The sequence below is a fragment of the Bradyrhizobium sp. P5_C12 genome (assembly GCF_054049735.1).
In genome coordinates this window covers 1-41,428 of sequence record NZ_JBFULU010000057.1, presented here as the reverse complement: position 1 = coordinate 41,428, position 41,428 = coordinate 1, and the positions used below count along the sequence as shown (strand labels likewise).

Annotated in this window: 32 protein-coding genes and 1 pseudogene; 8 read left to right on the top strand and 25 right to left on the bottom strand. The window is 63.1% G+C overall.

Going from position 1 to position 41,428, the window contains the following annotated elements; genetic code table 11:
• Positions 1 to 752: 752 nt before the first annotated feature.
• The 3 genes from ACXJMY_RS32890 (at position 753) to ACXJMY_RS32880 (ending at position 4,819) form a co-directional block, all read left to right on the top strand.
• Entirely contained in the window at positions 753 to 1,817 is a 1,065-nt protein-coding gene (locus ACXJMY_RS32890; protein ID WP_456623505.1) for a ketopantoate reductase family protein, read from the top strand.
• A gap of 566 nt (positions 1,818 to 2,383) precedes the next feature.
• Positions 2,384 to 3,202: a YkgJ family cysteine cluster protein gene (locus tag ACXJMY_RS32885; RefSeq protein ID WP_456623504.1), complete on the top strand. Its 819-nt coding sequence runs from the start codon at positions 2,384 to 2,386 to the stop codon at positions 3,200 to 3,202.
• 105 nt (positions 3,203 to 3,307) lie between these two features.
• Positions 3,308 to 4,819 carry a helicase HerA domain-containing protein gene (locus tag ACXJMY_RS32880; protein WP_456623503.1) on the top strand — a complete coding sequence of 504 codons (1,512 nt, stop codon included), beginning with the start codon at positions 3,308 to 3,310 and terminating at the stop codon, positions 4,817 to 4,819.
• 120 nt (positions 4,820 to 4,939) lie between these two features.
• Here the strand turns inward: ACXJMY_RS32880 and ACXJMY_RS32875 are convergent, their stop codons facing one another.
• From ACXJMY_RS32875 to ACXJMY_RS32830, 10 genes are all read right to left on the bottom strand, one after another.
• Positions 4,940 to 6,016 carry a HoxN/HupN/NixA family nickel/cobalt transporter gene (locus ACXJMY_RS32875; RefSeq protein ID WP_456623502.1) on the bottom strand — a complete coding sequence of 359 codons (1,077 nt, stop codon included), beginning with the start codon at positions 6,014 to 6,016 and terminating at the stop codon, positions 4,940 to 4,942.
• A gap of 286 nt (positions 6,017 to 6,302) precedes the next feature.
• On the bottom strand, positions 6,303 to 7,049 hold the full coding sequence (locus ACXJMY_RS32870; protein ID WP_456623501.1) for an ABC transporter ATP-binding protein: 747 nt from the start codon (positions 7,047 to 7,049) through the stop codon (positions 6,303 to 6,305).
• On the bottom strand, positions 7,046 to 7,900 hold the full coding sequence (locus tag ACXJMY_RS32865) for an ABC transporter ATP-binding protein (protein ID WP_456623500.1): 855 nt from the start codon (positions 7,898 to 7,900) through the stop codon (positions 7,046 to 7,048). Before ACXJMY_RS32865 ends, ACXJMY_RS32870 begins: the two co-directional genes overlap by 4 nt.
• Positions 7,900 to 9,723, bottom strand: coding sequence for an ABC transporter permease (locus ACXJMY_RS32860; RefSeq protein WP_456623499.1), 1,824 nt, complete (start codon positions 9,721 to 9,723; stop codon positions 7,900 to 7,902). Before ACXJMY_RS32860 ends, ACXJMY_RS32865 begins: the two co-directional genes overlap by 1 nt.
• A gap of 54 nt (positions 9,724 to 9,777) precedes the next feature.
• Positions 9,778 to 10,935, bottom strand: a complete 1,158-nt coding sequence (locus ACXJMY_RS32855; RefSeq protein WP_456623498.1) for an ABC transporter substrate-binding protein — start codon at positions 10,933 to 10,935, stop codon at positions 9,778 to 9,780.
• Positions 10,936 to 10,996: 61 nt separating this feature from the next.
• A complete protein-coding gene (locus ACXJMY_RS32850; RefSeq protein WP_456623497.1) occupies positions 10,997 to 11,572 on the bottom strand; it encodes an alkylhydroperoxidase domain protein in 576 nt (191 codons plus the stop codon).
• Between the two features lie 11 nt (positions 11,573 to 11,583).
• Entirely contained in the window at positions 11,584 to 12,183 is a 600-nt protein-coding gene (locus ACXJMY_RS32845; RefSeq protein ID WP_456623507.1) for a CMD domain protein, read from the bottom strand.
• A 50-nt stretch (positions 12,184 to 12,233) separates the two neighbouring features.
• Complete coding sequence (locus ACXJMY_RS32840) at positions 12,234 to 13,268, bottom strand: putative FMN-dependent luciferase-like monooxygenase (RefSeq protein WP_456623496.1); 1,035 nt, start codon at positions 13,266 to 13,268, stop codon at positions 12,234 to 12,236.
• A gap of 151 nt (positions 13,269 to 13,419) precedes the next feature.
• On the bottom strand, positions 13,420 to 14,202 hold the full coding sequence (locus ACXJMY_RS32835) for a MetQ/NlpA family ABC transporter substrate-binding protein (RefSeq protein WP_456623495.1): 783 nt from the start codon (positions 14,200 to 14,202) through the stop codon (positions 13,420 to 13,422).
• Between the two features lie 193 nt (positions 14,203 to 14,395).
• Complete coding sequence (locus tag ACXJMY_RS32830) at positions 14,396 to 15,838, bottom strand: MATE family efflux transporter (protein WP_456623494.1); 1,443 nt, start codon at positions 15,836 to 15,838, stop codon at positions 14,396 to 14,398.
• 146 nt (positions 15,839 to 15,984) lie between these two features.
• On the opposite strand from ACXJMY_RS32830, the gene ACXJMY_RS32825 reads away from it, so the two are divergent.
• The gene (locus ACXJMY_RS32825; protein ID WP_456623493.1) at positions 15,985 to 16,566 is read left to right on the top strand and encodes a TetR family transcriptional regulator; all 582 of its coding nucleotides are present in this window, start codon (positions 15,985 to 15,987) and stop codon (positions 16,564 to 16,566) included.
• 737 nt (positions 16,567 to 17,303) lie between these two features.
• Here ACXJMY_RS32825 and ACXJMY_RS32820 read toward each other — a convergent pair.
• Together ACXJMY_RS32820 and ACXJMY_RS32815 are read right to left on the bottom strand one after the other, a co-directional pair.
• A complete protein-coding gene (locus ACXJMY_RS32820; protein WP_456623492.1) occupies positions 17,304 to 19,094 on the bottom strand; it encodes an adenylate/guanylate cyclase domain-containing protein in 1,791 nt (596 codons plus the stop codon).
• A 603-nt stretch (positions 19,095 to 19,697) separates the two neighbouring features.
• The gene (locus ACXJMY_RS32815) at positions 19,698 to 19,910 is read right to left on the bottom strand and encodes a PRC-barrel domain-containing protein (protein ID WP_456623491.1); all 213 of its coding nucleotides are present in this window, start codon (positions 19,908 to 19,910) and stop codon (positions 19,698 to 19,700) included.
• Positions 19,911 to 21,346: 1,436 nt separating this feature from the next.
• Here ACXJMY_RS32815 and ACXJMY_RS32810 point away from each other — a divergent pair.
• Entirely contained in the window at positions 21,347 to 22,309 is a 963-nt protein-coding gene (locus tag ACXJMY_RS32810) for an alpha/beta fold hydrolase (RefSeq protein ID WP_456623490.1), read from the top strand.
• 386 nt (positions 22,310 to 22,695) lie between these two features.
• Here the strand turns inward: ACXJMY_RS32810 and ACXJMY_RS32805 are convergent, their stop codons facing one another.
• Positions 22,696 to 24,489 (bottom strand): adenylate/guanylate cyclase domain-containing protein, encoded by a 1,794-nt coding sequence (locus ACXJMY_RS32805; RefSeq protein WP_456623489.1) that lies wholly within the window; start codon positions 24,487 to 24,489, stop codon positions 22,696 to 22,698.
• A gap of 663 nt (positions 24,490 to 25,152) precedes the next feature.
• On the opposite strand from ACXJMY_RS32805, the gene ACXJMY_RS32800 reads away from it, so the two are divergent.
• Complete coding sequence (locus tag ACXJMY_RS32800) at positions 25,153 to 25,947, top strand: hypothetical protein (protein ID WP_456623488.1); 795 nt, start codon at positions 25,153 to 25,155, stop codon at positions 25,945 to 25,947.
• Positions 25,948 to 26,989: 1,042 nt separating this feature from the next.
• On the opposite strand, the gene ACXJMY_RS32795 is transcribed toward ACXJMY_RS32800, so the two are convergent.
• The 7 genes from ACXJMY_RS32795 to ACXJMY_RS32765 all read right to left on the bottom strand — a co-directional run bounded on the left by ACXJMY_RS32795 (position 26,990) and on the right by ACXJMY_RS32765 (position 34,050).
• Positions 26,990 to 27,757, bottom strand: a complete 768-nt coding sequence (locus tag ACXJMY_RS32795; protein ID WP_456623487.1) for an SDR family NAD(P)-dependent oxidoreductase — start codon at positions 27,755 to 27,757, stop codon at positions 26,990 to 26,992.
• Complete coding sequence (locus ACXJMY_RS32790) at positions 27,754 to 28,863, bottom strand: ABC transporter ATP-binding protein (protein ID WP_456623486.1); 1,110 nt, start codon at positions 28,861 to 28,863, stop codon at positions 27,754 to 27,756. The genes ACXJMY_RS32795 and ACXJMY_RS32790 overlap by 4 nt, the downstream gene beginning before the upstream one ends.
• A gap of 10 nt (positions 28,864 to 28,873) precedes the next feature.
• Positions 28,874 to 29,731, bottom strand: coding sequence for a carbohydrate ABC transporter permease (locus tag ACXJMY_RS32785; protein WP_456623485.1), 858 nt, complete (start codon positions 29,729 to 29,731; stop codon positions 28,874 to 28,876).
• Positions 29,724 to 30,608: a carbohydrate ABC transporter permease gene (locus ACXJMY_RS32780; protein ID WP_456623506.1), complete on the bottom strand. Its 885-nt coding sequence runs from the start codon at positions 30,606 to 30,608 to the stop codon at positions 29,724 to 29,726. Before ACXJMY_RS32780 ends, ACXJMY_RS32785 begins: the two co-directional genes overlap by 8 nt.
• A gap of 41 nt (positions 30,609 to 30,649) precedes the next feature.
• Positions 30,650 to 31,936 (bottom strand): ABC transporter substrate-binding protein, encoded by a 1,287-nt coding sequence (locus tag ACXJMY_RS32775; RefSeq protein WP_456623484.1) that lies wholly within the window; start codon positions 31,934 to 31,936, stop codon positions 30,650 to 30,652.
• A 57-nt stretch (positions 31,937 to 31,993) separates the two neighbouring features.
• Positions 31,994 to 33,166, bottom strand: a complete 1,173-nt coding sequence (locus tag ACXJMY_RS32770; RefSeq protein ID WP_456623483.1) for an ROK family protein — start codon at positions 33,164 to 33,166, stop codon at positions 31,994 to 31,996.
• A 167-nt stretch (positions 33,167 to 33,333) separates the two neighbouring features.
• Entirely contained in the window at positions 33,334 to 34,050 is a 717-nt protein-coding gene (locus tag ACXJMY_RS32765) for a hypothetical protein (protein ID WP_456623482.1), read from the bottom strand.
• Positions 34,051 to 34,612: 562 nt separating this feature from the next.
• On the opposite strand from ACXJMY_RS32765, the gene ACXJMY_RS32760 reads away from it, so the two are divergent.
• A complete protein-coding gene (locus tag ACXJMY_RS32760; RefSeq protein WP_456623481.1) occupies positions 34,613 to 36,400 on the top strand; it encodes a peptide ABC transporter substrate-binding protein in 1,788 nt (595 codons plus the stop codon).
• A 69-nt stretch (positions 36,401 to 36,469) separates the two neighbouring features.
• Positions 36,470 to 37,063, top strand: a complete 594-nt coding sequence (locus ACXJMY_RS32755) for a hypothetical protein (protein ID WP_456623480.1) — start codon at positions 36,470 to 36,472, stop codon at positions 37,061 to 37,063.
• A gap of 150 nt (positions 37,064 to 37,213) precedes the next feature.
• Here the strand turns inward: ACXJMY_RS32755 and ACXJMY_RS32750 are convergent, their stop codons facing one another.
• From ACXJMY_RS32750 to ACXJMY_RS32730, 5 genes and pseudogenes are all read right to left on the bottom strand, one after another.
• Positions 37,214 to 37,750: a tetratricopeptide repeat protein gene (locus ACXJMY_RS32750; RefSeq protein ID WP_456623479.1), complete on the bottom strand. Its 537-nt coding sequence runs from the start codon at positions 37,748 to 37,750 to the stop codon at positions 37,214 to 37,216.
• A 79-nt stretch (positions 37,751 to 37,829) separates the two neighbouring features.
• Positions 37,830 to 38,231 carry a hypothetical protein gene (locus ACXJMY_RS32745; RefSeq protein ID WP_456623478.1) on the bottom strand — a complete coding sequence of 134 codons (402 nt, stop codon included), beginning with the start codon at positions 38,229 to 38,231 and terminating at the stop codon, positions 37,830 to 37,832.
• Positions 38,232 to 38,240: 9 nt separating this feature from the next.
• Positions 38,241 to 39,905 (bottom strand): type II and III secretion system protein family protein, encoded by a 1,665-nt coding sequence (locus tag ACXJMY_RS32740; protein ID WP_456623477.1) that lies wholly within the window; start codon positions 39,903 to 39,905, stop codon positions 38,241 to 38,243.
• A gap of 393 nt (positions 39,906 to 40,298) precedes the next feature.
• On the bottom strand, positions 40,299 to 40,712 hold the full coding sequence (locus tag ACXJMY_RS32735; RefSeq protein ID WP_456623476.1) for a TadE family protein: 414 nt from the start codon (positions 40,710 to 40,712) through the stop codon (positions 40,299 to 40,301).
• A pseudogene (locus ACXJMY_RS32730) lies at positions 40,712 to 41,428 on the bottom strand (hypothetical protein); the annotation flags it as partial. The pseudogene ACXJMY_RS32730 and the gene ACXJMY_RS32735, both read right to left, overlap by 1 nt.

The window sequence follows — 41,428 nt, the reverse complement described above, 5'->3', positions numbered from 1 at the left end:
CCGCACAGCAGCATACAGGTGTAGCCAATCACTCGGCCTTCCCTGCGCAGTGGGTTGACGGCTTATGCCGTGCTCTCCCGGGAGCCGAGTTCGTTCTGGCCTCCCTCGCCCCGCGAATTGACGATGCCGTCCGCCCGGTTGGGCTCGCGAACACCTCCACGACAGGCTTGACCGTAGCAACGACGGCCAGGACCACACGGTTTTGCCGTACGCGCGGCCCGCTTGCTCGCCGCATTATCTCCCGGCGTTGTCGACGTTGCCGGAAGAATGCTGGCGAGACGAACCTTTCAGCGCCGCTCATCCGCACGCGGTTTCGGGCTCACAGGGACTACCCGCCCTGCCCGCACCTTTTCGTGCCGACGCTGCCGCGTCCACCGCAAGCCCAGCTCGCGACACATGACGACACAAGATCGCCCCTCAAGGTCAAGCCGGGATGGACGATACATACGCCATTTCCGAATTTCGGTAAAGTGGAATATTTTTGCGCAAGGAGATTGACAGCCTCGCGGGTGTTTTGCCCGTCGGGCACCCGTAGCCTGGATGGAGCGCAGCGCAATCCGGGAGCGGCGCCGCGCGGAAGGAGCGGCCCCGGATTACGCTGCGCTCCATCCGGGCTACGGGAAATACCGGCGTTGCCTTGTATGCATTATCCCAGTTGCCATCGCCGGGCACTTCGCTTTAGATGCCGCCAACCCGCCCTCGGGCCCACGGCCGGGCGCAAAAAATCACATGACATTTCCACGGGACGAAACATGGCGCGTAACATATTGATTCTCGGTGCTTCCTACGGCTCCCTGCTGGGCACGAAGCTGCTGATGGCCGGGCATAACGTCACCCTGGTCTGCCGCGCCAAGACCGCGGAGCTGATCAATCGCGACGGTACCGAGGTGCGCATCAAGTTGCGCGACGAGGCGGTGCATCGCGCGATCTTCTCGCGCGACCTGCCCGGCAAGCTCGACGCGGTGACGCCCGCCGATGTCGACGTCTCCCGTTACGACATGGTCGGCCTTGCGATGCAGGAGCCGCAATACACCAACCACACGGTCCGCGTTCTCATGGTCAGGATCGCCGCGGCGAAGCTGCCGTGTCTGTCGATCATGAACATACCGCCACTGCCGTATCTGAAGCGGATTCCGTCGCTCGCGGACATGGATCTCGAGGAGGCCTACACCAATGCGCAGGTGTGGGAGCGGTTCGAGCCGGGGCTGGTGACGCTGTGCTCGCCCGACCCGCAGGCGTTTCGTCCGCCGGAAGAGGCCGCCAACGTGCTGCATGTCGGCCTGCCCACGAACTTCAAGGCGTCGGCCTTCGCCGACGACAAGCACAACAAGGTGCTGCGCGAGCTCGAGGCCGACATCGACGCGGTGACGCTCGACGGCCACGACGTGCCGGTGAAGCTGAAGGTGTTCGATTCGCTGTTCGTGCCGCTGGCGAAATGGTCGATGCTGCTGACCGGCAACTACCGCTGCATCACGCCGCACGAGCCGCAGTCGATTCGCGACGCGGTGCACGGCGATCTCAGGCGCTCGCAGACGATTTACGACCATGTCGACGCCATCGCCCGCCGGCTCGGCGCCGATCCGCAGGACCAGGTGCCGTTCGCGAAATACGCCAAGGCCGCCGAAAGCCTGCTCAAGCCGTCATCGGCGGCGCGCGCGGTCGCAAGCGGCGCCCCCTTCATCGAGCGCGTCGACCTCCTGGTCAAGCTGATCTCGCATCAGCTCGGCGCGCCGAATGCCGAGATCGACCGCACGGTCGAGACCGTGGATCAGAAGCTGAACGAGAAGATCGTGCAGGGCGGATCCGGCGCGCAGTAACAGCGCCGCGCCTTCTCTCGCGGTCGGCCGGCGAAGCGTCGGCGCTCACGCGCTCAGGAATGGTTGAAGCCAAATCATGCCGGTCACGGCGACGAGCGTGACCGCGCCGGTGCGCGTGTCGAACTGTCCTCACCAAAGCAGTCCAGCGCACGGTTCCGCGTGTGGCGCAAAATCAACTCGGCGCTGCATGTCCCAGATCACGCAATCGTGTCGCCCGTGCATTGCGCCTGCGCTCAACCGCAAACATCACACCTGCGTGAGACTGATGCATGCTGCTCGTCGTGTTTCCACGCGACGCGCCGTCAAAATGAGTTGTTTCCACCTGAAATGAGGCGAATTGCTCCGCGCTGCGCGTGCGAATGATCTCTCGCGCCTCACGTGTGATCCTTCATTTGCGCAAACGTTGCATGCGCGCGCGACGGGCGCGGCTTCTTGTCTGGCGAACGGAGAGATGAGCAACATAGCTTTCTCAGTTAGGTGTCCGCAAACCGTTCGCCGATCGCTCGTTCGGCGCTGGTCGCGATGCCCGGCCGATGGAACCGGACCAGAAGACCAAGAACAACAAAATGGATCAGGCGATGTTGAGCGTCGTCCGCGCCGTCGAGGCAGGCGCGACGACGATAAAGGGCGTGATCGACGCTACGGGACTGTCCCGGCTCAAGATCGAGCGCGCCTTGAATGCGCTGGAGAAGCAGAAGCTGCTGGTTCGCGATGGCCAGGGCTTCAAGGCCACAGGTCTGCCGAAGACGGCGCGACCGGCACGGCAGTGCGGATCGTGCAACGCCTGCTGCGATATCCTCGAGGTGGCCGACGTCGAAAAGCCGGTGAACCAGCTCTGCAAGCATTGGCAGGCCGGCACGGGATGCACCATCTATGAACGCCGTCCCCAGATGTGCCGATCTTTCGTCTGCGCCTGGCTCCAGGGCCATCTCGACGACGACTGGTTTCCCGAGAAATCGGGCATCGTGGTGCATTTCAGCCAGGATGCCGTCAACGTGACGGTCGATGACGATTGTCCCGACCGCTGGCGCGAGGAGCCGTATTTCAGCAAGCTCGCCGAATGGTCGCTGAACGGCATCAGGCGAATCGGAAACCGCGGTTACGCAACCCTCGTCGTCTCCGGCGCCGATCGGTTCCTGATGCTCGGACGGACCATCGTCCCCGATCCGACACCGTTCGGAACGGCGTTCCTGCCGGTTGCGGCCGACACCTTCCGGTTCTGGAAGGCAAAGTCGCAGGAGCACTTGCAACGGCTGCACGAGCGCATCGCCGAGATCGAGCGGATCAGGCAGGAATTCGGGTCCTGCGCGATCCCCGATGACGCGGACGACGACCCTTACCCGCCCTATCGACCCGCTCTTCTCGAATTGTCGAATCACGCCTGAACGCCGCCGTGGGCAACACGGCATGATTCGTCCCATGCCGCTCGACGCGCCCCGGTCGGGTTGGTAAGCCCCTGTCCGCGAATGAAGGGGACTTGAGTCGGGGACATGACGGTTGCGATCGAGATGGGGCAGACCACGGCCGGCGCCGCGGCGGCCATAGACCTCGAGGAGCTCTTGGCGACCCGTCTCCTGGTGCAGGGCAATTCGGGCTCCGGCAAGTCGCATCTGCTGCGGCGACTGCTGGAACAGAGCGCACCCTGGGTGCAGCAGGCCATCATCGACCCCGAAGGCGATTTCGTCACGCTGGCGGAGCATTTCGGCCATCTCGTGATCGAGGCCGAGGATCACACCGAGCGCGGCCTTCAGGTCGCGGGCGAGCGCGCGCGGCTGCATCGCGTCTCCACCGTGCTCAATCTCGAAGGGCTTGATGCCGAGAACCAGATGCGGCGCGCGGCGGCCTTTCTCGGCGGTCTCTTCGACGTCGACCGTGACCACTGGTATCCGATGCTGGTCGTGGTGGACGAGGCGCAGCTGTTCGCGCCGGCGGTCGCCGGCGAGGTCTCGGACGAAGCGCGCAAACTCTCGCTCGGCGCGATGACCAATCTGATGTGCCGCGGCCGCAAACGTGGCCTCGCCGGCATCATCGCGACCCAGCGGCTGGCGAAGCTCGCCAAGAACGTCGCGGCGGAAGCTTCAAACTTCCTGATGGGCCGGACCTTCCTCGACATCGACATGGCGCGCGCCGCCGACCTGCTCGGCATGGAGCGGCGGCAGGCCGAATCCTTTCGCGATCTCGAGCGCGGACAATTCATGGCGCTCGGCCCCGCGCTGTCGCGACGCCCCCTGCGTTTGCATATCGGCCCGACCGATACCCACGCGCGCAATTCCACGCCGCGGCTGATGCCGATGCCGGAGGCCGCACTCGAGGATATGCGCGCCGTGATCCTGGCCGCGCCGCCGCCTGACGCCAGCCGGCCACAGCGCCGGCCGGCGCCGGATCTGCTCGAGCARCTCAGGGCCGCGAAATTGGCCGCGCCGGAGATCCGGCCCGAAGCGATCGAGCTGCCGGTCAGCGCCGAGGAGCTGGCGGAACGGCGCGAGCGCGTCGACAAGACCTTGCGCGCCGTGCTCGCCGCGCCCGATGCGGGTTTCCGCGCGGTCGGCGTGCTCTACCAGGAGTTCGTGGTCCGCTGCCGTATCGAGGGCCTTGGCGCGGCTGTGCCCGATCTCAACGAATTCCGCCGCATGCTGATGCACGCGCGGGCCGGACTCGGCGCCGACATCGCCGACGACGACGCCTGGCAGGAGGTCTCGCTGCGCGCCTCGATCCTGCCCGACGACATGCAGGGCGTATTCATGATGATTGCGCGCGCGGCCAAGGAAGGCTGGCCCTGCCCCGGCGATGCCGCGATCGCGCGGGCCTACGGCTCGCACTCGCTGCGCCGGGCGCAACGCCTGCTCAGCTACATGGAGGAGCAGGGCCTCATCGTCTGCCAGCTCGATGGCGCCGGCCGCAGGTTCGTGACGCTGGTCGAGCTGGCCTGGGCGACCGCGCCCGGCGATCCCAATGCCGACGATCTGCCGGCGGAGCCGGCAAGCAGCACGGCGTCTGCTTAAGCTGCATTGCAGCCACCAAGAAGGTGCGCTCCCTCTCCCGCTTGCGGGAGAAGTTACGGAACCCACGGCGCTGGAACGGAGCAGCACGAAGGCCGAGAGCGTCGTCAGCGCGACGCAAGCTCATGCCACCTCGGTCGCATCGACACCCCGGAGCATATCCGGCGCGCGCTGCCGATCGTCCGCAAACATGCGGCGGTAGAGCACAGCGGAGACGAGCCAGGCGACCACGAACATCGCGATCACGGCGAAGCCGACATTCGCAAGCGATTGATTGAGGCCATCGACCAGCGTCCACATGCCGCCGGACAGGCCGAGACGGGCGCCGAGCAGCCCAAGCGCCTCGATGCCGCCGATGAAAAGCGCGACCGCGACGGAGGCGCCGGTGATGGTGAGGTTGTACCAGAGCTTTCTGAGGGGATCGACGAAAGCCCAGCGATAGGCGCTGACCATCAGCGCCGAGTCGGCGGTGTCGACCAATGCCATGCCGGTGGCGAACAGCGCGGGAAAGACCAGGACATCGGCGAGCGAAGCGCCATGCGCGGCTTCAGTTGCGGAGATGCCGAGCAGACCGATCTCGGTCGCGGTGTCGAAGCCGAGCCCGAACAGCAGCCCGAGCGGATACATGTGCCAGGGCTTTGTCACCAGGCGGAACAGGGGGCCGAGCAGTCGCGCCAGGAATCCGCGATTGGCGAGTAGCGCATCGAGCCCTTCGGCGTCATGAACGCCCTGCTCGCGCGCCGCGCGAAACGTCCGCCACAGGCCGGCGAAGATGGCGAGATTGATGGCCGCGATCACGAGCAGGAACAGCGCCGACACCGAGGTGCCGATCAGGCCGCCGATATCCCTGAGCAGGTTGTCGCCGCCAAAGCTGACGACGCCGAGCGCGAGCAGCATGGTCGCGACCACGACGACGGTGGAATGGCCGAGCGCGAAATAGAGGCCCACCGATCGCGGCGCATCGCCCGCCTGCATCAGCTTGCGCACGACGTTGTCGATGGCGGCGATGTGGTCGGCGTCGACGGCATGGCGCAGGCCGAACACCCAGGCGAGCAGCGCGGTCGCCATCACCGTGGGCCGGTCGCCGAACAGCGCGAAGGCCCAGGCCCATGCTGCGATGTTGGCGGCAACGAGCCCGCCGAACAGCAGCACCGTTCCGGGCTCGATTGCCCGCCAAGACGACTTCGTCACGCGACCCATTCCCGTTGACCGCAGCTTCAGTATGATCTTTTCATATAATTGTCACACTGACTAGTCCCGGGTAGCTCGGGATGATCGCTTATGCGCATTTGCGGGAACTCGTCATGCCCGGGCTTGTCCCGCCTGCGCGGCCGAAGCCGCTTCGGCGCGGCGAAGGCCCGGGCATCCACGTTCTTCGGGCCGAGAGTTAAGACGTGGATGGCCGGGTCATAGGCGAGCGGAAGCGACGCCGTCCTTCGGACGGCTATGCCCGGCCATGACGATCTGGAAGCGTCAGCGCATTGCCTTACGCCGCTTCAGACCCGCCGAGATAGGCGTCGCGCACGCGCGGATCGTCCTTCAGCGCCCGCGCCGAGCCGGACAGCACGATCTTTCCCGTCTGAAGCACATAGGCTTCATGCGCGATCTCGAGCGCGAGGCTGGCGTTCTGCTCGACCATGAACACCGACACGCCTTCCTGGTTGATGGTCCTGATCAGCTCCAGCACGCGGTCGACATAGAGCGGCGACAGGCCCATGGTCGGTTCGTCCATCACGATCATGCGCGGCCGGCTCATCAGCGCGCGCGCCATGGCGACCATCTGCTGCTCGCCGCCGGACAAGGAGCCTGCGCGTTGCGACAGCCGCTGGCCGAGTTTTGGGAACAGGGCGAGCATCTTGTCGAGATCTTGCGCCACGGCGTCGCGGTCGGTGCGCACGAAGGCGCCCATCAGGATGTTCTCGCGGACGGTCATGTCCGCGAACAGCCGCCGCGCCTCCGGCACCGAGGCGATGCCGCGGCGGATGATCTGCGGCGTGGTCAGGCCGAGCAGCGAGGCGCCGTCGAAGCTGACGTCGCCGGAGCGCGGCTTCACCAGGCCGAGGATGATCTTCATGGTCGTCGATTTGCCGCTGGCATTGCCGCCGAGCAGGCAGACGATGTGGCCGCGGGCAACGGTGATCGACAGGTCGAAATGCACCTGGGCCTGGCCGTAGAAGGTGTTGACGTCGGACAGCGTCAGCAGCGGCGCGGGCGAAGCTGTGTTGGTCGTCATGCCGCGCTCTCCTGCCGATCCGCCGCACCCGACAGGCCGTGGCCGAGATAGGCCTCGATCACCTTGGGATCGCTGCGCACGTCTTCGCCCGGACCTTCCGCGATCTTCTTGCCCTCGTCCATGACGATGACGCGGTCGGACAGGCGCATCACCATCTCGAGCTTGTGCTCGATCAGCAGGATGGTCAGCCCTTCGGCTTTCAGCTCGGCGACCAGCCCCTGCATCTCCGCGGTCTCGGTCGGGTTCATGCCGGCGGTCGGCTCGTCGAGCAGCAGCAGCCGCGGCTTGAGCGCGAGCGCACGCGCGATCTCGACGCGGCGGCGGTTGGCATAGGACAGGCTGTAGGCCGGCTGATCGATCCGCGGCAGCAGCCGTTCGCCGAAGCGGGCGAGGATGACCTTCACCTCTTCCCGCAGCCGTTCCTCTTCGTCCCTGACGCTGGCCGGGCGCAGCAACGCCAGCCCCAGCTCCAGCAGCGGCCCGATCAGCGGCACCGCCGGCTTCACAGCGCGCAGCCGCGTATGCGCGCCGATCAGGACGTTGTCCATGACGCTGAGATTGCCGAAGACACGGCCGAGCTGGAAGGTGCGCGCAATGCCGTCGGCCGCGAGCCGTTCCGGTGACAGGCCGGTGATATCCTGCCCCTCGAATTGAACCGCACCGGCATCGGGCCGGTCGAGCCCGGTCACGAGATTGAACAGGGTGGTCTTGCCGGCGCCGTTCGGGCCGATGATGCTGACGAGCTCGCCCTTGCCGAGATCGAGATCGATGGCATCGACGGCGGTGAGTCCGCCGAAACGGCGCGTCAGCCCGCGAACGGACAGAAGCGGTGCAGCGTGCGCGTCCGCCATCAGATCGTCCCCAACAGGCCCTGCGGCCTGAACCGCACCAGCAGCAGCAATACGATGCCGTAGATCAGGATGCGATACTCCGCGGCGATCCGGAAGACTTCAGGCAGCCCGACCAGCGCCACCGATCCGACCACGGCGCCGACGACGTTGCCGAGGCCTCCGAGGATCACGACGGTCAGCGCCAGGATGGATTGCTGCGTGTTGAAGGTCTCGTGATTGATGTAGGAATAGAGATGCGCCGCGATGCCGCCGCTGACGCCGGCCGCGAAGCCGCCGAAGATGAAGGCCAGCGACTTGTAGCGGTTCAGGCTGAGGCCATAGGCGCGCGCGGCGATGTCGTCGTCGCGAATGGCGCGGAAGCTGCGGCCGAGATGCGAGCCGAGCAGCCGCCCCTGGAGCAGCGCAAGCACGACCATCACCACAAAGCTGAACCAGTAGATCGAATGCGGGCTGATCAGGTCGTAGCCGAACAGCGACAGCGGCGGGATGCCGGAAATGCCGATCGGACCGCGCGTGACGCTTTCCCAGTTGAGGATCACCAGCGACACGATCTCGCCGATCGCGAGCGTCGCGATCGACACATAGTGTCCGCGCAGGCGGAACGACGGCGAGATCAGCGCGGTGCCGAGCGCAGCGCTCATCAGGCCGCCGCCGATGATGGCAAGGCCGACCGGGACGGAGAAATTCAGCGACAGCAGCGCCGATGTGTAGGCGCCGATCGCGAGCAGCGCGGCGTGGCCAAGCGAGACCTGGCCGATCGTGCCGGCGACCAGCGTGAGGCTGAGCGCGAGCATGCCGAGCAGCCAGGCGTTGATCAGGGTCTGGAGCACGTAGAAGGACACCGGGAAGAACGGCAGAATCGCGAACACGCCGGCTGCGACCAGCAGCGCCCAGCGCGGAATGCGAACGGGGCGGCTGGGCGCGATGAAGGTGCCGGTGAGCGGCTCCGGCGGCGCCTGTCGCGCGCTCGCGAACAGGCCGTTCGGCCGCAGCACGAGCACGACGACGAGGAGCAGGAACGCGAACAGATTGCGGTAGCTGGTGCCGAACACGGCAACGCCGTAGCTCTCGACCAGTCCGAGCAGCAGGCTGCCGACCACCGCGCCGGGCACGTTGCCGGCGCCGCCGACCACTTCGGCAACGACGCCCTTGAGCGTCGCCTGAAGGCTCATCGCGGTGTCGATCTGGTTGTAGTACATACCGACCAGCAGGCCGGAGACGCCGCCGAGCGCAGCCGCAATGCCGAACACGGCCTGATTGACGCGGTTGACGTCGACGCCCATCTGCATCGCGGCGTCGCGGTCCTGCGCGGTGGCGCGGACGGCCCAGCCGAGCTTGCTGTAGCGCAGGAACACGAACAGCAGCAGCGCGCTGGTGATGCCGACACCGGCGATGAGCAGATCAAGCGGCCCGATCGTGCCGCCGCCGACCTGGAAGCGGACATCCGGCAACTGGCTCGGCAGCGCGCGCGGATTGGGCGAGAAGGTCAGCATCACCAGCTGGTCGAGCACGAAGCTGATGCCGATCGTGGCGAGCAGCGGCGCGATCCGCACCGAGTTCTGCAGCGGACGCAGGCCGAACCGCTCGATGATCAGCCCGACCAGCGCGGCGGCCACCGCGACCACGATGATGGTGAGCGGAAGCGGCGTGTGCAGCTGCACCACCGCCACCCAGCCGATATAGGCACCGACGAGATAGATCGAGCCTTGCGCAAAATTGATCAGCCGGCTGACGCCGAAGATCAGCGCGAGCCCGACCGCAACCAGGGCGTACACATTACCGACGATCAGCCCGTTGATCGTGTAGTCGAGCCAGGAGGACACGCAGCGTTCCTATTGAAAAGAGAGCAGGCCGGAGCGAGCGCTCCGGCCATCAAGTCAGGTCGGCTTGCCGTCCCAAAGCGCGAACTGGCCCTTGCGCACGACGAGCTCGGCATTCATGGCGCCCTTGACGCGGCGGCTCTCGACGTCGAACGTCGCCTTCCCGAAGATCACGCTCGAGACATCCTTCACTTTCGTGAAGGCATCGCGGATCGCGCGGCGATCGGTGCCGCCGATCTTGACGATGGCGGCCGCCATGTGCATCGCGTCATAGGAATAGGCGTTGAAGGCGTCGGGCTCCTGCCCGTTGTATTTCTTCTTGAAGCCGGCGATGAATTTCTGCACCTCGGGCCGCGGATCCTCCGGGAAATAGCGGGTGCCGAGATGGACGTCCTCGACCGCCTCGCCACCGAGCTCCAGGAATTTCGGCGAATAGACCGAGCTTGCGGCGCAGATCGTCTGCTTCAATCCGACCTGGCGCGCCTGGCGCGCAATCAGCGCGCCGTCGGAATAGTAGGAGATCAGGATCAGCCCGTCGGGACTGGCGTCACGGACGCGCACGAGGGTGGAGCGGAAATCGCGCTCCTCAGCGATGTAGCCTTCGGTGACCGCAACCTCGGCGCCGTACTCCTTGGCCGCCTTGACGAAATAGTCGCGGCTGGTGCGGCCCCAATCGGTGTTGAGGTGCAGCACCGCGAGCTTCTTCAGGCCGAGACGGCTCACGGCATATTGCGCCAGCAGCGGCTGCTCGTCGGCCTGGCTGACCGACGTGCTCCACATGAAGTCGCCGCCCTTGGTGAAATCGGGATGCGAGTTGGTGAAGCCGAACTGCACCAGCCCGCCCCGCTGATAGATCGGCGAGGCCGCCATCGACGCCGGGCTGGAGAAGTCGCCGAGCTCCATGACGATCCGGGGATCGGAGACGAATTTCTGGGCGATCGCCACCGACTGGCGCGGGTCGCTCTGGCTGTCCTCGAAATTGTAGGCGAGCTTGCGCCCGTTGATGCCGCCGGCCGCGAGGATCTCGTCCAGCGCGAGATCGAAGCCCTGCTTCCACTGCGTGCCATATTGCGCGTTCGGCCCGGTCAGGGGGCCGCTGACGCCGAGCAGGATCGGCTCGGACGATTGCGCGAAGGCGCCGCGCGACATGGCCGCTCCCGCCATCATGGCGGCAAGCGAGCCCTTGACCAGGGTACGGCGGTCGATGTTGCTCATATACGGCTCCATCCAGTCAGGTGTTGAAAACAAGCGGCAATTTCCATGCCACCGAAGCTGCCTATTTCGAGGGCTCACCGAGCGACAACATCAATCTGTTCGCCCAGTTGAAGAACGACGCGCTGTTGATGACGTCGACGATCTCCGCATCGTCGAGGCCCGCACGGCGCAGCTCCTCGATGTTGTCAGGACCGAATGCGATCGGCGTCGCGGCCAGCGCCACCGAGGCCTTGACCACGGCGTTCCAGCGTTCGCCGAGATCGGCACCGACGCCTTCGTCGAGCAGCCGCTGCACGTCGTCGCGGCGCTTGGAATAGGTGCTGGCAAACCGCGCATGCACGGAGGCGCAGTAGATGCAGCCGTTGTAGCGCGAGGTCGCGGCGGCCGCGAGTTCGCGCTCGGCGCGCGGCAGGCCGTCGGCGATGTTGTAGAAGATGTCCTTGTCGGTCTTGGTGCGGGCTTCCAGCACCTCGGGATCGCGCACAAGCAGGCGGAAATATTCCGACTTGGCGCGGGAGCGATCGACCAGACCGGCGAAATGCCGCTCGGTCAGCTCCGCCTCGGGCAGCGGGTCGATCCACGACACCCAGCCCAGTTCGTCCTGGGTGAACACGACGGGCGGATTGATGGTGCTCATAATGCGGCCTCCTACGCGTTTGCTGCGGCGAGCGTGCGCAAACCGCTGACGACGCGCACCTGAAACGACAGGAACGCAACGAGCTGAGAAAATGTGACGATGCCGCTGTCAGACCAGCCGGCGCCAAGCAGCGCCTTCATGTCCGCTGCCGCTGCGTCGCGCGGCCGGAACACCAGCAGATGCGCATGTTCGAGCGCCGCGACGAGCCGCGCGCCGAGGACCGGCTTGCGCTCTGCACTTACGCGATAGATCAGGCCGGCCGTATTCTCGACAGACAGCGGTCCGGCCGGAAAGGAGCCATACGGACCCGAGGTCTTGCCCCGCGCGACCTCGGTCTCGATCGCCTCGACCAAGCGCGCGCCATCCGCGCTCGCCACGAGCTTCGCCCGATAGAAGGCAGCCACCGGGGATTCGCCATGAAGGCCGGTGACGAAAAGGGCAACCGCCGCGCGCTCCACAAGGGAGAAGTCGCTGGCGTCGATCGGCTCGAACAGCGCGAGATAGCTCTTCTGCGCATTATCACGCGCCTGCACGCGCTTCGCGCGGATGGCGTCCAGGGCAGATCCCGGCTCGATCCCCGCGAGCGTGTCGATGATATCCGTCGTGCTCATCATTCAGCCTCGTGCAACGCGATGACGTTCATTTCAATCAACCCGCCAAGCTAGCCCGCCAAAGCGACATCGGGCGCCGTCCTGGTCCAGCCCAGCGCCGGTGCGACCTTGTCCGCAACCAGTTCGATCGAGCGCAGGATGTGGGGATGCGGCGCATCGACCGAGTGCGCCTGGAAGACCAGATCGGTGACCCGCTCCAGCGTGGCGTCAGCGCGGAGCGAAGCGATGACGTCGTCGGCCGCGCCGACATGGGTGTCGAACGCCGCGATCATCTCCTCCAGCGTCTCGCCCGGGGGAAGGTGGCCGCCCTTCATGAACTGCGGGAGTGCGCGCCGCAGCCCGATATCGGCAAGGCGCATCGCCTCGCGACGATCGTCGGCAACGAAGACGCTGCGCGATGCCATGATGCGGGGCTCGCGCCCCGGCGGCAGCGCTTCGAGATAAGCATCGATGACCGGATTCTGGATCTCGGCGAGCGTTGCGCGCGGCGCGTCCTTGGTCCGCGGCTGGGTGCGGGACAGCAGCAGGCCGTCGCCGGCCTTGCCGGCGCGCGCGCCGCCGGCCACCGAAAATGTCGCCTGCCAGATCCGGTCGCATAATTGCGGCCGCTGCGGATAGAGCGTGTCGCCACCGACAAGCGGCTTGCCGGCAAGCGCGGTGCGGACCACGTCCAGATTGCGCGCGAAGATCTCGTTGCGCTGGGTGCTGTCGAGACCGAAGGCGGCAAACGCCGACGGGTTGCCGCCGGTGCCGACGCCGAGCTCGAACCGGCCGTCGCAGAGCAGATCGAGCACCGCGGCGTCCTCGGCCACCCGCACCGCACTCTCCAGCGGCAGGGTGACGATGCCGGTGCCGAGGCGAATACGCGAGGTCTGTGCGGCGACGTAGCCGAGAAAGGCGAAGGGCGACGGCAATCCGCCCTCGCGCTCATGAAAATGGTGCTGCGCGATCCACGCGGAATCAAGGCCCGCCTTTTCGGCGCGCACGATCTGCTCGGCCGCGAAGCGGTATCGCTCGGCCGGAGGCGCTTCATCGAGAAGGCGCGTGAAGAAGCCAAGTCTCTTCAGGTTTGCGAAACGTTTCATGCGACCCCTGCCGGGCAGACATTGCCACGGCCCCGATGATGTCGGTTGCCGCAGCCCGAGACAAGCGGGCATTGCGCAAGGCTGCCACTGCCCAAGGCTGCCACGTCGCCTGTATTTCGCCCCTCTGATGGAGCTTGACTGGGCAACCTGCCTACCAGCTCGGCAGCACCGCGCCCTTGAACTTGGTCAAGATGAACTCCTTGACCTCCGGCGTGTGATAGCTGTCCACGAGGATCTTGACCCAGGGCTTGTCCTTGTCGGCCGCGCGAACGGCGATCAGGTTGACATAGGGTCCCTTCGGATCCTCGCGCAGGATCGGATCCTTGACCGGATCGAGGCCCGCCTGGGTTGCATAATTGGTATTGATCGCCGCTGCATCGACGTCATCGAGTGCGCGCGGCGCCTGCGCGGCGTCGACCTCGATGAATTTCAGCTTCTTGGGATTCTCGGTGATGTCGAGCACCGTCGGCTTGAAGCCCGTGCCATCCTTGAGCTTGATCACGCCCTTGTCGCGCAGGAGCAGCAGCACGCGGCCGCCATTGGTCGGATCGTTCGGGATCGAGACCTTGCCGCCCTCGGGGATGTCGGCGAACGCCTTGTGCTTCTTCGAATAGACGCCGATCGGGAAGTTCACAGTCAGCCCGACGGGCTCGATCTTGTAGCCGCGGTCGGCCTTCTGATTGTCGAGATAGGGCTGGTTCTGGAACGAATTGGCCTGGATGTCGCCGGCATCGAGCGCGGCGTTCGGCACGACATAGTCGGAGAACTCGATCAACTGAATATCGAGGCCCTGCTTCGCCGCAATCGGCTTCACGGCCTCGAAGATCTGCGCATGCGGGCCCGGCGTCACGCCGATCTTGATGGTCTCGGCCGCAGCCGCGGCGGACCATGCGGCGAGCACGGCCGAGAGGATCAGGGGGAGGCGAAACGACATCTTGGTCTCCGTAGGTCTGCGACAATGATTGGAACCGTATTCGCTTCTCCGCAACGCGAAATCAATGAAATGGAAATTCAAAATTCGCCCCCGTGGCGGGACACTGTTTCTCCCTCGACGGCGAATGGGGAATGGAAACGCGCGGCACAGCCCGAGGCGCCGGAGCGCATCGGGCGCCAGTGGTGGCGCAACCCTACTCCGCCCGCCAGGTCGCCGGCGACAGCATGATCAGGACGCAGATCACGGCGTAGGCGGCAAGTGACACCGTGACCATGGTGGCGAGCCCCGCCATGCCGGCGCCAAAGCTCGCCACCGCGATCCAGCCGCCGCCGGCCGCGATCAAAATCCGCGCAACCGAGGAGATGAGCGGCCCCATGGCGCGGCCGGTGCCTTGGGCCGCGAAGGAGGCGACGAAGCCGAAGCCGAGCGCGGCATAGGCCGGCGCGACGATGCGCAGGTAGGTCATGCCTTCACCCACCACCTCGGCATCGTGGCTGAAGAGATTGAGCCAGGCCGTCGGGAAGATCGCCACCAGCAAGCCGATCGTGCCGGTCATGACCATGCCGACCAGGCCGCTGATCCAGCCGATCCGGCGCGCCCGTGCCGTCTGGCCCGCGCCCATGTTGACGCCGACCATGGTCAGCGTCGCCGTGCTGATGCCGAACAGCAGCGGGATCATGATGTAGTCGAGCCGCGAGGCGATGCCGTAGCCCGCGAGCGCCGAGGTGCCGAACAGGCCGACCGCGCCGGTCACGAGGATGACGGTGAGGTTGGTCAGCACCGCGTTGAAGGCGGTGGGAATGCCGACCTTCAGCATGTCGCCGAAGATTTTTGCGCGCAATGGCACAAGATGCAGCCGGAGGCCGGTCGCCCCCGAAGCCATGTAGCGCAGCAGGAACAGCATCGCCGCGCCGTAATAGAGGCCGAAGGCGACGCCGGCGCCGCCAATGCCGAGCCGCGGCACCGGTCCGAAGCCGAAGATCAGCAGCGGCGAGACCGGAATGGTCACGATCGCGCCGACCAATGTCACCAGCGCGGGCACCTTGACATTGCCGGAGCCGCGCAGCGCCGCGGCCTGGAGGTTCACGATCCACACCGGAATGGCGCCGGCGAACAGATAGTTGGAATAGGTGGTGGCAGCGGCGAGCGCGCCGCCGTGGCCGCCGAGGGTCCGATAGAGCCATGGGCCGCCGAGGATCACGCCGAGCGTGAACACGCCGCCGGCAAGGATCGCGAGCACCACAGCATGAAACAGCGCCGCCTCGGCGTCATCGCGGCGGCCGGCGCCGACCGCGCGCGCCACCGAGGACGCGACGCCCGAGCCGAACCCGCCATTCGACATCATGGTCATCAGCATGAAGATCGGGAACACCAGCGCGGCGCCCGCGAGCGCATCGGTGCCGAGATAGCCGACATAATAGGCCTCCGCGATGTTGACCGCGGTCTGCGCCACCAGCACGGTCACCGTCGGCGCCGCGAGCTTGAGCAACGTCGGCAGGATTGGCGCGGTCAGGAGCGCCGCGCGCCTGCGCTCGGCCGCGTTCGGAACGGTCGCCGCCTGGCGAAGCGGAGCCGCGGTGCTGGCCACGGAATGCGTGGCGGACAGGGCCGGCGCGGCGGCATCCTCGACTGACATGGGTACGATCCTGTGGTTCCCTGAGGCCGCAGCCCACAGGGCCACCCCTTTATATTATGACCATAATGTATTATTATGATCGTAATGCAATAGGCCGGCCCTCACGATTTTGTGGCCCAGGGACCGGCCGGCTCGCAGGAGGCAACATGGCGCGTTACGACAAGGGACACCGGGACACGACGCGGCGGCACATCCTCGATGTCGCATCAGTGCAATTCCGCGAGAGCGGCATCGCCGCGGTCGGCCTCGCCGGCATCATGGCGGAGGCCGGCCTGACCAACGGGGCGTTCTACACGCATTTCGCCTCCAAGGAGGATCTGGTGCGCGCGGTGCTGTGCGATGCGCTGGAACGGCGCGAACAGCGGCACAAGGACAATCTCGAGAACGGCGTCGCGCTCGAAACCACGATCCGCGACTACCTCTCGCCGCGTCATCGCGACCACGCGGCAACCGGCTGCCCGACCGCAGCGCTGGTTTCCGAGATCGCGCGGCATCCGAAGGCGACGCGCGATGCCTTCACCGGAAAGATGTCCGATATCATCACGCTAATGGCGGCGCAGATTCCGCAAGGCTCGCGCGAAGAGCGGCGGCGCAAGGCGATCTCGGTCTACGCCACCATGGTCGGCGCGCTGCAATTGTCACGCGCCGTCAACGACCGGCAATTGTCGGAGGAGATCCTGGAGAACGCGGTAGACGCCGCAATCGCCCTCGTCGAGCGCGCCGCCTGACGACAACGCGGCGGGCCCTGGCCTAGGGCGTGTACTCATAACGGCCTAGATGTCAGCTTCTGAAGGCTAAGCGGAAATCTTACTATCAGTCAGAGCATTACCGCTGGTGACCCATTGCCGAACTTAGGCACTCCCCGTCTTCAATGGCCACCACCGTGCGGAAATCAAGAAGAGCCCAGCGGCAGGAATGGTGACCATGAGTGAGAATATCAACCCGGCTCCGCCTCCGACTAGAGAGGCGATAACTGAAGTCGTAAGGACAGCTATCATCGTCCATCGGGCGGGATGACCGCATATTGATTGCGGAAACCCGAGACAAGCTAGCGAGGCGAATGCTACTAACGGAATGGACACGTGCGCAAGAAGCTTGACCAGCCATAGAGCCTCAACGCCGTTGTTACCCGCGAAGTGACCAAGGCAGGTAAGCACTGTGGCTAGAATGGCGAGCGAGGCAACCCACGCTCCAACGACCCTTACGATAAGACGAAGTCTCATTGGGTATGCCTTGCGATGAGCCAGCGGAGCGTCGGCCGTCCCTATTTGCGACCTCCATTATAGCAGCGCCAGGTTGCAATGTCGCTTCTTGGCCCGTTCGAGACGTGCGGGCCCGATCTAACCACGTCCGCTTATCCGGTTAGACCGGAAGTCATCGCCTCACGGCCCAAACCGACGCAATTGACCCAAAGCCGACGTAGGGCAGGAACGCGCTGAAGTCGGCTTCTGACCGGAAGCGCCCATCACCCTTCCGGCACGCCAGCGAGGCGAAAGCCTTCACACGTGCGCTTGAGCCCGGCAAGAAAAGCCGTGTTGTCACTTTGTTGAGCAGCGACAAAACGACGGATGGTGAAACCTGAGTTGAGCGCAAGTCCCGTTCTCGCAGCAGTTCGCGCCTCATCGAGCGCGCCGGTCAGGCCCAACGCTGCGGCGAGCGACAAATGAGCGATAGGAAAGTTGCGGTTCGCCTCAGTGCTTTGTCGTAGCCAATTGACGGCTTCGACGTCCAAACCAAGCTGTAGCTTCGCCACGCCCACAAAACACGTCCACTGGTAGGCTTCAACGTCGCGAGGGGAGAGACGTAAAGCCTCGCGTATATGGCCTTCGGTCTCGGCAGCACGACCCAAATAGAATTTGGCAAAACCAAGGGCGGCATGAGAGTTGGCCCTATTCGAATCCAGCGCCAACGCATGCTCGAATTCACGGATGCCTTGGGCGGCCCGGTTCGTAAAGATCTGGACCCAACCCCGAGCCGAGTGGGCTGAAGTATAGTTCGGCCTGATCGACAATGCCTTATTCACCATCGCCTCAGCCGCTGCAAACCGCGCAGGCCCATCATCCGTGGTAAAGCTGGACCCAATTGCCGTATCAACAGTTGCCAGGCCAATCATTGCTTCGACGTTGCCGGGGTCGAACTCCAGAGCGCGTTCGAAGAAGCTCCGCGCCTGCGTTACGTCTTCAGGGCTAAACCCCTTCATCAACCAGGCCCGGCCCTGGAAGTACAAGTCCATCGCATCGGGATGCAGCGTACGCTCGGCTCGTCGCGCCTCAGCCACGATGAGCTGCGCACCTAATGTATTGGCGAGCATCGATACGATTTCGTCCTGCATGTCGAACAGGTCGACGACAGGCTTCTCGAAGCGCTCGGCCCAAAGATGCTGGCCGCTCCTGGCATCGATCAACTGCACGTTCATCCGAAGCCTCTTGCCGCTGCGTTGCACTGAGCCTTCGAGCACGTAGCGAACGTTTAATTCGCGGCCGACTTGCCGTACATCGACTGCTCTGCCCTTGTATGAGACGGCGCTGTTCCCTGCGATGACAAATGAACCAGCGATGCGCGACAAGTCCGTGGTCAAACTCTCGGTTACACCATCCACGAAATAGTCCTGCTCGCGATCCCCGCTCAGGTTCGCGAAGGGTAGCACGACGATGGATAGGCGCGGCGTTGAAAGCCGGGCCCGACTTGCGCGTTCAACCTGTGTCTCGGAGCTAGGCCCATCCCGGACCGCTGCATAGGTCCGGACCGGAAGGGCGATGTTCTTGAGGTTCTGCTCGCCCAGATCAGCGAACTCGATGCCCACTTTACCTCTGACGTGGTCATACGCGGAAGACGAGATGCAGATACCGCCTGCTTCTGCGATGCTTTCGAGCCGCGCCGCAATGTTTACGCCGTCCCCAAAAATGTCATGCGGTTCGACAATCACGTCGCCTATATTAATGCCCACCCGAAAGGCAATGTGATTGTCTTCCGGCTCATCGATCGTAAGTTCGTGAGTCCGGGTCTGGAACTGCATCGCGGCCCGAACCGCCTCTACCGCGCTGGCAAACTCCGCCAAAAACCCATCGCCTGTGTTTTTCACGACGCGGCCACCGTGCTCGGCGATCGCGGGGTAGACGGCCTCCATGAGGAGCGTCGTCAGTTTGGCATGCGTAGCCTCCTCGTCATGGTGCATCAGCCGCGAATAGCCCGCCACGTCGGCGGCCAATATCGCCGACAATCTGCGTTCGATCCGGGACGGCCGCTCTTGCGCCATGACCTGCAGACCTTTTTGACCTGCACATTCTACGATAAATCCGGCTGCCGTGCCACRACCACTCAAGCGGGACGGCAAAGTGGGCGTAATCGCCCGAAGATGACCATGGTGACGGCTGCATCAATCGGAATGGCCTCCAATCGGTTCCCCGTTCAACCCCAAAAATCGGGCGCTCGCCTGGGAACGCTTCGTCCATTGCTCGGCCGTCGCAGATGAGATGATGTCGCCTTCTGGCCCATCAGTGAAGTAGCGGCGCACCTCGTTGAGGTCCGCTCAGTGAGGCATGGCGGACCAGGTTTGCTCAGGTCGAGTTCTTCGCATCTTGACCCTAAGCGGACTTCGCTTTGGGTCCGCTCCGGATTCCGGCGCCGCCCGCATCTCGCGCCGTCTGCGTTTGGAACCGAAACATTTTCCAGCCTGAATGATTTACTCCTGGGGCTTCGCAAGATGCGAGGCATTCATGGACCCTCTCTCGGCGAGCGACGTGTTCCTCACGGTCGCGATCATGAGCGTCACTTTCCTGACCGAGGTCGGGATTTTCATCTTGATTGGAATGCTGTGAAAGCAGCACGCCATCTGGGCAACGCGCAGCTGCTGCGGGATCTAGGACTCCGCAAACTTGATGGTTGAGACCGGCCATCTTCCATCAAAACCTGCGATCGAAACGCGGAGCCCGTGCAGTTCGTCCAGCGAAACGCTCTCGACCGTGCCTGCCTTTCCGTCGGTAAGGACGACGGCTTTGCCGATCAACTCGGATCGCGCCTCACCGTACTCTCTCAAGATGTTTGATGCACGGACCATTACTGGTGGCGGCATTGCTCGTCCTGTTCGGCCGAGCCGTCTGTGCTGTCCCGAGGCGGCTCAACGCCAAGGTTTGTCCCAGCGCTCAGCATGGGGAACGATTGATGGTGACTGCTCTTCCAATTCCCGCAGCCGGTCGATTTGCGTTCTGAGGCTCCCCGATAGTTCCGGTTCTTCTTTCAGGAACGCACGCAGTCTCTCCCCAATCTCTCGGACGATTGCTCGGCTGTGTGCGTGGTCTATGTCAACGCGATTTCGCATAGCGACGACTCGTTCGAGTAATAGAAAGCGCCGAGACCCAGCACCTACCCCTCCCGCAGCTCTCCCTCTTGCGAGCACGGCTGGTAATTCTGAGTGGACCTGAGACCGCCGCTGTTGGCTATCTGCGCGAGCGCTTGTTCTGAGAACAGCGGGTCTTTCGCAACGACCTTTGGCTATCTGCGACATGCGCCGTTTTGTTACCGGCGAGCGGCGGTCTCTCGTTTCTAAAGTCCTGACCGGAGCTTTCGTTCCCGATCATTCGTCGCGACGCCGCTCCGGACGGAATGGGGAAACAATTGGAGAGTGCGGCCGACCTATCGAGGAACTCGCCGCGTGTAATAGATCGGGACCCACGTCACCGCGCTCCAACGGATTGACGAGGATGCCTTCCGGACGGCACGCAAGCGGGCGTTCCAAGGGCTAGGGTCAAACAGCACTCCTGGAACCATTTATCGGCGTCTCCGGTTAGTACGTGGGGTCGATGGAGGAACCATCGCCATGAGGATCGAATATCTTGCTGCAATTGCGATAGTGGTCTTTGCCGCTGGTGCCGGACTGGCGGTCCATTCTGTCGGCTCGCTGCCGCCCGAAAAGCAATCGACGCCTACCACCGCCCAATTGGCGACCCGGCTAGTCGAGTCCGTGGATCCGTTCTTGCATCGGTCCGGGAGCTAACGGCCAGCGCAACTCAAAACGCCTCGGCGAGGCTGCCCAAATCATGAGGGGCATCGCGCCCCTTCGGCAGAGCGATCGGCTCGTCGAATTTGCGGCCCCAGCCCGCGCGCGATGATCCTTAGCGTCGTCTGGCAAGGAACGCTGTAACACCTTTGCTTCATCCCCATATTCGCGTTCTGTCGGATTGAACGCAAGAATAGTTCTGCTGCTTCTGCGTCGCGTCCGGTACTTCCGATATTGGCCCTGAGCTGAACACCACGGGAGACATTCCCATGTCTGCTGTCTGACGGGAGCCGGACGTCGCCCGACTGATAGGCTGACCGCCGCCTTTGACCCGAAGCCGACCTTGCGCCGATGCTGCCGGAGGCGGGTGCGGGCTCGAAAATAAATTCGTAGAGCATGTCGTTTTGGCGGTCCGCCGTTCGGCTGGGTGTCGGCGGAGCCACTTCGGTTGTGGCTGGAGCTCACAATGTGACTGATTAGCTATCAGATCAATGATCTTGCGGAGGTTGGCAATGACGATCTCACTTCGATTTATAGAGACAAATGGCATTCGAATGCACCTGGCCGAAGCAGGGAGCGGCCCCACCGTGCTTCTCTGCCATGGCTTTCCGGAGTGCTGGTATTCGTGGCGGCACCAGTTGGAAGCGCTCGCTGCCGCCGGATATCGCGCCATCGCGCCCGACATGCGCGGTTATGGGCAGACGGACAAACCGGATGCGATCGATCAATACACTCTATTGCATTTGACCGGAGACATGATCGGATTGCTCGACGCGATCGGCACGGATCAAGCAGTCGTTGTCGGACATGATTGGGGAGCGCCGGTCGCTTGGCGCTGCGCTCTGTTTAGACCGGATCGATTTAGGGCTGTCGTTGGCTTGAGCGTGCCGTTTCCGGTACGTGGTCCCGACCGACCAAGCACTGTCATGCCGAGGGCCGAAAAGCAGCGCTTCTATCAACTGTATTTCCAGACGCCGGGCGTTGCCGAGGCAGAACTCGAAAAAGACGTCCACAACGCAATCAAGACGACATTGTTCGCCCTATCTGGCGATGCGCCGGTTGAGGATCCTGCGTCGCTCACGATGCTTCCTAGTGAGGGGGGGTGGCTTGATGGGAAGCCTACAACCCAATCATTGCCGACGTGGCTCACGGACAGTGACATCGAATTTTACGTTGAGGAGTTCAAGCGCACCGGCTTTGGAGGAGGTTTGAATTGGTATCGCAACATTGATCGCAATTGGGAGTTGCTCGCACCATGGTCCGGCGCAAAGGTTCAGGTCCCGGCACTCTATGTCGTTGGCGATCGAGACGGGGTTTACAGATCGCCGAGTTGGAGCCATCTCGTCCCTAGCCTGAAACAGTTCGTGCCCTTGCTTCGCGAGACAATAGTCTTGAAAGGTTGCGGTCATTGGACTCAGCAAGAGCGCGCCAAAGACGTAAGCAATGCGCTCCTGGAATTCCTGAAACAGTTATAGATCGCGAACGGGCACTTGCGTAGACGCGGCAAGCAACGAAATGTCGCGTTTTGGCCCGTTTGAGACATGCCGGTCCGATCTGAAGATGTCCGCTTATCAGGTTGGACTGGAAGAGAACGGCACGCAGCCAAAGTGACGCGATTGACCCTAAGCGGACCTACCGGATGTTCGGCTTATTACCTCGGAGTTTCCGAACCGGCCTTTGCCCTTGCACAGGAGAACTGAAGACACTGTTTGCTCGACCATTATGCAGTCTTTCCGGCAACCTGGCCGTGCGCGGGCTATTGAAAAGATGGTCTGCATCAACTGAAGCCTTGAAGTGGAAGCGCACTGGAGTTGACCGTTGATCGATGACATCATCTCTCTGTTAGCCTTGTGAAATGACATCACTCTGGGATGCCGGCCCTTTCCATACCTTCATAGATTCGATTGCGCTGGAGTAAGAAAACAGGGTTGCCGCTTTGGACTTCAACACGGCACTTACCGATGCGGAAAATGGGAGCCAGCAGCCCCCCCATTTCGCTGGCTTGCGCCGCTTCCGATTTACGGTCCTGAAGAGCCAGAGCCGCGGCTAGATGGAAGTAGGGGAGCTCATTATTGGGAGCAATCTCGATAGCCTTCCGCAAACGGTCCACAGCCATGTCGAGCCTACCGAGTTGCAGATCCGCCAGACCAAGAATCGCGTACCAATTTCCGAGCATTGGATCGCGCGGGCTGAGGCGCATCGCGGTGGTCACATGGCCTTCGGTCTCCTCGCCACGCCCAAGAAAAATCTTAACCCACCCTGCTCTCATGTGAACATAGGGCAAATCGGGATCCAAGCTCATGGCGAGTTCAATCTCGCGAAGAGCTCGCTCTGGTGCTCGCAAGGCGATCAACAACGCGGCGCGACAAAAATGCATGCGGCTAGTGAGTGGCGTCAGTTGCGACGCTTTGAACATTGCTGCCTCGGCCAGACGGACTTGCTCAGCACGCGCCTGGGACATGTAGGCGTTGACTTCCCATAGGTGGGTTTCGACCAAGCCCATCAGCACATCGACGTTGGTATTGTCGACGCGGAGCGCCTCCTCAAATATGCTCCGTGCTTCGCGGGCCCCGGCGACTGACACTTTTTGGGAAAATGCCGTCCACCCGCGAAGGGCGAGGTCGACCGCATCCAATTCCTTTGGTTCCTCGCGCTCTAGACGCCGCGTCTCCGCTGCCACCAGCTGGACATCCATAGCCCGTGCGAGCCGGGCCGTGATCTCATCTTGCATGTCGAACGGGTCTGCCCGTGGCTTGTCAAATCGCTCGGCCCAGAGGTGTGCGCCTGTTTCTGTGTCGATGAGTTTTGCGTTCACGCGCAGGCGATCGGTCCCGCTCTGCACGCTGCCTTCCAGCACGTAGCGGACTCCAAGCTCGCGGCCAATCTGTCGAGCATCCACAATTTTGCCCTTGAATGCGAAAGCCGTCTTGCACGAAATAACGAAATAATCGGGAAGGCGAGATATGTCCGTAGTAAGATTTTCTGTAATCGCATCGACGAAATCGTCCTGCTGCTTCTCGCCACTAAGATTGGCGAAGGGCAGCACAACAATGGAAAGACGAGGTGGCGGACGAATGGTCGACCCAACGCCATCAGGCCGTGTCGCCGAGTTGCGTCCGTCCTGGACCGCCGTATAGGCTCGGACCGGGGAAGCAATATTTTTGAGGTTTTGCTCGCCCAGATCGGCGAACTCAACGCCAACCTTGCCCCGGATATGGTCGTAAGCCGAAGACGAGATGCAGATGCCGCCCGGTTCTGCGATGCTCTCAAGCCGCGCCGCAATGTTTACGCCGTCGCCAAAGACGTCATGCGGCTCGATAATGACGTCGCCGACATTGATGCCGACACGGAAAGCAAGGCGTTTGTTTTCCGTGTCGCCAACCGCTAGGTGGTTGACGCGGGCTTGAAACTCCGCAGCAGCCCGGACCGCTTGAACCGCGCTCGGAAACTCCGCCAAGAATCCGTCCCCGGTGTTCTTCACGATGCGGCCGCCGTGGTCGGCGATTGCGGGATGGACAACCTCGGTCAGAAGCGCGGATAGTTTGGCGTGCGTTGCCTCTTCGGCATGGTGCATGAGTCGAGAGTAGCCTGCCACGTCGGCGGCCAATATAGCCGCCAACCTGCGCTCAACCCGGACTGGCCGCTCCYGCACCATAGCCACAATCCAACCAGGCGCAATTATAGAACAAGTTGCAAGGCTTGCCCATCCGCTATGTCGCCTATTGGCCCGTTCGAGACATCCCCGTTCGATCTCACGATGTCCGCTTATCCGGTCAGACCGGAAGTCATCACCCCAGAGGCAAACCAACGCTCATGACCCATAGGCGACATCGGGGGAACTGCGATGCATTTTCCACCGCGCGTTGAGAAATCTTAAATCCTATAATGGTAGCTCAATCGCATGGCATGGTTTTTCGCCTTCGCAGCTTTAGCTTTTCTATACCGTCGCACGACGCGCGCTGGCGACTGGCTCGCGGAACTAAAGCCAACGGGAATGCTTCGGTCGCCGCTATTCTACGCACAAGGGGTTCTTCTCTGCGTGCTCTTGCTGCTCATGTTAGCGCCGGGTTACCTGCCGCACGAGCAGTGGGCGGTTGCCGTTTATCTTATCGTCTTGGTCATCGTGCTCGTAGCGCTCCTGGTTGTACGGCGCGCATTGAAATGGCGCTATCCAATCTAAGGACATCACTTCCGCATCTGGCCCGAAGCTGACCTTGGACTTCCGTGCACCGCCGGAAATCGATGCAATAAATTTGGTCCCTCGTAACCTGTTCTAGTTAGGGTAGAGCGACTTCATTTGGCGGGCCGGCGCGGGAGCATGAACATCTATAACGCGTACCTTACGACATCTCTGTTGATATCTCAGGTCGTTTTCTACGGCTCGATCGTTGGCTTGTTTTACGCAGCGTATCTGGTTCTCCGCTGGCGGCTCTATCGGCCGGCGTTATTTTTGGCCGCCACCGTTGGATTTCCGGCTTTGAGCTACTTCTATCACCTTATTGACGGGACTGTTGTGGCTCCTGCTTTACGGAAGGCGGAGGTCGCGTCCTGGCGACGAGTGAGCATCACCGGCGACAACAAGCCTCGTGTTTTCGTCGATACGTGGAGCGGCAATGGCTATGTGCCAAAGGCCTTGGTGGCTCTCGGCCGGTTCGAAAAAGCTTATGGCCGCATTGGCGACGAGTGGTACTATTTCGAGCGAACGCCAGGTATCGTATGCCCTGAAAATCACTACGACGTTCGTATGCTTGATCGAATGAGCCAGCCTGTCCCATGCGTTTCGGCTACGAAGACTGGCCGGCGGGTGGGCTTTCGGGAGTTGAATATTCCCGAGATTGCCGAGCCCCGCTTGCTGCTGCTCGCCGATAGAGATGCTCCGTCCCATTACCAACACGAGGCGGGGAGACCCTACACGAGTAACACTCTGGAGCTTAGGCTCGTTTCAGATCAGGCCAATCAGCTGGTTTCATTCTGGGAAATTCCGTACTTTGAAGTCCCAATGTTCCCGCCGAATTTGAACCTCGACGGTTGGTTTAAGGTCTCCGCCGCAGCCGGTTACGCGCGGCGTCCCGAGGCGGTGAAGTTCGTTATTGACGCACTCAACGAGACCTAGCGCTCGGGTCAGCTTTTGGCCCTTCGCGGACCTGAACAGCGGGTCCGGTGATGTCCGCTCGCAGTGGCAGAGCAGACCATCTACCATGGACCCGCCGACTTCCGAGTTTGACCCAAAGCCGACAATTGCAGGTCACGATCAGGTTGCTACAGTTACACGATACCGACGGTGCCGTGCTACGCGCTTCCGGGAAGGACTCTTCAGATGCTTCGTAAGCTGACAGGCGTGATAACCGTAATTTCGGTGATCGGCATTTCGTTCGCTTCGTTTTATTTGAGTATCGAAATGGCGAAGAAAAGGGTGGCGGTCTGGAGAAGGGGATCGACTTACATGTTCGTTCGTTCGARCGGCATGGGCGGCATTCAGCGAAGAGCGCGTGAAGTCTGGATMAAGCAGCTCGGATACGATGAGCCCGAGGCAGCTATGATMGCAAGATATCAGTCGCGCGCTGTGCTAACAGCCTTTSTGGGGTGCACGYTATTATTCTCAATMRYGGCAGCCGTACTTCAACATTTYGATCCCGCCTGCACCGGTTGTAGTACCCGAGGAGAAAGACCTGCGACGWCWACAGKCCGCTAGCGTTGGGGCCTCATCTYGGCACCCACACCAACAGTCCTGCGAAGAACCAAGGAAGAAACAAGCCTTCGACCACRATGGCGCAGCGCCGATATCTTCTGCCTTGTTCGCTGTAGGCGGACGGGTCSCGCCAAAGGGCAGGGCGGCGCCCCTCAAGACGCCAATCTGAATAGCCCTCGAAYTGAGCCATTCCGGGCGCCAGATTTCGGCGCATCTGCCGGATGAACCAAGCGTCCGCAAAGCCTAGACTCATCATGCCCAACGGCCAAATTGAAAAGATCGCGTTTGAGGCGAACGACATCACGACCTCATATCTTTTGGAAGTTTCATCTTAGCACACCAAGGCAGTGATGTCGCCTTCTGGCCCAACTCGGACCTCCGCTGAGGTCCGCTATTGCGCTGCTATCAGGGGCACAGCGGACCTCGTACGCGCCCTGTCTACCGCGCGGGTTTATGGGTACACGCCCTAGCCGAGCCCGCCGTCGACCTGGAAGCACTGGCGGGTGATGCGCTGGCTCTCGTCGGAGGCCAGAAACAGCGCCATCTGTGCGATGTCGTCGGGCACCACCGCGTCCGGAATGGCCTGACGCGAGCGCATCTCGGCGATCTGCTGCTCGTCCTGAAACCACAGCCGCCGCTGACGCTCCGTGATCACCATGCCGGGCGCGATGGCGTTGACGCGGATGCGGTCGGGTCCGACCAGCCGGGCGAGCGAATTGGTGAAGCCGACGATCGCCGCCTTCGCAGCCGCATAGGCCGGCAGCGCCGGCGCGCCGCGCATCCATGCAATCGACGACATGTTGATGATCGAACCGCCGCCGCGCGCCTGCATCTGCGGCACGATCGCCTGCGCCGCGAAGAAGACGTGCTTGAGATTGACGCCGATCATCCAGTCGAACTCGGCCGGCGTCACGTCGGAGAGAACCTGGCGCTGATCGTTGGCGGCGTTGTTGACGAGGACCGCGGCATCGCCAAGCGCTGCGTGCACTTGTGCCATTGCGGCGCGCAAGGCCTCGATGTCCAGGAGATCGCACGGCACGAACAGCGGCCGCGAGCCGGAGACGTCCGCCACCTCCTTGACCAGCGCCTCGCCCGCTTGCGTATCGATGTCGAGGAAGGCGACGCGGGCCCCCTGGCCTGCGAAGGCGCGCACGAAGGCGGCGCCGATGCCGCTGGCGCCTCCGGTGATCAACACCACGCGGCCCGCCAAGCTCGAATATGTCGTCTGGGTCATGCGATCAGCCGCTCCGTCTCGGGGTCGAACAGGCAAATGCGCCGGGTGTCGAGCGCGAAGCTGGCGGAGGCCCCAGGCGCGGGTCGGATATCCGGCGTGATGCGCGCCAGCACGGGCTCGCCACCGAGCCGCAGCAGCACGATCGTCTCCGCACCGGTGGGCTCGACCATCTCCACCGGCGCGTCGACGAGGATGGGCGCATCGCCGGAAAAGACGCGGCTGCCCTCGGCAATGCATTCCGGCCTGATCCCGAGCACCACTTCGCGGCCGGCATAGGACGCCGCCGCATCGTATCCCCGAAGGCGAATGCGGACCTCGTCCGGCCGCCCTGCGCCGATCACGGCCACTGGCCCGCCATTCTCGGCCTCGAGCCGTGCCGGCATCGTGTTCATCGGCGGCGAGCCCATGAAGCGCGCAACGAACAGATTGGCGGGATAGCGGTAGACAGTGTCGGGATCGGCGAATTGCTGCACGCTGCCCTGATGCATCACCGCGATCCGCGTCGCCATCGTCATGGCTTCGATCTGGTCGTGGGTGACATAGACGATGGTGGCGCCGATGCGCTGGTGCAGCCGCTTGATCTCCATCCGCATCTCGACGCGCAGCTTGGCGTCGAGATTGGAGAGCGGCTCGTCGAACAGGAACAGCAGGGGATCGCGCACCAGCGCGCGGCCCATCGCCACGCGCTGACGCTGGCCGCCGGAGAGCTGCGACGGCTTGCGACCGAGCAGCGGCTCGATCTGGAGCAGCCGGGCCACGTTCGCCAGTGCCTTCTCCTGCTCCGCCTTCGGCACATGGCGGCACTCCATGCCGAAGGTGATGTTCTGGCGCACCGTCATCGAGGGATAGAGCGCGTAGGACTGAAACACCATGGCGATGTCGCGGTCCTTCGGAGCAATGTCGTTGACGACGCGCCCGCCGATCTCGATGGTCCCCGCGCTCGGGCGATCGAGCCCGGCGACGATGTTGAGCAGCGTGGACTTGCCGCAGCCGGACGGCCCGACCAGCACGGTGAACTCGCCGCTCTCGATGTCGAGATCGATCGCCTTCAGCACCTCCAGATTGGCGTAACGCTTCGACAGGGCGCGAATGCTCAGTGCTGCCATGACAATCCCATCATTTCACAGCCCCTGCGGTCAGGCCGCGTACGAAGTACCTGCCGCCGAGCAGATAGATCAATAAAGTAGGCAGGGCCGCGATGATCACCGCAGCGCTCTGCACGCCATGCTGCGGGATATCGGCGATTGCGGCGGAGAGCGCGATCAAAGCCGCCGTGACGGGCTGCTGCTGGCCGGTCGTGAAGGTCACGCCATAGAGGAACTCGTTCCAGATGTGCGTGAACTGCCAGATCACGGTGACGATCAGGATGGGCGCCGAGAGCGGCAGAATGATGCGCCAGAAAATGCGAAAGAACCCGGCACCATCGATGCGTGCGGCCCTGATCAATTCATGTGGAATGGCGACGTAGTAGTTGCGGCAGAACAGCGTGGTGAAGGAGAGCCCCTGGATCGTGTGAATCAGCACGAGACCGGTCAGCGTGTTGATGAGGCCGGTGTCCCGCAGCACGATGGTCCAGGGAAGCAGGCGCATCTGCTGGGGCAGGAAGAGGCCAAGGGTCACGATGCCGTAGATCCAGCTGTCGCCGCGAAAACGCCAGAGCGACACGGCGTATCCGGCGACCGCACCGAGCATGGTCGAGAAAATCGTCGCTGGGATCGTGACGAGCGCGGAGTTCAGCACGTATGGCCGGATGCCGGCGCAGGTCTCGGCGACGCAGAAACCGCTCCAGGCGGTTAGATAGTTGCCCCAGGCCCATTGTTTCGGCCAGCCGATCATCGAGGCCTGGGCGATCTCCTCGTTGGTGCGGAGCGAGTTCAGCACCACAACAGCCAGTGGTGCGAGATAGGCGGCCGCCATCAATGAAACGAGGAGATAGATCAGAATCCGGCCCGGCGCGAAGGTTTTGTCACGCATGGGTCGCCCGCCGTCGCTGAACATAACGCCACGCTGCATAGGGCAGCAGCACCGCGAGAAGAATGAGCAGCATGAGCACCGCCGCCGCCGCACCCCGGCCGAGTTGGCCGCGCTGGAACATCAGATCGTAGACGACAAGGGCCGGCAGCTGGGTCGCAATTCCGGGCCCGCCATTGGTGAGCGCGCGGACGAGGTCGAAGGCCGAGATTGCGAACTGCAATTGGACGACGACGACGGTGATGGTGATCGGCCAGAGCGTCGGCAAGACGACGCGCCAATAGGTCCGGATCGGTCCAGCGCCATCGATCTGCGCGGCCTTGATGATGTCGGCGTCGACGGACCTGAGGCCGGCCAGGAAGAGCGCCATGGCGAAGCCCGAGGATTGCCAGATCGCAGCGATCACAATCGTCCAGATCGCCATGTCGCGGTCGATCAGCCAGTCGAATCGGAAGGAGGTCCAGCCGAGATCGCGGACGAGCTTCTGGATCCCAATGCCGGGATTGAGCAGCCAACTCCAGACCGTGCCGGTGACGACGAACGACACCGCCAGGGGGTACAGGAAGATGGATCGCAGCACGTTCTCGCCGCGAATGCGCTGATCGAGCAGGATCGCGAGCATGAGGCCGGTGATCAGACTCAGCAGCACGAAAGCGCTGCCAAACAGCAGCAGATTGTCGAAGGCAATCTGCCAGTTTCGCGACGACATGACTGCCGTGTAGTTGCGCAAGCCCACCCAACCCGAGACCGGGACAAGCGTGGAGGGCGTGAACGAAATCCAGATCGTCCACAGCGAAAACGAAATCAGATGCGCGGCCGACAACAGCAGCGGCACCCAGATCATCAGATACTCTGGCAGCCGGCCGACCGCGTCGGACATCGCCGGCCGGCCGGGCCGCGTTGCTGTGGCGACGGCGTCGGTCAACGCGAACCCTCGACGGCCTCGGCGAGGCGGGTGACCGCCTGCTCCGGCGTAATCGTCTTGTTCTTGGCGTATTCGGTGAGCACGTCGATCATCGCGGCGGTCAGGCCGTTTTCCTGCGCCATGTTGTGCGCGAGGCTCAGGACGGCCTGATTGTTCGCGACAGCGTCCTTGAGCGCGGCTGCGGTTCGCCGTTGACCGTCCGACCAGCCCTCGCCGGAAAGATCGACATCGGTGCGCACGGGGATCGATCCCGTGATCTGCGAATACATGGTCTGGATCGCCGGATCCATGACGAGCTGGGCCATCAGCGTCTGACCGGCTTGCAGATCGGGCTCCTTGCGCTGCCAGAATATGAAGGCGTCGGCATTCAGCAGGAAGACAGGCTTGCTATTGTCGCTGGGGCCCGGCGCGATGATGAAGTCGTCGAACTTGAAACCGGCGTTGCGGAGCACGCCCTGCGCCCACCCGCCCATGATCATCATGCCCATGTCGCCGTCGACGAAGCGCTTCAAGTTGGTGGCATAGGGTTGGGCGCCGACATTCGGGTCCATCCATTGGGTGATCTTGCGCATCTGTACGAAGGCGGCTTTGATCTCGGGACCCTCCAGGGCCTTCTTGTCGAGATTCATGATGGCTGCGCGGTATGCAGCGGGATTGATGCCGGCAAGCGAGGCCTCGAATTTCTGCCCGTCGTCGGGCCGGGTACCGCCGTTGGCGATGGGATATACGATGCCGCCCGTTTTCATCTTCTCGGCGAGATCGTTGAAGTCAGCCCAGGTAACGGGGATCTTGTCGGCCTTGGCCTTGTCCATCGCGCGTTTGGAGAGAAACAGCATGTTGGTGCTGTAGATCTGCAACGGCAGTGCAATCCACTTGCCCCCAGGCTTGTGCAGTTTTGCAAGGTCCGGAGCGACCACCTTTTCGTAAGCAGCGGCAGCAACGAGGGCGTCGAGATCGACGGTCGGGGCGATCTTCGACCAGGCCGCAATCTCGGGGCCCTTGAGCTGCGAGCAGGCCGGCGGATCGCCGGCAATGATCTGAGCGCGCAGCTTGTTCATCATCTCGGTGGTGAACCCGGGGACGGGCGAGTGCTGCCAGACCCCGCCCTTTTCCTCGAATTTCTTGCCGAGCGCCGTGATGGCCGCCCCATCGCTGCCTGCGGACCATTGCGAGATCGCGGTCAGGCGCGGCTTGGCCGCGCCTTGCGCCCGGGCAAATGCCGGCAATGCGAGCGCGGCAGCGGATCCAGCGAGCAGACGACGCCTTGTTGTTGTGATCGGCATGGCAGTTCCTCCCGGGTGTGAACTCTTGGCAGCGAAGCGGCGCGGCGTCAGGGCATGTCAGGCGGCCTCCGTCGATGCCGCCGGCATGCCGCCGCGGCCGGCGAGGCAGGAGGCGGCGAAGGCCAGCGCGGCCCTCGGATCGTTGCCGTTCGACGGCGGCACGAAGGCGAGCGACACCTGCGCGAGCTTGCGCCCGCCGAGCAGGCAGGCGTCGATGCCGTCGACCAGCGCGTTTCGGTCATCCTCCGCAAGCAGCGACGGCCAGCCGGAGATCGCGACGCCGCGACAGGGCTTGACGTTCAGCGTGTTGCCGATCGCGAGGCCAAGCCGGTACAGGCGCAGCCGCAGCTCCCGGCGCACGCGCGGCGGAATCGGAATCGCGCTGACCCAATCGCTGCCGAGCTGAAGCAGTTCCGGCTCGGGCACGCCGAGCAGCCCGGCCATCGCCGGCAGCGACGTATAGGCTTCGACGCAGCCATGATGGCCGCAGCGGCAGCGCGGACCGCCCTCGCCGAACACCATGTGGCCGAGCTCGACGGGCTGGAGGCCGTCGGCCTCGATCGCGTCGTCCATCCAGGCGCCGGCCACGCCCTGGCCGACGAACACGAACAGATGCGCGCCGCTGAACGGATAGTCCGCGGTGCGGCAGCGGTGAAAGATGGCGTGCGCCACGACCGAATTGGTGAACGCGACCGGAACGCCGGCGAACATTTCGCCGAGCATGGCGCGAATGCGCCCGACGTCGCAGGGAATGATGGGATTGTCCGATGCGCTCAGCCGGCCAAGCCCGGGAATGGAGACGCCGATCTGCGCGAGCGCGACGCGGCGGCGCCGGGTCCAGCCGCGCAGCACTGTCAGCGCATCGCCAAACACGCGGCCGACGGAGCCGGCGGTCGGCGTCTTCGGCAGCGGCAGACGCTCGCTGACGTGCAGTTCGCCTGACAGGCCGCCGACGCCGACACTCAGCCGCGGCCCCGCGATCTCGATCGCCGCCAGAGCCACGGAACGATCGAGCGAGACGAGACCCGAGGGGCCACCGACATAGGGCGCGGGCCGCCGGATTTCCTCGATCAGGCCCTCGGCCTTCAGATCGAACAGGATTCGCGACAGGCTCGCCTCGGACAGGCGCACCGCCTTGGCCAAAGGTGGCCGAAACGTGCCGCCCGACCGGAGCAGATGCCCCAGGATGGCCGCACGCGTCTGCCGCCGACTTCGCGGCTGCTCAGACATTTCCGTCCCTGTCGTCATTCTTACTTAGTGTAAGAATGTGCGCGCGGAGCGTTTCGCCTGTCAAGGCGAATGCCGTGCGATGCCGGGACTTGTTGTTGTGCGCGGCAGCAAGATCGGCGCGCGAACGCTGTGCCTAGAGCCTGCGCCGCAAGCAGCCGTCGCGCCGTTCAGGCGAGACGTGCGACATCGACGATGATGCGGTTGCGGTTGTCGGGGTCGACCAGGACCGGCAATTCGGATCCGGTGGCGGTGCGCATCTCGCGCCGCGCGGCGCTGCTGAATGACATGCGCGTCACCGCCTGCCAGGGCGGCCCGCCATTGGGGTCGCTGACACGGAGGGTGATGTCCCAGCTTCCGCCGGGCGCGCTGCTCGGTTCCGCCGCGTGCGCGCTCAGCACTGTCGCGCTGGCCGGCACGAGACCGAGCGCCGCGGCGCCGCCGGCCAGCGCGATCTCCGTCTGCTGCGGCGTGAGGCCGTTGACCAGCGCGGGCGACGAATCTGCATGCGCCACCTCGCGCCAGACACGGGGAAACGGGTGATCGTGATCCGTGTCGGCCTGCCGCTCACGGCGTTGCGGAGCGCGACGACTCTCCGCAAGCGTTTCGGCGGCCTCTCGCCCGGCCGGCACCCGATCCCATTCGATCCTGAACCGGTTCGGATCGGCGAGGTCCACGGTGACGGGGAGCACCATTCCGGGGCGGGGCCATTTCGGCTTGGGCACGTCGTAGCCGCTATACTGCACGGCAGCCGGCGCGAGCCGCTCCGCGGCGATCACCCCGTCAATGACGCATCTGGGAACGAGAACGACCTCGCCGGCCGCGTCGGGAAACGGCGAACAGGCCACCACCTGCAACTGTCCGCCGACCGGGTTCGTGATCCGCATCCGCCTGCCCCTGCTGAACCAACCCATCGCCATTCTCTTGCATCCGTCATTGGCCGGACGATGCATGTGAACGTTGAACCGCTTTCCACATGAATGCGTCGTCAGCGCGGCAACGAATCTTCGGCCGGAGCAACACAACGAAACTTGAGCTGCCGGCTGCGACCGGGTTAGCGTTGCGCGCGGCCTTTGAACTTCCCCAAGTTCGTTTAGTTCGCACTGGATCGTCGCCTGATCGCGGTTTCGGGCGGCGGTCCAGTTCCCGCTTCGCACCGGCCCGCTCACGCTCGTGTCCCAGACAAGCTGCAACGCGCATGGCGCGTTGAAGACGCGCGTAAACGCCGGGACCCCGCGGCTACGGTCTCCCGTGCGGCATGGGCCCCGGCTCTGCAGCGCACCGTCAAGGAGACGCTGCGCTGCCTCCGGGGCACGAAACCGGGATCCATATCGTCCATTCGCCATTTCGCCGCAGGGCTGTTCGGCCTTGCCGGCATTGCCGCCTCGTCCATGATCAAACATGATGGGTGCGGCCGGTGACGACTATTCCTGACAGGTGGGGGCTCTGATGAACGAAAACGAAATCCGCAGCTTCATCGCGGAGGTGAAGCAAGGCACGCTGTCGCGACGCGCGTTCATCCGGACAATGGCTGCGGTCGGGATCGCAGCACCGGTCGCGAGCCAGATCCTGCTCTGGAACGACGTGGCGATGGCGGATGCCACCTTGCCATACAAGCCGACCAAGGCCGGCGGCGGCGGCCCGCTCAAGATCCTGATCTGGCAGGCCCCCACTCTGCTCAATCCGCATTTCGCGCTCGGCACCAAGGACCAGGTCGCCTCGCGCATCTTCTTCGAGCCGCTCGCCGGCTGGGACAAGGAGGGCAACCTCATCCCCTGCCTCGCTGCGGAGGTTCCGACCAAGGCGAACGGCGGCCTCTCCCCTGACGGCACCAGCGTGACCTGGAAGCTGAAGCAGGGCGTGCGGTGGCATGACGGCAAGCCCTTCACCGCCGACGACGTGGTCTTCACCTGGCAATATGCCGCGGATCTGGCAACCGCGGCGTACACCACGGGGTCCTACCAGAACATCAAGGTCGAGAAGATCGACGACCACACCGTCAAGGTGATCTTCAAGGCTCCGACCCCGTTCTGGGCCGACCCCTTCGTCGGCTCCGTCGGCCAGATCCTGCCGAAGCATCATTTCGGCGACTATGCCGGCGCCAAGTCGCGCGACGCGCCGGGCAATCTGAAGCCGGTCGGCACCGGGCCGTACAAATTCGTCGAGTTCAAGCCGGGCGATTTGATCCTGGCCGAACGCAATCCCGACTATCACGTCAAGAACCAGCCGCATTTCGACACGCTCGAGGTCAAGGGCGGCGGCGATGCGGTCTCCGCGGCGCGCGCCGTGCTGCAGACCGGCGAATACGACTATGCCTGGAACCTGCTGGTGGAGGACGAAGTCCTCAAGCGCATGGAAGCCAGCGGGAAAGGCAAGGTGGAGTTCACGCTCTCCGGCGGCGTCGAGTTCGTCATCCTCAACACGACGGACCCGTGGACCGAGGTCGACGGCGAGCGTTCGAACGCCAAGACCAAGCATCCGACGCTGTCCGATCCGGCCGTTCGCCGGGCGTTCAACCTGCTGGTCGACCGCGAGGCGATCCAGAAATTCATCTACGGCCGCGCCGCCGTCGCGACGGCGAGCTTCGTCAACCAGCCCAGCCAGTTCAAGTCGAGCAAGCTGAAATACGAGTTCAACGTCGACAAGGCGAACAAGATCCTCGAGGAGGCCGGCTGGAAGATGGGCGCTGACGGCATTCGCGAGAAGGACGGCAAGAAGCTCAAATACGTCTTCCAGACCTCGATCAACGCCCCGCGGCAGAAGACGCAGGCCATCATCAAGCAGGCCTGCCAGAAGGCAGGGATCGACATCGAAATCAAGTCGGTCACCGGATCGGTGTTCTTCTCGTCCGACGTCGGCAACCCCGACACCTACTCGAAGCTCTATTGCGACATGGAGATGTACAACACGACGCAGCCGCAGCCCGATCCGGAGCGGTTTTTGAACCAATGCGTGTCCTGGGAGATCTCGACCAAGGAGAACAAGTGGCTGGGCCGCAACGTCTCGCGCTGGTCCGATCCCGAAGCCGACAAGGCCTACAAGGCCGCGCAAAACGAGCTCGATCCCGTCAAGCGCGCCGCACTGCTGATCAAGGTCAACGAGATCTTCTGCGAAGCCAACGTGCTCGTGCCACTGCTCTCGCGCAACATCGTCGGCGGCAGCGTCAACAGCCTGATGGCCGACATCTCGGGGTGGGATGTGACGACGTGGAATTTGGCGAGTTGGTATCGGAGCTGAAGGGGGACGGATCGCCGCGAATCGCCGTAGCGGGCGAAGCTCTCCCGGAGACCACGCATGTTCACTTCCGTGATCGCGAAAGCACGATCATTGCTTGACCGGATACGCCCTGGTCCTTCGCAAGACATCTCCGATGCCGGAGCCGAACGCCGGGGTCGGGAAGCGACGGGCGCCATTCTTGCGTTGATCAGCCTGATCGTGCTCGTCGCATGCGTCGGCGCGGCGATCGCCCTCACCCAGATCAGGTCATTGAAATCGGAGGTTGTCGCGCTTCATCGCGAGCTTGCGCCGCTCAAGGAGCGGGTCGCGCAACTGGATCAAGCCGAGAAGGCAAGGCGTCAGGCTGAACAGCAGCAGGACGCAAGGGACAAGGCTGCGATCGAGAGAAGCAATCGTCTCGGCGAAACGCAGGCCGCATTGAATCTCTCGTCCGAGGAAATTCAGCAGGTCAAGGTGTTTATCAAGCCGGCTCCCTCGCCAGGCGCTCCGGYAGACGCCATCAAGGTTGGCGACGTCGTGGACGGTGCGATGATCCCGCTGCCATCCCCGCTCACGGAGAAAATACCAAAGCTGCTCGGCGCCAGATTTGCAATTCGAAACGGCGCGATCATCATCGTCAGACAAGGCAGCCGGCGGGCGGACGCCGTGCTGGGTCCGAACTAAAGCGCGATGAGATTAGGATGAATCGTCATCGCGCTTTAGGTTGTTGTTTGAGCATGATCTTTTCGGAAAACCGCTGCGCACTTTTCCGGATCATGCTCTAGCCGAGACCAAAATTTCAATGAAGATCAAGCTTGCGGCCGGTTGTTCCGCCTAGGGCTGATTGTTCGGCGGCCTTTCAATGAACCGTCGGCTGCCATTGAGGAGCTCGAGGTTATTGGCGATCACCGGGTTGGTCGGATCGAGCGAATAAGCCTTCTCGAATTTTCGACGCGCGCCGTTCAAATTGCCGCGCAACATCAGCGAATAGCCCTGGTCGTTGAGGATCTGGACTGTCTCGCCCCCAAGTCTGATCGCCTGGGCGTACGCCTGGTCCGCAAGATCGAACCGCCGCAACCGATCATAGCTTGCCGCCAGGCCAATCCAGGCTGTCACGTCCTTCGGCGATTTCTCGACGGCGTCCTTGAAATAGCGCTGGGAAATCCCGTAGCTGCCGCGATTGAAATGCTCCAGCCCCAGCCGCACGGGCTCGTCCGAAGGATAATATTTGACGTCGGTCGGTTCCTGCACGGGGTCCCCGCCCGGCGGCTCCACGGGAGCGACGATAGCCGCGTCTCTCAGCGTGGTCTCGCACGCCGCAAGGCCGGTCGCCAACCAGCAACAGGTCAGCATTAAGATGATGCGCCGCATAACTCTTGTCCCCGCCCGGCTCATCGGACTCATTGAAATATCATCGTCAGATTACCCAAGGCCAAGGCCCCCTGGCTCCTTACCTACCCGGCGCTGCGCCGCCGACCGGCACCGATACTCCACCGACCGTTCCAGGCGGCAATCCATCTATGTCGATGTTCTGGGTTGCGGTAGGCCGCACGCCCATCTGTTTCGTCGCATCGCCAACATCGGGAAGCTGATCCACCGGCTGTTTCGTGTTGCCATAACGTGTCACGGCGGCGCCAACGCGCCGAGCGTCGTACGCGATCCTGCGATCACCGACGTATCGCGGCCATGGATGGATCGTATGGGTGACGGCGTTGACCTGCTTGGCATCGCCGGCGCTCATCGTGATGGTGTCGGAGCGCTGGAAGTAGCGGTCCATCTCGTCATTACCGGCGAGGCCGTAACATCCCCCGAGCAGCAAGGGCGCGAACAGAACCAGATACCTTATGGTCATCTCTCGCTCCTAGTTGAGGGTCTTTACGACCGGCTGGTTTGCGGCGGCGGCCGGGGGCGGAACGGGCGTCCTGAGCTCGGGAGCGATGATGTGGCCGTACGGCCCCTTCACGTCGCCACCGGAATTGACGTAGTCATTGTAACGCTTGCGGACTTCCATCTGGCCATTGAGGAAGAAATCGACGTCATTGGCCGGAAGGCGGGAGTCGAGCGGAGAGGCCAGTTGCTGACCGGGTACCGCAGGCGCAACCAGGCGCGGCGTGATGATGATGACGAGGTCCGTTTCCTCCTGCAGGTAGGACTTGCTGCTGAACAAGGTTCCAAGCACGGGCACCGAGCCGATCCAGGGCAATTGCGAAACGTCCTGCCGGTTGCGGGTCTGGAGCAGGCCGGCGATGGCAAAACTCTGGCCGTCGCGCAATTCGACCGTGGTGCGCGCGTCACGGCGGGTCAAAGCAGGAACTGTCGTCCCCTGAATCGTCACCGCATTGGTGAAATCAAGCTCGCTCACCGACGGCTCAACCCGAAGATTGATCACGCCCCGCGAGAGAACGGTGGGCACGAAGGCCAGCTCGACACCGAACTTCTTGTAGTCGATGGTGATGGTGGGAAAACCGGTCGTCGTCGTGTTCGGGATCGGCACCGGAAATTCACCGCCGGCCAGGAAGCGGGCGGCATCCCCGGAAAGCGTGGTCAAGTTCGGCTCCGCCAGCCGGCGAACCAATCCTTTCGTTTCCAATGCGGTGATCAGCAGGTCCACCGAACCGCCGCTGCTGGTCCGAAGAATACTGGTCAACAAGCTCCCGAACGGGATCGGGGCGACGCCGCCTGCGGTGCCGACGAGCGTTCCCACAGTTCCGAGTATGGGAAGGCTGCCAGTAGGAGAACCACCAACGGGCGTACCGCCAGTATTACCAGTGGGGTTTGGGACCGTGTTAATACCACCGATCGGCTGTCGGACCGTCGCGCCAGTTGCCCCACCAAGCCCCGTATTCCCGACATTGGTCCCGTTGGCGTTCGCCGCATAAAGGTTCACACCGAGGTTACGCCCAGCCTCCCGGTTGACCTCGAGAAATCGCACCTCGAGCATCACCTGTTGCGGCGCCGCGACGCTCATCGCGTTGACGACAGTTCCTCCCTTCGCGACGGTGCTGGTGGCAATTGCCATGGCCCGCTCGGCGGCAACCGCGTCGACGGCGGTTCCGCTCAGCACCACCTGGCCCTCCGAAGCCGAGACGCGAACACCCTGCATGCCGGTGCCGGTCCGGATGTTCTGCTGCAAATTGCCGGTATCGATCACGACCTCGACGTCGAGAATCCCGATCTGCTTCATCGAGCTGTCGAACAAAATGACGTTGGTGGTGCCGGTCTGCTTGCCCTGGACGTAGATCAGGTGATCGCTCAACGACTTCACGTCGACAATATCAGGCGAGCCCGCGACAATGGTCGCAAAAGCCGTGTCGACCTTGAAGGTGCGTGACTTGTTGACGACCACCTTGACCCGCTGGACGTCGTTCATTTCGCTGACGAAGACGCCGCCGCCGGAGGAGCCCCTCCGATCTGCGGCCGCGGCGCTGTCAGCGGACTCAAACAAGGCGAGCGCCGCGCCAACAGCCATCACGCTGAAAGCGAGAAGCCTCCCTACCTTATTACCCGAAACGCGACCGCCACCCATTCGAGTCCCCCCACTGCGATCCACGGCTGTCCCCGCAAATCTACGTGCTCGATGCTCCCAAAAGTTCCCCTCTACGCACCACGTCGGAGAGCTTACAATTCATCCCATTACAAATCGTTATTCGTGTTTCCAAGATCACATCCTTCATTCCCCTTCCTTGCAAGAAGAGACGCTTACCGCACTGCGGCAACAGCACAGAAAACTTTCCGATGTTGCCAGCGTGCACCACTTTTTCCCGTTTGCTTGGAACCTGCAGCACAAGCGCGCACGAGTTCCGCCGGCGCCCGCTTTGGCGAGTTCCCTATCGATTTCGGAGGATCTGTTGGAACAACCGGAACTTGCTCTCCCGCTTACAGAGATCCCGACGCATTCCGGGATGGTTGCTCGCTACCACTAGAAGGGAATCGAGGTGGACGCGCTCGGCGCGTTCAATGTGGTGCCCCATATCGGCATCAGCATCTTGAAGCTCGGGTCGGATGCCGTAACGGTGAGTGCAGCGGCTCCCGCAGTCGTGCTCAGCGTAGGCGCGAGACCGCCGGCAAATAGCATTGGGGCAACGGCTTTTTTGGCAGCAGCGGATGGCAGGGGGTCACCCGAACAGGTTGGTGAAGTCTTGCTCATCGCGCTATTGACGAAGCAGTCGCTGATCATCCATGTCCGGGCACCGGCGTTGGCGAGCGTCCGCAATGACTGCATGGTGATTGCGTAACGCCCCAGATCGAAGATGGTGAACATCAGTATGAAAAGCGGCAGAGCGACGAGACAAAATTCCATCGCCCCGATGCCGCGCTGATCAAGCTTTCTCATCACTGCACCAACTGGACATACTGGCTTTTCGGCAGCTTCGTTTGCGATGGGCACCCCGTGGTGTCAAAGGTGGCATTGCCGTTGAACGAGATCGAGGCTGCGATCAACTGGCCACAAGCGCCGCCCGTGCCGCCTACGGCGATCGTCGGATTGCCCTGAAACGTCACTGATGCGTTCGGCGCATAGATGTTTCCTGTGAGGTTGATGTTGCTATTTCCACCGAAGGTCACAGCCGTCGCTGAGGCATCGTACATCGACATGTACTGGAATAATGCAGCGCTAGACTGGAGGGCCGCCGGAAGCGACGAGGCGTTAGGGGCAGTTGCCGGCCCCTTGAGGGTGAGCATCGCGCCCCCCTTCATGTCAATGCTCGCCCCTGGCAACAGGATGAAGGTCACTCCCGTACATGGATTTGTGCAGGAGACGATGGAGCCGCCTTTGAGAGTCAGAGTACCGGATATGAAGTACACCGACACCCCTGCAGCCAAGGAGACATTGGCATTGCCCTTCGTCTGGGTATTGTTATTCGTGCATGCGGTGCTGGCCGAGCCGGCCACGTAAGCGACGAGATCCGATCCTGGACATACTGGAAGACCACATTTGGCGGGGAGCGTGGGGTTCGCGCCGCACAACGTGGTGAGGGCACCATCGAGAGCAGAGAAGGGATTGGCGGAACGTGGTGAGGGCACCATCGAGAGCAGAGAAGGGATTGGCGG

What these genes read in the sequence shown, in the direction of transcription:
- ACXJMY_RS32890 (WP_456623505.1), top strand. Translation starts at nt 753, where the DNA reads ATGGCGCGTAACATATTGATTCTCGGTGCTTCCTACGGCTCCCTGCTG.
- ACXJMY_RS32885 (WP_456623504.1), top strand. Translation starts at nt 2,384, where the DNA reads ATGGATCAGGCGATGTTGAGCGTCGTCCGCGCCGTCGAGGCAGGCGCG.
- ACXJMY_RS32875 (WP_456623502.1), bottom strand. Translation starts at nt 6,016, where the DNA reads ATGGGTCGCGTGACGAAGTCGTCTTGGCGGGCAATCGAGCCCGGAACG.
- ACXJMY_RS32870 (WP_456623501.1), bottom strand. Translation starts at nt 7,049, where the DNA reads ATGACGACCAACACAGCTTCGCCCGCGCCGCTGCTGACGCTGTCCGAC.
- ACXJMY_RS32865 (WP_456623500.1), bottom strand. Translation starts at nt 7,900, where the DNA reads ATGGCGGACGCGCACGCTGCACCGCTTCTGTCCGTTCGCGGGCTGACG.
- ACXJMY_RS32855 (WP_456623498.1), bottom strand. Translation starts at nt 10,935, where the DNA reads ATGAGCAACATCGACCGCCGTACCCTGGTCAAGGGCTCGCTTGCCGCC.
- ACXJMY_RS32850 (WP_456623497.1), bottom strand. Translation starts at nt 11,572, where the DNA reads ATGAGCACCATCAATCCGCCCGTCGTGTTCACCCAGGACGAACTGGGC.
- ACXJMY_RS32845 (WP_456623507.1), bottom strand. Translation starts at nt 12,183, where the DNA reads ATGAGCACGACGGATATCATCGACACGCTCGCGGGGATCGAGCCGGGA.
- ACXJMY_RS32840 (WP_456623496.1), bottom strand. Translation starts at nt 13,268, where the DNA reads ATGAAACGTTTCGCAAACCTGAAGAGACTTGGCTTCTTCACGCGCCTT.
- ACXJMY_RS32835 (WP_456623495.1), bottom strand. Translation starts at nt 14,202, where the DNA reads ATGTCGTTTCGCCTCCCCCTGATCCTCTCGGCCGTGCTCGCCGCATGG.
- ACXJMY_RS32830 (WP_456623494.1), bottom strand. Translation starts at nt 15,838, where the DNA reads ATGTCAGTCGAGGATGCCGCCGCGCCGGCCCTGTCCGCCACGCATTCC.
- ACXJMY_RS32825 (WP_456623493.1), top strand. Translation starts at nt 15,985, where the DNA reads ATGGCGCGTTACGACAAGGGACACCGGGACACGACGCGGCGGCACATC.
- ACXJMY_RS32820 (WP_456623492.1), bottom strand. Translation starts at nt 19,094, where the DNA reads ATGGCGCAAGAGCGGCCGTCCCGGATCGAACGCAGATTGTCGGCGATA.
- ACXJMY_RS32815 (WP_456623491.1), bottom strand. Translation starts at nt 19,910, where the DNA reads ATGCCGCCACCAGTAATGGTCCGTGCATCAAACATCTTGAGAGAGTAC.
- ACXJMY_RS32810 (WP_456623490.1), top strand. Translation starts at nt 21,347, where the DNA reads ATGACGATCTCACTTCGATTTATAGAGACAAATGGCATTCGAATGCAC.
- ACXJMY_RS32800 (WP_456623488.1), top strand. Translation starts at nt 25,153, where the DNA reads ATGAACATCTATAACGCGTACCTTACGACATCTCTGTTGATATCTCAG.
- ACXJMY_RS32795 (WP_456623487.1), bottom strand. Translation starts at nt 27,757, where the DNA reads ATGACCCAGACGACATATTCGAGCTTGGCGGGCCGCGTGGTGTTGATC.
- ACXJMY_RS32790 (WP_456623486.1), bottom strand. Translation starts at nt 28,863, where the DNA reads ATGGCAGCACTGAGCATTCGCGCCCTGTCGAAGCGTTACGCCAATCTG.
- ACXJMY_RS32785 (WP_456623485.1), bottom strand. Translation starts at nt 29,731, where the DNA reads ATGCGTGACAAAACCTTCGCGCCGGGCCGGATTCTGATCTATCTCCTC.
- ACXJMY_RS32780 (WP_456623506.1), bottom strand. Translation starts at nt 30,608, where the DNA reads ATGTCCGACGCGGTCGGCCGGCTGCCAGAGTATCTGATGATCTGGGTG.
- ACXJMY_RS32775 (WP_456623484.1), bottom strand. Translation starts at nt 31,936, where the DNA reads ATGCCGATCACAACAACAAGGCGTCGTCTGCTCGCTGGATCCGCTGCC.
- ACXJMY_RS32770 (WP_456623483.1), bottom strand. Translation starts at nt 33,166, where the DNA reads ATGTCTGAGCAGCCGCGAAGTCGGCGGCAGACGCGTGCGGCCATCCTG.
- ACXJMY_RS32765 (WP_456623482.1), bottom strand. Translation starts at nt 34,050, where the DNA reads ATGCGGATCACGAACCCGGTCGGCGGACAGTTGCAGGTGGTGGCCTGT.
- ACXJMY_RS32760 (WP_456623481.1), top strand. Translation starts at nt 34,613, where the DNA reads ATGAACGAAAACGAAATCCGCAGCTTCATCGCGGAGGTGAAGCAAGGC.
- ACXJMY_RS32750 (WP_456623479.1), bottom strand. Translation starts at nt 37,750, where the DNA reads ATGCGGCGCATCATCTTAATGCTGACCTGTTGCTGGTTGGCGACCGGC.
- ACXJMY_RS32745 (WP_456623478.1), bottom strand. Translation starts at nt 38,231, where the DNA reads ATGACCATAAGGTATCTGGTTCTGTTCGCGCCCTTGCTGCTCGGGGGA.
- ACXJMY_RS32740 (WP_456623477.1), bottom strand. Translation starts at nt 39,905, where the DNA reads ATGGGTGGCGGTCGCGTTTCGGGTAATAAGGTAGGGAGGCTTCTCGCT.
- ACXJMY_RS32735 (WP_456623476.1), bottom strand. Translation starts at nt 40,712, where the DNA reads ATGAGAAAGCTTGATCAGCGCGGCATCGGGGCGATGGAATTTTGTCTC.